Source organism: Streptomyces sp. NRRL S-31 (genome assembly GCF_000718775.1).
Lineage (GTDB): Bacteria > Actinomycetota > Actinomycetes > Streptomycetales > Streptomycetaceae > Streptomyces.
Window position 1 is genome coordinate 1 of the sequence record NZ_JOCB01000076.1, and the last position, 57140, is coordinate 57140.

Annotated in this window: 51 protein-coding genes and 1 pseudogene (1 of these 52 running past the window's edge); 24 read left to right on the forward strand and 28 right to left on the reverse strand. The window is 74.0% G+C overall.

Annotated features, from left to right (window positions below):
- On the forward strand, nucleotides 1-325 hold a 325-nt coding region (locus tag IF37_RS0126615), incomplete at its 5' end, for an IS5/IS1182 family transposase (protein ID WP_030747611.1).
- A 19-nt stretch (nucleotides 326-344) separates the two neighbouring features.
- A complete protein-coding gene (locus IF37_RS0126620; protein WP_030747614.1) occupies nucleotides 345-626 on the forward strand; it encodes a hypothetical protein in 282 nt (93 codons plus the stop codon).
- An 87-nt stretch (nucleotides 627-713) separates the two neighbouring features.
- On the opposite strand, the gene IF37_RS0126625 is transcribed toward IF37_RS0126620, so the two are convergent.
- The 4 genes from IF37_RS0126625 to IF37_RS0126640 all read right to left on the reverse strand — a co-directional run bounded on the left by IF37_RS0126625 (nucleotide 714) and on the right by IF37_RS0126640 (nucleotide 6842).
- Nucleotides 714-1427 (reverse strand): trypsin-like serine protease, encoded by a 714-nt coding sequence (locus IF37_RS0126625; protein ID WP_030747618.1) that lies wholly within the window; start codon nucleotides 1425-1427, stop codon nucleotides 714-716.
- A gap of 775 nt (nucleotides 1428-2202) precedes the next feature.
- Nucleotides 2203-3903 (reverse strand): carbohydrate-binding module family 20 domain-containing protein, encoded by a 1701-nt coding sequence (locus IF37_RS0126630; RefSeq protein WP_030747621.1) that lies wholly within the window; start codon nucleotides 3901-3903, stop codon nucleotides 2203-2205.
- 379 nt (nucleotides 3904-4282) lie between these two features.
- Entirely contained in the window at nucleotides 4283-5383 is a 1101-nt protein-coding gene (locus IF37_RS0126635; protein WP_030747625.1) for a serine hydrolase, read from the reverse strand.
- Nucleotides 5384-5588: 205 nt separating this feature from the next.
- Complete coding sequence (locus IF37_RS0126640; RefSeq protein ID WP_030747629.1) at nucleotides 5589-6842, reverse strand: PQQ-binding-like beta-propeller repeat protein; 1254 nt, start codon at nucleotides 6840-6842, stop codon at nucleotides 5589-5591.
- 375 nt (nucleotides 6843-7217) lie between these two features.
- On the opposite strand from IF37_RS0126640, the gene IF37_RS0126645 reads away from it, so the two are divergent.
- Nucleotides 7218-7691, forward strand: a complete 474-nt coding sequence (locus IF37_RS0126645; RefSeq protein WP_030747632.1) for a hypothetical protein — start codon at nucleotides 7218-7220, stop codon at nucleotides 7689-7691.
- Between the two features lie 62 nt (nucleotides 7692-7753).
- Here IF37_RS0126645 and IF37_RS0126650 read toward each other — a convergent pair whose 3' ends face one another.
- On the reverse strand, nucleotides 7754-9022 hold the full coding sequence (locus IF37_RS0126650; RefSeq protein WP_030747635.1) for a membrane protein: 1269 nt from the start codon (nucleotides 9020-9022) through the stop codon (nucleotides 7754-7756).
- 377 nt (nucleotides 9023-9399) lie between these two features.
- Nucleotides 9400-9831: a MarR family winged helix-turn-helix transcriptional regulator gene (locus IF37_RS0126655; RefSeq protein ID WP_030747638.1), complete on the reverse strand. Its 432-nt coding sequence runs from the start codon at nucleotides 9829-9831 to the stop codon at nucleotides 9400-9402.
- Between the two features lie 154 nt (nucleotides 9832-9985).
- On the opposite strand from IF37_RS0126655, the gene IF37_RS0126660 reads away from it, so the two are divergent.
- Together IF37_RS0126660 and IF37_RS0126665 are read left to right on the forward strand one after the other, a co-directional pair.
- A complete protein-coding gene (locus IF37_RS0126660; protein ID WP_253915859.1) occupies nucleotides 9986-11392 on the forward strand; it encodes a DHA2 family efflux MFS transporter permease subunit in 1407 nt (468 codons plus the stop codon).
- Nucleotides 11393-11486: 94 nt separating this feature from the next.
- Nucleotides 11487-11930 (forward strand): glutaredoxin domain-containing protein, encoded by a 444-nt coding sequence (locus tag IF37_RS0126665; RefSeq protein WP_030747644.1) that lies wholly within the window; start codon nucleotides 11487-11489, stop codon nucleotides 11928-11930.
- A 348-nt stretch (nucleotides 11931-12278) separates the two neighbouring features.
- Here the strand turns inward: IF37_RS0126665 and IF37_RS46420 are convergent, their stop codons facing one another.
- Nucleotides 12279-12401, reverse strand: coding sequence for a hypothetical protein (locus tag IF37_RS46420; RefSeq protein WP_301540350.1), 123 nt, complete (start codon nucleotides 12399-12401; stop codon nucleotides 12279-12281).
- A 772-nt stretch (nucleotides 12402-13173) separates the two neighbouring features.
- Between IF37_RS46420 and IF37_RS0126675 the strand changes: the two genes are divergently transcribed.
- The 6 genes from IF37_RS0126675 to IF37_RS0126700 all read left to right on the forward strand — a co-directional run bounded on the left by IF37_RS0126675 (nucleotide 13174) and on the right by IF37_RS0126700 (nucleotide 19509).
- A complete protein-coding gene (locus IF37_RS0126675; protein WP_052845382.1) occupies nucleotides 13174-13557 on the forward strand; it encodes a hypothetical protein in 384 nt (127 codons plus the stop codon).
- 134 nt (nucleotides 13558-13691) lie between these two features.
- Entirely contained in the window at nucleotides 13692-14060 is a 369-nt protein-coding gene (locus IF37_RS39725; RefSeq protein WP_253915854.1) for a M23 family metallopeptidase, read from the forward strand.
- 292 nt (nucleotides 14061-14352) lie between these two features.
- Nucleotides 14353-15402, forward strand: a complete 1050-nt coding sequence (locus IF37_RS0126685; RefSeq protein ID WP_030747650.1) for a thiopeptide-type bacteriocin biosynthesis protein — start codon at nucleotides 14353-14355, stop codon at nucleotides 15400-15402.
- Entirely contained in the window at nucleotides 15399-18041 is a 2643-nt protein-coding gene (locus tag IF37_RS0126690) for a lantibiotic dehydratase (RefSeq protein ID WP_052845383.1), read from the forward strand. The genes IF37_RS0126685 and IF37_RS0126690 overlap by 4 nt, the downstream gene beginning before the upstream one ends.
- 17 nt (nucleotides 18042-18058) lie before the next feature.
- Nucleotides 18059-18211, forward strand: coding sequence for a hypothetical protein (locus IF37_RS44595; RefSeq protein WP_158727391.1), 153 nt, complete (start codon nucleotides 18059-18061; stop codon nucleotides 18209-18211).
- Nucleotides 18212-18273: 62 nt separating this feature from the next.
- Nucleotides 18274-19509, forward strand: a complete 1236-nt coding sequence (locus IF37_RS0126700; protein WP_030747656.1) for a lanthionine synthetase LanC family protein — start codon at nucleotides 18274-18276, stop codon at nucleotides 19507-19509.
- A 433-nt stretch (nucleotides 19510-19942) separates the two neighbouring features.
- Here the strand turns inward: IF37_RS0126700 and IF37_RS0126705 are convergent, their stop codons facing one another.
- Nucleotides 19943-20578, reverse strand: coding sequence for a hypothetical protein (locus IF37_RS0126705; RefSeq protein ID WP_030747659.1), 636 nt, complete (start codon nucleotides 20576-20578; stop codon nucleotides 19943-19945).
- A gap of 309 nt (nucleotides 20579-20887) precedes the next feature.
- Between IF37_RS0126705 and IF37_RS39730 the strand changes: the two genes are divergently transcribed.
- The 6 genes from IF37_RS39730 to IF37_RS0126740 all read left to right on the forward strand — a co-directional run bounded on the left by IF37_RS39730 (nucleotide 20888) and on the right by IF37_RS0126740 (nucleotide 26227).
- A complete protein-coding gene (locus IF37_RS39730; RefSeq protein ID WP_158727392.1) occupies nucleotides 20888-21922 on the forward strand; it encodes a hypothetical protein in 1035 nt (344 codons plus the stop codon).
- 297 nt (nucleotides 21923-22219) lie between these two features.
- Entirely contained in the window at nucleotides 22220-22879 is a 660-nt protein-coding gene (locus IF37_RS0126720; protein ID WP_253915855.1) for a histidine phosphatase family protein, read from the forward strand.
- 284 nt (nucleotides 22880-23163) lie between these two features.
- Nucleotides 23164-23817, forward strand: a complete 654-nt coding sequence (locus IF37_RS0126725; RefSeq protein WP_030747665.1) for a response regulator transcription factor — start codon at nucleotides 23164-23166, stop codon at nucleotides 23815-23817.
- A complete protein-coding gene (locus IF37_RS0126730; protein ID WP_030747668.1) occupies nucleotides 23814-24914 on the forward strand; it encodes a sensor histidine kinase in 1101 nt (366 codons plus the stop codon). The genes IF37_RS0126725 and IF37_RS0126730 overlap by 4 nt, the downstream gene beginning before the upstream one ends.
- Nucleotides 24915-25043: 129 nt before the next feature.
- On the forward strand, nucleotides 25044-25502 hold the full coding sequence (locus tag IF37_RS0126735; protein ID WP_030747671.1) for a Crp/Fnr family transcriptional regulator: 459 nt from the start codon (nucleotides 25044-25046) through the stop codon (nucleotides 25500-25502).
- Between the two features lie 65 nt (nucleotides 25503-25567).
- Nucleotides 25568-26227 carry a CBS domain-containing protein gene (locus IF37_RS0126740; protein ID WP_030747673.1) on the forward strand — a complete coding sequence of 220 codons (660 nt, stop codon included), beginning with the start codon at nucleotides 25568-25570 and terminating at the stop codon, nucleotides 26225-26227.
- 141 nt (nucleotides 26228-26368) lie between these two features.
- On the opposite strand, the gene IF37_RS0126745 is transcribed toward IF37_RS0126740, so the two are convergent.
- Nucleotides 26369-27043 carry a pyridoxamine 5'-phosphate oxidase family protein gene (locus tag IF37_RS0126745; protein ID WP_253915856.1) on the reverse strand — a complete coding sequence of 225 codons (675 nt, stop codon included), beginning with the start codon at nucleotides 27041-27043 and terminating at the stop codon, nucleotides 26369-26371.
- Nucleotides 27044-27077: 34 nt separating this feature from the next.
- Complete coding sequence (locus tag IF37_RS0126750; RefSeq protein WP_030747677.1) at nucleotides 27078-28148, reverse strand: alcohol dehydrogenase catalytic domain-containing protein; 1071 nt, start codon at nucleotides 28146-28148, stop codon at nucleotides 27078-27080.
- A gap of 307 nt (nucleotides 28149-28455) precedes the next feature.
- On the opposite strand from IF37_RS0126750, the gene IF37_RS0126755 reads away from it, so the two are divergent.
- The 3 genes from IF37_RS0126755 (at nucleotide 28456) to IF37_RS0126765 (ending at nucleotide 30060) form a co-directional block, all read left to right on the forward strand.
- Nucleotides 28456-28785, forward strand: a complete 330-nt coding sequence (locus tag IF37_RS0126755) for an STAS domain-containing protein (RefSeq protein WP_052845388.1) — start codon at nucleotides 28456-28458, stop codon at nucleotides 28783-28785.
- Between the two features lie 16 nt (nucleotides 28786-28801).
- Nucleotides 28802-29455 carry a CBS domain-containing protein gene (locus IF37_RS0126760; protein WP_030747683.1) on the forward strand — a complete coding sequence of 218 codons (654 nt, stop codon included), beginning with the start codon at nucleotides 28802-28804 and terminating at the stop codon, nucleotides 29453-29455.
- Nucleotides 29456-29610: 155 nt separating this feature from the next.
- Entirely contained in the window at nucleotides 29611-30060 is a 450-nt protein-coding gene (locus IF37_RS0126765; protein ID WP_030747686.1) for a universal stress protein, read from the forward strand.
- 35 nt (nucleotides 30061-30095) lie between these two features.
- On the opposite strand, the gene IF37_RS0126770 is transcribed toward IF37_RS0126765, so the two are convergent.
- The 3 genes from IF37_RS0126770 to IF37_RS0126780 form a co-directional block, all read right to left on the reverse strand.
- Nucleotides 30096-30974, reverse strand: a complete 879-nt coding sequence (locus IF37_RS0126770; protein WP_030747695.1) for a universal stress protein — start codon at nucleotides 30972-30974, stop codon at nucleotides 30096-30098.
- Between the two features lie 136 nt (nucleotides 30975-31110).
- On the reverse strand, nucleotides 31111-32016 hold the full coding sequence (locus tag IF37_RS0126775; protein WP_030747698.1) for a universal stress protein: 906 nt from the start codon (nucleotides 32014-32016) through the stop codon (nucleotides 31111-31113).
- Between the two features lie 176 nt (nucleotides 32017-32192).
- Entirely contained in the window at nucleotides 32193-33938 is a 1746-nt protein-coding gene (locus IF37_RS0126780) for a GAF domain-containing sensor histidine kinase (protein ID WP_030747701.1), read from the reverse strand.
- 323 nt (nucleotides 33939-34261) lie between these two features.
- On the opposite strand from IF37_RS0126780, the gene IF37_RS0126785 reads away from it, so the two are divergent.
- Entirely contained in the window at nucleotides 34262-34720 is a 459-nt protein-coding gene (locus IF37_RS0126785; RefSeq protein WP_079165892.1) for a pyridoxamine 5'-phosphate oxidase family protein, read from the forward strand.
- Between the two features lie 39 nt (nucleotides 34721-34759).
- Here the strand turns inward: IF37_RS0126785 and IF37_RS0126790 are convergent, their stop codons facing one another.
- The 8 genes from IF37_RS0126790 to IF37_RS0126825 all read right to left on the reverse strand — a co-directional run bounded on the left by IF37_RS0126790 (nucleotide 34760) and on the right by IF37_RS0126825 (nucleotide 44405).
- Nucleotides 34760-35455: a response regulator transcription factor gene (locus IF37_RS0126790; RefSeq protein WP_030747706.1), complete on the reverse strand. Its 696-nt coding sequence runs from the start codon at nucleotides 35453-35455 to the stop codon at nucleotides 34760-34762.
- A gap of 122 nt (nucleotides 35456-35577) precedes the next feature.
- Nucleotides 35578-37962 (reverse strand): phosphoketolase, encoded by a 2385-nt coding sequence (locus IF37_RS0126795; RefSeq protein ID WP_030747707.1) that lies wholly within the window; start codon nucleotides 37960-37962, stop codon nucleotides 35578-35580.
- A gap of 145 nt (nucleotides 37963-38107) precedes the next feature.
- A complete protein-coding gene (locus IF37_RS0126800) occupies nucleotides 38108-38548 on the reverse strand; it encodes a pyridoxamine 5'-phosphate oxidase family protein (protein ID WP_030747708.1) in 441 nt (146 codons plus the stop codon).
- Nucleotides 38549-38788: 240 nt separating this feature from the next.
- Nucleotides 38789-39238 carry a hypothetical protein gene (locus IF37_RS0126805; RefSeq protein WP_030747709.1) on the reverse strand — a complete coding sequence of 150 codons (450 nt, stop codon included), beginning with the start codon at nucleotides 39236-39238 and terminating at the stop codon, nucleotides 38789-38791.
- 9 nt (nucleotides 39239-39247) lie between these two features.
- The gene (locus tag IF37_RS45270; protein ID WP_063886413.1) at nucleotides 39248-40339 is read right to left on the reverse strand and encodes a hypothetical protein; all 1092 of its coding nucleotides are present in this window, start codon (nucleotides 40337-40339) and stop codon (nucleotides 39248-39250) included.
- Nucleotides 40336-42330, reverse strand: coding sequence for a hypothetical protein (locus IF37_RS0126815; protein ID WP_052845385.1), 1995 nt, complete (start codon nucleotides 42328-42330; stop codon nucleotides 40336-40338). The genes IF37_RS45270 and IF37_RS0126815 overlap by 4 nt, the downstream gene beginning before the upstream one ends.
- A complete protein-coding gene (locus IF37_RS0126820; protein WP_030747722.1) occupies nucleotides 42327-43082 on the reverse strand; it encodes a toll/interleukin-1 receptor domain-containing protein in 756 nt (251 codons plus the stop codon). The genes IF37_RS0126815 and IF37_RS0126820 overlap by 4 nt, the downstream gene beginning before the upstream one ends.
- Before the next feature lie 12 nt (nucleotides 43083-43094).
- Nucleotides 43095-44405: a helix-turn-helix domain-containing protein gene (locus IF37_RS0126825; RefSeq protein ID WP_030747725.1), complete on the reverse strand. Its 1311-nt coding sequence runs from the start codon at nucleotides 44403-44405 to the stop codon at nucleotides 43095-43097.
- A gap of 327 nt (nucleotides 44406-44732) precedes the next feature.
- Between IF37_RS0126825 and IF37_RS0126830 the strand changes: the two genes are divergently transcribed.
- On the forward strand, nucleotides 44733-46091 hold the full coding sequence (locus tag IF37_RS0126830; RefSeq protein ID WP_030747728.1) for an alkaline phosphatase: 1359 nt from the start codon (nucleotides 44733-44735) through the stop codon (nucleotides 46089-46091).
- 66 nt (nucleotides 46092-46157) lie between these two features.
- Here IF37_RS0126830 and IF37_RS0126835 read toward each other — a convergent pair whose 3' ends face one another.
- The 5 genes from IF37_RS0126835 to IF37_RS0126855 form a co-directional block, all read right to left on the reverse strand.
- On the reverse strand, nucleotides 46158-49280 hold the full coding sequence (locus IF37_RS0126835; RefSeq protein ID WP_173456988.1) for a LuxR C-terminal-related transcriptional regulator: 3123 nt from the start codon (nucleotides 49278-49280) through the stop codon (nucleotides 46158-46160).
- A 94-nt stretch (nucleotides 49281-49374) separates the two neighbouring features.
- Nucleotides 49375-50346, reverse strand: a complete 972-nt coding sequence (locus IF37_RS0126840) for a dienelactone hydrolase family protein (RefSeq protein ID WP_079165893.1) — start codon at nucleotides 50344-50346, stop codon at nucleotides 49375-49377.
- A gap of 207 nt (nucleotides 50347-50553) precedes the next feature.
- Nucleotides 50554-50763 (reverse strand): hypothetical protein, encoded by a 210-nt coding sequence (locus IF37_RS0126845; protein ID WP_030747737.1) that lies wholly within the window; start codon nucleotides 50761-50763, stop codon nucleotides 50554-50556.
- Between the two features lie 146 nt (nucleotides 50764-50909).
- A complete protein-coding gene (locus IF37_RS0126850) occupies nucleotides 50910-52139 on the reverse strand; it encodes a cytochrome P450 (RefSeq protein ID WP_030747740.1) in 1230 nt (409 codons plus the stop codon).
- Between the two features lie 188 nt (nucleotides 52140-52327).
- Entirely contained in the window at nucleotides 52328-52903 is a 576-nt protein-coding gene (locus tag IF37_RS0126855; RefSeq protein ID WP_030747743.1) for a hypothetical protein, read from the reverse strand.
- Between the two features lie 215 nt (nucleotides 52904-53118).
- Here IF37_RS0126855 and IF37_RS45970 point away from each other — a divergent pair.
- Nucleotides 53119-53499: pseudogene (locus IF37_RS45970) on the forward strand (hypothetical protein); the annotation flags it as partial.
- A 129-nt stretch (nucleotides 53500-53628) separates the two neighbouring features.
- On the opposite strand, the gene IF37_RS0126870 reads toward IF37_RS45970, so the two are convergent.
- A complete protein-coding gene (locus IF37_RS0126870; protein WP_030747749.1) occupies nucleotides 53629-54798 on the reverse strand; it encodes an anhydro-N-acetylmuramic acid kinase in 1170 nt (389 codons plus the stop codon).
- 202 nt (nucleotides 54799-55000) lie between these two features.
- Nucleotides 55001-56440, reverse strand: coding sequence for a sodium:solute symporter (locus tag IF37_RS0126875; protein ID WP_030747752.1), 1440 nt, complete (start codon nucleotides 56438-56440; stop codon nucleotides 55001-55003).
- Nucleotides 56441-56949: 509 nt separating this feature from the next.
- Here IF37_RS0126875 and IF37_RS0126880 point away from each other — a divergent pair.
- A protein-coding gene (locus IF37_RS0126880; RefSeq protein ID WP_030747755.1) for a M4 family metallopeptidase crosses the window boundary here: on the forward strand, nucleotides 56950-57140 show its beginning. Its footprint extends 1021 nt past the window's final position; the window shows 191 of its 1212 coding nt (coding positions 1-191); it begins with the start codon at nucleotides 56950-56952; its stop codon lies off the right edge, out of view.

Here is a 57140-nt window from a genome sequence, read left to right on the forward strand (position 1 = left end):
ACGGGTGCCCCGCCTCGGACCGGGGCGGCCCCGCGTCCGGCCCGACCACGTCATCGGCGACAAGGGCTACAGCTCCCAAGCGATCCGGGTCTGGCTCAGACGGCGGGGCATCGGTCACACCATCCCGGAACGGTCCGACCAGATCCGCAACCGGCTCCGGCGCGGCCATCGCGGCGGGCGCCCGCCGGCCTTCGACAAGCACCTCTGCAAGCGGCGCAACGTGGTCGAACGCTGCTTCAACCGCTTGAACGCCACCCGTCACGACAAGACCGCCGAGTCCTACCAAGCAGCCGTCACCCTCGCATCGCTCCTGATGTGGGCCTGACATATGAAGACAACTCCTAGTGCCTCGCGGGTCTCGGCGGCCCGGCCGGCGCCACTGGCCGGTCCGGCTGGAGGCGGCACCGCGCGCCCTGCCGGAGCAGCGGCGCCGGTACTCGGTCCTGCCGCTGCCGCACGGCTACCGCGAGCCCGAGCCGGCCGTACCCGGCTCGGTCGTCCCCTCGGACCGCTTCCGGGCGGCCGTCCGGCGCACCGGTGTCGGCGCAGCCCGGGGCATCCCGCTCCTGTCGGCGGAGCTCGTCCTGAAGTACGCCTCGGACCTGCGGCGCCTGATGACCGGCTGACACCGGCACGGCGAAGGGCCCTCACCCGGCGTGGCGAGGGCCCCGGTGTGCGCGGGCGTGAGACACCGGCGGGGAGGCCGGAGTGGGTCAGACGCCCGCGATGGACTGGATCCAGGAGCGGTACGCGGTCACGTTGGTGTACGCCGTGTTCGTCTGGCGGTCGCTGGTGGAGGCGACGCCGACCTGGACGCCGTTGGCCATCATCGGGCCGCCGGAGTCACCGCCGGCGGTGATGCCGTCGCCCCGGTAGGCGCAGATCGCCGAGCCGCCGTAGGCGTCGGTGCAGCCGCTGCTGACCGTGACGTTGGCGACCTTCAGGTAGCGGGACTGGCAGTTGATCTCCGAGCCGCACTGGGAGGTGGCGCCCCAGCCGTACACCTGCACGCTCTGGCCGACCCGTACCGTGCCGGGCTGCCCGAGGGAGGCGTAGGTCGTCGAGACGGAGCGGTCGAGACGGACGAGCGCCAGGTCGGCGCTGTGGGTGTACGTCTGGACGCCGTTGGCCACGGTGCCGCCGCTGTACTGGTCCAGGCTGCCGACGCGGAACGACAGCGCGCCGCCGGCCACGCAGTGTTTGGCGGTGAGGACCCAGGTGGGGGCGATGATCGTCGCCGTACAGGTCTCCTGGCCGCCGGAGTACAGCCGGGCGGCCCAGGGGCCGCTGCCGGCGTACCCGCCTCCGATGATGGGCTGCGGTGTCGTGGTGGCCGGGGCCGGTGCCGCCGAGGCGGTGGGGGCGAGCAGCGCGAGGACGGAGACCGCTGCCGCGGCGAGAGCGGGCGCAAGCCTTGATATACGCAAGGTTCCTCGATCCGGAAGGCACGTACGGGGACGCGCACGTGTGGGGTTGACGGCCTCGCGGCCGTGCCCACGGGAACGCCGCCGACGGACGGCATTCGCGTCATGGACATGACCTATAGTCGGGAAGGAACCGTGACCGGGGTACTAGCACCTCGCCATAACACCCGCGTTATGGCCGCTCCAAGGCCGCCGGCACACCTCCAGGGCGAAGGAGCCGAAGTCGTCGACGAGCCACCGCGTGTCCGCGCAGGGGCCGTTCCCCGGCGCCGGGCGCGGACCGCGTCCTCGCCGTCCGCGTCGCGCCGCGTGGCGTCCGGCACCGCCCGGCCGCCCGCCTCGCCGGCCATGACCACGATCAGTCCGGCGGGCATGCCGCGGGCGCGCTCGGCCAGGGTGTCCGTGACGCAGTCGGGGTGAGTCCGAGGGGCCCTGTCCGTCGCCGGAGTAGACGACCGGGTTGCCCCGGGAGAGGAACATCAGCTCGTGGGCGAAGCGGTCCCGGCGCAGCAGTTCGACGTCGTGGGCGCCGGGATGGTCCTGGGCGACGAAGGTGCCGATGGTGGACCATGTCGTGGCTGCCGAGGAAGGTGACCTGGCTGTAGGCGTCGGTCCGGCCGGTGGTGTAGCGGTAGTCCTGGGCGAAGACGTGGGCGAGGTCGTCCGCGGGGCCCGGCACCGGTGGGCCGGGCCGGGCGGTCGTCGTCGGTGCTCGCCGTCGGATGCCGGTGAGCACCGTCCGTCGTCGGTGATCGGGGTGCGTCGTCGGAGAGGGCGGTCAGCCGCGCCAGGTGTCGTTCAGCGTGACCGTGCCGGTGGACGGGACGGTGGCCGTACGGTTGGCACCGCTCTCCCAGGTGACGTTGCCGCCGGCGTCCTTGCGGATGTACTTGTACTCGAACGAGGTGCCCGCGGGCAGGGACACGTCGAGCTTCCAGACGGGGTAAGCCGCCGGGTCCAGCTTGAGCGCGCCCGCGGTGTTCCAGCCGCCGAGGGCCGCGTTGCCGCCGACGACGTAGACGTTCTGGCCCCACCGGGTGGTGGCGTTGACGTGGAAGGAGGCCCCGGCGGTGAGGTCGGGGCCGGGGTCGGTATCGGCGCCGCAGTTCTTCGCCCCCACGTGCAGGGCGAGGGCCGAGCCCGCGCCCAGGCTGGCGGTGAACTGCCCGGACGAGTTGACGGTCACCCCCTTGCCGCTCTGCACGTCGCAATAGCCGCCGGCGGGCAGGGAGGTCTGGAAGGTGCGGCTGAGCGTGGAGCCCTCGTGGTTGATGACGACGTACGCCTTGTCGCCGCGGCCGAAGGCGATCTGGTTGCCGCCGTTGTCCCACCAGTCGGTCACTGCGGTGCCGGCGGCCGTGTTGCGGAACTTGACCATGCTCGCTATCTCGCGCCAGGCGTGCTGGCACTTCCAGCCGTCGGTGTAGCAGGCGTTGACCTGGCCGTTGTCGGGTCCGCCGGCGCCCGTGTCGGTGAACTCGTAGCCGGAGTGGACGTCGGGTGAGCCATAGGGCCAGGCCAGCATGAAGACATGGGCGAGGGTGTAGTCGGCGCCGTCCTTGTAGGTGAGGCTGCCTCCGTTGCGCTCGGTGTCGTGGTTGTCGACGAAGACGGACGCCTTGCCGCTGGAGACGTAGCCCCAGGGCTCGCCGAAGTTCTTCAGCTCGGCGAGCTTCTCGCCTGTGAAGACCCGCTTGAGGTCGTAGGCGTAGTGGAACTCCTGGACGTCGCCCGTGTCGTAGAACTCGGGCGGCTGGACGGCCTCGCCCGCGGCTCCGATCGTCTCCTGCTTCCAGTACACGCCCGGGTTGGTGAGGCGGGACTTGATGTCGGCGAGGTCGTCCTCGGGGATGTGCTTGGCCGCGTCGACGCGGAAGCCGTCGACGCCGAGGGAGAGCAGGTCGTTCAGGTAGCCGGCGATGGTCTTGCGGACGTACTCCTCGCCGGTGTCGAGGTCGGGCAGGCCGCCCATCTCGCAGTGCTGGACGTTCCAGCGGTCCGCGTAGTTGCTGATGGACGTCGTGCAGTCGTCCATGTCGGCGGCGGAGTACGTGCCGGGGTAGTCGTACTTGCTGAAGGACGACCCGGCGGTGCCCGTCCCGGAGGCGTTCGCCATGTGGTTGATCACGGTGTCGGCGACGACCTTGACGCCCGCCGCATGACAGGTGTCCACCATGCTCCCGAAGGCCGCGCGGTCGCCCAGTTTGGTGCCGATCCTGTAGCTGACGGGCTGGTAGGAGGTCCACCAGGAGGTGCCCTGGATGTGTTCGTTCGGCGGGGAGACCTGGACGTATCCGTACCCGTCGGGGCCCAGTTCGTCCGTGCACGCCTTCGCCACGGACGAGAAGTTCCATTCGAACATCACCGCGGTGACGTCCTTGGCGCCGGGCGCGACGGCCTGCGCCGGCGTCGGACCCGTGACGGCCACAGCGGCTCCCGCCAGGGCGGCGAGTGCAGCGGCCACGGTCTTTCTGGCCATGATTGCTCCAGTGGGGAGGTGGGGTGGTACCGGAGGTCAGCCGTCAGCCTCGTGTGACAACGCGCCATGCCGGAGAAGGCCGTTCGACGGTTCTTGCTGCAAGAAATTGCGGTCGAGACCGTACGGCGCGGCCTACCCCAGGTCAACCCTTCCCACCGAAAAAGCGGTTCGGCACGGAACATCGGGAAGGCGCTGCATGCAAAGCCTTTCGCAACGGTTTTCAGGGTGTTACCTTCAACCGACTCCGGCCCCCGGTCGCGGGGTGCGCAGTTCGCGCCTCCCCGACGCGCCCGGCCGAGCGGCCGGAGTGTCCGTGCGGCCCCGGCGGGTCAGCCTCGTCCACGCCGCGAACCAGCCGACGCCGGCACCCTGGCGGTGGTCAGCGGGGGGCGCACAGGGACGCGTCCACCGCCTTCTGGAGGTGCCGCAGGCTCGCGCCCTCGGCCGCCCGGGTGGTGGTGTAGACGGTGACGGTGCCGCGGTGGGCGGAGGCCCGGCCGCCGCCCACCGAGTCGCCGGGCAGATCACCGCCATGGCCCCAGTAGACGCCGCCGCAGCTGAGCGGGATCGAGGCGACGCCGTATCCGTAGCGGCTGCCCGCCGGGTAGACGTCGTGGCCGCCGACGTCGGTGGTGTCCCGGGTCATCAGGCGCAGCGCCCGGCCGGGCAGCAGCCGGCCGCCGAACAGGCCGTCCCAGAAGGCGTTGAGGTCCTCCGGCGTGGAGACCAGACCGCCGGACGCGCCGAACTCGTACCCGGGCAGCTCGGTCACGTCCACCCGGCCCGCTTCCGGATGTGCCGGGTGGACACCGTAGTTGCGGGCGTGCGGTCCGCGCAGGGACAGCTCGCCGGGCGCGGGCCAGTAGGTGTCGTCCAGGTGCAGCGGGCGCAGGATCGTACGCTCGACGTAGGTCCGGAAGTCCGTCCCCGAGACCTTGTCGATCACCATGCCGAGCACCAGGTAGTTGGTGTTGGAGTAGCCCCAGTCGGTGCCCGGCTCGAAGACGGGCTCCGCGCCGAGCGCGAGGGCCAGGTAGTCCTCGGGTGTGCCGGGCCGCCCGTTCCAGTCGACCAGCGCGGAGTACTCGGGCAGTCCGCTGGTCTGCTTGAGCAGCTGCCGTACGGTGACGGCGCGTTGCGCGAGCTGTGGCACGTAGGTGCCCGCGCGGGCGTCCAGCCGTATCCGCCCGTCCGCCACCAGGCGCATCACGGCTGCCGCGGTGAACGCCTTGGTGTCGCTGGCCAGTCGCAGCCGGCCGGTCTCGTCGGCCATCGGGCGGCCGGACTCCAGGTCCGCGACACCGGCGGTACGGGTCACCCGGCCGTCGAACGCGAGCGCCCCCGGCACTCCGTCACGGTCGACGAGCAGGTCCAGCTGCCGCTGCACGGGGTCGGCCGGGCGGGCCGCCGCGACGGGGGCGAGGGCCCCGGTGAGGGTCACGGCCAGCGCTGCTGCTGCGGCCAGGCGTCGACGGTACATACGTGTCTCCCTGGGGGTGGTCCGGCGGGCGCGGCGCGGTCCGCGCCCACCGGCAACCCTGTCAGGAACCCGGCGCGAGAGCGTTCCGACCTGCCCCCGCATCCGTGGTGTGTGAACCCCCTTGACAGAACGGCGGGGCGGGGCCACGCACGGACGCGGGGCAGCCGGGGAAGGTCCCCTGCGTCCCCTACATCTCCTACGTCCCCTACGCCTTGCCGAAGGCGATCAGGGTGCCTTCGTCGGCCGGCACGAACAGCCGGCCCCCGGCCGTGGCGATGCCCGGGACGACGAAGCCGCGCCAGTCCTCCTCGGCGAGGACGGTCGACATGGACGGCGGCGCGGGGTAGCGCCGGTACGACCACACGGCCTCGCCCGTCTCCGCGTCCAGCACGACGAGGCGGCCGTCGGCGTCCTGTACGTACACGTAGCCGCCCGCCACCAGGCGCACGGTGGCCGCGCCCACGGAACTGGTGTACGTCCAGGCGGCCTTGTACGTACCGGTGCCGAGCGCGCTGACCGTACCGTGGTGGGCGACGTACACGCGGCCCGGGCCGAAGACCGGGGTGGCGTCCGCGGGCAGCTCGCGCACGGCCGCGCCGGTCTTCCGGTCGTAGGCGGTGACCGTCTCGTCGTCGCTGTCGCTGCTGCGCATCCAGGCCGCGCCGGCACCGAGCGCGACCGGGTTGCCGTAGGCGCCGGAGACGTCGGGCACCTCGAAGCGGTGCAGTTCGGCGCCGGTCTTGAGGGCGAGGTGGTGCCAGGCGATGCCGTCGAAGCCGATCCACACGCCGGAGCCGTCGACGACGGTCGGCCCCTCCGAGTAGTCCGCGAGGGGGGCCGTCCACACCCGGGCGCCGGTGTCGGCGCGCAGCGCCAGCGCGGTGCCGCGGCCGTCCTGGAGGTAGAGCAGGCCGTCGTACCAGACGGGCGGGTAGTGCATGGAGGCCGAGTCGAGGGTGACCGACCACTGCCGCTTCCCGGTGGCCGGGTCCCACGCGGCGATCGTGCCGCGCGCCGTCTGCGTGTAGAGCAGGCCGCCCCCGTACGACACCCCGGCCTGCGGCTCGTTCTGCTCCAGCCGGACGGCCGGCCACAGGTCCTCGCCGGTGGCGGCCCGGACCCCGACGAGCATCATGCGCGGGCCGCCCGCGGTGCCGTCGTCCGCGTTGACGACGGCGTACACGCGGTCGCCGACCGCGACCGGCGCGGAGACGACGGTGCCGAAGTCCCGGGACCACAGCTTCTCGTACGGCGGGGCCGCCGTGGCCCCCACGACGAGACCGTCCGCCCGGCTGTCGGCACGGTAGCCGAGCGTGGCGTCCGCCAGCTCGGCCGCTGTCGCGGTCCGCCCCGGCACCTCAGCGGCGGCCCGCGGCGAACCGGTGAAGGTCAGCAGCGAGACGGCGGCCAGGCAGACCGCGCCAAGTCTGGTACGGGAACGGTGTGTTGTCGCTTTCATCGAGGTACCCCCTGGTCACAGAGCCACCCGGTCCGGATGGCCTCACCCCACTACCCCCACAAGAACTCCACATGCACCCCGTGCCGGGGGCCGCGCGGGCGGGCGCGGTGACGGCCGCACGGCAGGGGCGTCCGGGGCGGTCCCGCACGGTCGGCTTCCCTGACCCGGCCGACCACCGGGGCTGAGCCGTTCGGGTGATGACGGCGGGGCTCGTCCTGGGCCCGTACCCCGCTGCCCGCGGGGCCGGCGGCGCGAACCGCGTGCCGGGCGCCCCTGTGGCCGGGCGTGCGGACGCCGGGTGGTGGCGGTTCACTCGGAAGGGACCGCATCGGGCGCGGACAGGAAGGCCACGGCGTGACGGGACACGTGGGTCGGGTGGGTCGGGGTGCGACGGTCGCCGTGCTGGCGGCGGTGTTCGCCGCGGGCGCGAACGGGTGCTCGGACGACGGCGGCTCCGCGTCGGGTGCCGCGAGCAAGGCGGCCTCCGCGGCGGCGTCCGTGGGCTCGCGGGCGGCCGAATCGCTGGCGTCGGCGACCGCCGAGGCCCGTCGCAGGCTCGACTCCGTCAGACACGGCGTCGCCGCCAAGGGGGACGTCGCGCTCGGTACCGCGGGCACGGACGGCAGCGGACACGGCACCGTCGGTGTGACGGCCGACAACACGACGGACAAGAAGAAGTCGTTCGCCGTCCAGGTGAACTTCCGCGACGCCGGAGGCGATCTGCTGGACGTGGTCGTGGTGACCGTACCGGACGTGGCGGCTGGCCGGACCGGCACCGCGACCGCGCGCAGCAACCGCAAGCTCTCCGGCCCGGTCAAGGCCGAGGTCGGCAACGCCGTCCGGTACTGACGCGGGGGGCGCGGCCGGTGGTCCGGCCGCGCCGTCAGACGGCTCCCCGGGGCTGCGCGGCGTCAGACGGCCGCCCGGGCCGGGGTCCGCTGTCCGGGTGGCGGGGCGGCGGCCAGGAACTCCACCACCGCCAGCAGGAACAGCAGGCACAGCGCGATGCCGACCACCACCCAGCCGGTGGGGTACGGCCACACCAGGTAGACCAGCAGCGACCCGGCCACCAGCAGCCAGGTGATCCAGGCGCGGTGGCGGTGCGCGAAGGGGCCGACGGGACCGGTGCGCAGACCGGCGCGGTCGGCCGTGGCGCGCACCGCCCCGATGCCCGAGGTCCACAGGCGCCGTACGAGCCCGGCGTACCGGCCCGGCCCGGTGAGCCAGGCGCCGAGGGCGACGACGACGCCGAGGGCGATGACCATGCGCACGGTGGTCCGCAGGAAGTGGGTGAGCGCGTCGTAGACGGCGCCGGCCGCGTCCGGGGAGACGTCGGCGGGCAGCCGGTCGAGGTAGATGACGCGGAACACGCGCAGCCCGATGCCGAGGACGCCGGTGGCGACGACGACGCCGAGGCCGGCCGCGACCAGGGCCCGGCGCCGCCGGGCGGACAGCAGCACCCCGGCGGCGAGCAGCAGCACGGCCAGCACCGGCAGCCAGTTCCCCGCGATCTGCAACAGCCTGACGTAGGTCTTGGCCTCGCCGATCTGCGGGGACCGGACGAGTGTGAAGTCGGTGTGCACCGCGGGAATGTGCCCGGCGACGCTCAGTCCGGCGTCCACGAGGCGCTGCTTGACCCGGTCCACGAGCGGGCCGAGATCGAGGGTCACGGTGTCGTCCGTGAGCTGGACCGCGCCGCCGCCGCTGCCGGTGAGGGCCTTGTCGAGGGAGCCGTGGATCCGGCGGTTGGCGTCGGTCCAGACGGACCGGAACGCGTCCGAGGCGGCGACCTCCCGGGCCTTGTCGTGGACGAAACTGCGTACCGCTCCCTCCAGGGAGTCGCCGAGTCTGCCCCCGAGCGCCTTCTCCAGCAGGGGGCGGTCCCCGGGCGCCGCGTCCGCGAGCAGGGCGGGCAGGTCGATGTGGCTCATCAGCGCGTCGGTGACCCGGTCGGCGACGGCGTTCTGCACGGCGGGGTCGGACGCGAGCGGGGCGACCGTGTCCACGTACCGGTCGGTGTCGCCCACCTCGTCGGCCGCCCACGCGGCGACCGCGGAGAGCGGGGCGAGGACGCACCCGATGACGATGAGCACCGCGGCGACGAGTGACCTCGCGTGGTGCCGGGGCCGCCGGGCCCGTTCGCCCTCGAGAGCCGCCACCCGCCCCCGCAGCACCTCCAGTTCCGACCGTTCCGCGCGGTCGTCCGCCCGGCCGCCCGGCCGGTCGTCCCCCTGGCCGGGCGCGGGACCGTCGGCCTGGCCCCCCGTGTGGTCGCTGCCTTCCGCCACCGTTCCTCCCGGTCGATCCGGCGCCTGTGTCTGCCAGCCGACCCGCAACGGAGCGGCCACGCGAGCAGTGGTACGCCGTCCGGGTCGCGGGAGGCGTCGCGGTGGCCCCGCAGATGCGCGGGTGCCTCCGGCGGCGGCCCGAGCGCCGGTGGCCACCCGGTACCCGCCCGGCACGGCTCGGCTTCGCCGGGGGCGTGGCGGGGGGCGTGGCCGTGCGCGAGGCCGGGACCGTGCCCGTCCCGCCGTCCCGCCGTCCCGCCGTCCCGCCGTCAGAGCGTGTGGTCGCGGATGCGCGCGAGCAGGGCCCGTAGCTGTTCGCGGTCGTCCGCGTCCAGGGCCGCGGTCGCCTCGGCGAGGGAGAGGCGGTCGATCTCCTCCGCCTCACGGTGACGGCGCAGACCCTCCTCGGTGAGCCGGAGCAGGAACGCCCGCCGGTCCCGGGGGTGGCGCACCCGCTCCACCAGGCCGTCTCGTTCCAGGCTGTCCACGATGGTGGTCGCGGTGCGGGCCGCGATGCCCGCCATCTCGCTCAGGTCCCGCATCCGCAGCGGCTCCCGGGCCCGGGCCAGCATGCGCAGGGCGCGCAGCCGCGCCACCGACGCTCCCTTCTCCCGCAACCGGGCCTCCACGAACTGCCGTAGCCGGTGCGTCGTCTCGTACAGCTCGTCGATGAGGATGTCACTGCTGCCCTGCACTGCCATGGCGCCCAGTCTCCCCCGTCCCGCGTGGTGAAGGCCATATGCTGAGCAAACTCATACTGAGTATGCTCAGCATATGCGCCGACGTCACTCCGTGCTGTCCGCCCTGCCGTCCCGTCTCAGCCAGCGCCTGGTCGTTCCCGTCGTCTGCGTCAGCGTGACGTTCATCGCGATCGTCGACGGAGCCATCACCACCGTGGCACTGCCCTCGATCGCCCGTCAGTTCGGGCTCACCACCCCCGCGCTGGACGGGGTGGTCGTCGTCTACCCGGTCTGCCTCGCCATGGCCATCCCGGCCTCGGCCTGGCTGGTCGAGCGGTTCGGCGCCAAACGCGTCCTGCTGACCGCCCTGTCCGGGTTCCTCGGCTCGTCGCTGCTGTGCGGGGCGGCGGCCGGGCTCGGCCCGCTCGTCGCCTACCGCGCGGCGCAGGGCGTGTCGGCCGGTGTCCTCTTCCCGGCCTCCGCCGCGCTGCTGTTCGGCACCTTCACCACCGCGGAGCAGATACGCGTCTCCCGCTACATGATCATTCCGCAGCAGATCGCCCCGGCCGCGGCCCCCGTCCTCGGCGGGCTGCTGGTCGACCACCTGTCCTGGCGGTGGGTCTTCTACGTCAATCTGCCGGTGGGCCTGCCGGCCGTGCTGTTCGGCGTCCTGTTCCTGGCCGGGGACCGCGGCGGCCGGCCGGGCCGCTTCGACCTGCCCGGTCTGCTGCTGAGCGCGGGAGGTCTGGGCACCGTGATGTTCGGCCTCTGCGAGGGGCCCAACCGCGGCTGGTCCTCCCCCGCCGTCGTCACCACCCTCGTGCTCGGTACGGCCCTGCTGGCCGCCACCGTCGCCGTCGAACTGCGCACGTCCCGTCCCCTGCTGCGGCTGCGCCTGTTCGCCGACCGGCTGTTCCGGGACACCAACCTGATCAATCTGGTCGGCCTCGTCCCCATCATGGGCGCCCTGTACCTGGGTCCGCTCTTCCTCCAGCAGGCCCAGGGCCGTACGGCACTGGAGTCGGGCCTGACCACCTTCCCCGAGGCGTTCGGCGTCCTGCTGACCGTCCAGCTCGCCGGCCTCCTGTACACCAGGGTCGGTCCGCGCCTGATCGTCGGCTGCGGTCTGACCGGTGTCACCGTGGTGCTGCTGCTGCTCGCCCGGTGCGACGCGGACACCGGCCTGTGGGCCTTCCGTGGCTGCATGTTCCTGTTCGGAGCCGCCATCGGCTGCTTCTTCATGCCGACGACGGTCGCCTCGCTGGCCACGGTCGACCGGACGGACACGGCCCAGGCCACGATGCTGAACACCGTCGTACGGCAGACCGGTGGCGCGCTCGCGCCGGCGGCGGTGACCACCGTCCTCGTCCTCGGCGCCCCGCCGGAGGCCGCCGCGGCCCCGCCGCTCGCGGCGTACCAGCACGCGTACCTCGCCCTGGCCGCGATCGCGGCGGTGACGGCGGTCTTCGCCTTCACCCTGCCCGACGGTCCCGCCCGTTCCGCCACCCGCGGTGACACGGGCACGGCCGGGCGGTCCGCGCCGCTGCGGCGACGCCGCCGCCGGGACCGGGTCGCCCCCTGAACACCGCCCGCGTCCCGGGGTCGTGGCCGCACCGGTGTCCGGGCGCGCGGTCCGGTGGGGGGAGGGTTCCGGCTCACCGGTAACCTGCGGGATCGTGATGCGCGCGTGGTCTCTGCCGATGGTGCTGGTGGTCTGCGGTTCGGTCATGGCGACCGGGCTGGTCCGCGGGGGCGACCCCGCCGGGGCCGCAGCACTGCTGCCGGTGTTCCTGCTGCTCGCGGGCGCGTGCTCGCCGCTGGTCTTCCCGAGGTCGCTCGGCGCGCTGGAGGCACGGCGCCGGAGCGCGGTCGACGGCCGGCCGGTCGTCTTCTGGCGGCCGGGCTGCACGTACTGTCTGCGTCTGCGCGTCCGGTTGGGGCGCGATGCCCGCCGGCTGTACTGGGTCGACATCTGGCGCGACCCGGCCGGGGCGGCGGCGGTACGCGAGGTCAACTCCGGCGACGAGACCGTACCGACCGTCTTCGTGGCGGGCCGGCCCCATGTCAACCCCGATCCCGCGTGGGTGCGCCGACAGCTCGCCGAGGCCACCGAGGCGTGAGCACGGGGACCGGCTCAGGCACGGGCAGAGCCCTCGCCGACGCCGGTCACTTCGCGGCCGGCGGCATCGCGAACACACCACCGGTCATCCGTCCCACCGTGACCGGCCGTCCCGCTGCCGCCGCCGGGCGGGCACCGAAGCGTTCACGCACGGGTACGCCAGGGCTAAAACAGGTAATGTTCTTCTTGTCGGAACGGGGTGCTCAGGTACACACTCGGTCCGGTGGGCAAAGGGCCCGGCTCCTGCCAGAGCCAGACCCTCCACGCAGATCACGAGCCCGGTCGCCTAGCAGCGGACCGGGCTCCGTGCGTACGGAGTTCCGGCGCGACCGTCCCATGTGTGGGCGCCCTAGTGGACGAACTGCCCCACCGTGGCGATGATCGCCACGAGCACACCGGCCGCGGCCAGCCCGACCGACCACCTCTCGGGGCCGGTCCACCGCCTGCGCGGCTTGCCCATGTCAGACCTCACCACTGTTTCCTCCTTCTCCTCCTGCCGCCCTGTCCGTCAGGGCGTCCGCCACCCTCCGCACAGAGAGCCACGGAGTCCGAGAGGAGGATCCGGTGAAACGAACACAAGCATCGACACCCAAGTGGGCCCAGGTCAAGCCCAGTTGATGCATTGGGGAAGATGACCGGAAAGGCTCTTCACTTGTTCAGCACAGCGACGACGGCCGGTGACTGTGCGCAACCAACGCGGACAACACCATCCCCTCACACCCCCGTACACCCCCGTCGTCAGCCGCGTGCGCCGCCGGCACTCGCGACACCGGCCTGCTCCCGGGGACCACCGGCCTCTTCCACCCACGGAGTGCGTCGGCGGGCGTGGAACCCCTCGGCGGCCGTGGCGCCCGGGACCGCGTCGGACCGCGTTCTCCCCGCGCCGGCCGGCGGACGCCGCGCGTCCCGCGCCAGGCGGCCGCCGTGGCCGACCGTACCCGCCGGGACTCCGGTGGCAGGCCCCTCGCGGCGGCACTAGAGTGGAAGACAAACTCTCGGTCACCACTCCCCACTCCGGTCAGGGGGCGGCCGTGGGCGCGCGTTCCTCGCGCCGTGACGCCATGGGACTGTCGAGAGAAGGCGAGCCGTCATGGTCGCTCCGTCCAACGTCCGGTTCGGCAAGACCAACGAGGACGTACGCACCGTACAGAAAGCCCTGATCGCCCGGGGCCACGAGATCCCCGACGGCGCCACCGGCCGAGGTCACCTACGCCGACCCCCACGACGACGTGGGGGAGGACGCGATGCGCCGGTACGCCGGCACCGCGTGCCGGCTGACCGGCATGGACCCGAGGTTCGGCGTACCGGCACTGGTCACCATCGCCAAGCGGGAGTCCGCCTACAACAGTCCGCGGTTCCGGGTGAACGTCACCGACGTCAACGCCCGAGGTCCGGTCGCCCCCGACGGACACCGGCAGAACTGCTCCCGGGGCGCCACCCAGTGCATCCCGACCACCTTCGCCGCCTACCACCAGGCGGGCACGGCCACCACGCCCTACGACGTGGTGGCGGACATGTGCGCGACCGTCAACTACGTGCGCGCCCGGTATCACGTCAACCGGTCGGGCTCGAACTTCGCCGCCCGCGTCCAGCAGGCGGACCCGCACCGGCCTCCCCACCCGTACTAGGACTCCCGTCATGGTCGCTCTGTCCAACGTCCGGTTCGGCAAGACCAACGAGGACGTACGCACCGTACAGAAAGCCCTGATCGCCCGGGGCCACGAGATCCCCGACGGCGCCACCGGCCGTGCCGGGTCACCGGGTGACCTTCGGCTTCTTCAGACGCGGTCCGTACGCCTGGAAGCCGGACGGTGTCGGCCGGCACACCGGCCAGGACTTCGCCGCCTCGACCGGGACCCCGGTGGTCGCCGTGCGCAACGGCACCATCGCCTGGTCGAACGGCAAGGGGGGCGCCTACGGCCAGTGGATCGGCCTGCACGCGGACAACGGCCATGTGTACACCTACTGCCACCTCTCGCAGCGGCAGGTGCGGACCGGGCAGAAGGTCGCCGCCGGACAGCAGCTCGGCAAGGTCGGCATCACGGGCAACGTCACGGGTCCGCACCTGCACTTCGAGATGTCGAAGGGCCCCAGCTGGTCGTACGGCAACGTCGAGAAGCCCAACTGGTGACGTGCCCGCGCGCCCGGCCACGCCCAGCCGTCCGGCACGGTTGAGACGCGGTCGAGGAGGCAGTCGCCTGCCACCGTGCCGAACTCACCGTCCAGGAACGGGAGTCGGGGCAGCGTGCCGCCCGGGTCGACGGCGGCGCCGGTGGGAGAGCGGCGCACCGGGCCTGGTCCCCCGGGACGCGGTATACCTCCCGCGCACTCCTGTTGATCATATGACCAATTTCGTTTCACGCTTCGGACCGTGTGGACCGGACATCACAGGGATGGTTTTCCCTTCCCTGTGAGGAGGCCGCATGGTGCGGGTCGAGCGTTTGCTGGCCGACTGTCTGGACGACGCACGCGCCGAGGCGCTGGGGACCGTTCCCCTCGCGGCGGAGGACGCCGGTTACCCGGCGGCCCGCCGGACGTTCCTGACGGCCGGTCTCCAGGCCCTGCGCGACCACCGGCCCGACGCCGGGTGGGTGCAGCTCAACGTGCGGCTCGACACACGGCTCGACACGCGGCACGACGTACGGCACGGCACGCGGCACGACGTACGGCTCGACCCGGCCGGTGCGCCGTCCGGCCCGGTCCGGTCGCCGTACCGTCGGCTCGCCACGGCCGCCGACGAGCTGCTCGGCTCCGGGCAGGCCCGCGACTTCTTCTTCATGCACAAACCCCCGGGGCTGCGCGTGCGGTTCCGCGCGGCGGAGCCGGGCCGGGCGCCGGAACTGCGCGCCGCGCTGCTGCGGCGGCTGGCGCCGGGACAGGAGGAGGACGCCCGGACGCGTCCGGTGGCCGGGGTGTACGAGCCGGAGACGTACCTCTTCGGCGGTCCCCGCTCCATGCCCTTCGCGCACGCGCTGTTCACCGCCGACTCCCGGGCCTGGCTGGACGTCCACACCGCGGTGGCCGGGGCTCCGGCGCCGGTCGGCTGGCGGGTGTCCCTGGCGCTGCTGCGCGCCGTGTTCGACGGCCTGGACATCGTCGGCTGGGAGCATCGCGGGGTCTGGCAGACCGTGCGGGAGGAGACCGGTCGCCGGCTGCCGGGAGGTCTGGGCGACCCGGATCTGCGCCGGGCCGCCGCCGGCATCCGCGGCTACTGGAACCAGAGCCTCGACGCCCGGCTCGCGGCACTGCCCGAACCCTGGCGGGACGTGGTGGGCGGGCACATGACGGCGGTGGGGCGGGCCGCGGAGCGATGGCGCGCCCACTACTTCGCCTCCGGCGAGGCCACGGTCGGCCCGCGCCGGGCCGCCGCCCATCACGTGATCTTCCACTGGAACCGGGGTGCGCTCCCCACGGCCCGCCAGTGCCTGCTCACCGAGGCGCTCGCCGCCGACGGCCACGAGGGGGAGCGGTGAGCACGGACCGGGTACCGGCACAGGCGTCCGGGGCGGCGGACGGTCCCGACGCGCCGCTCGGGGCGCTGGCGCTGCTGCGGCTGGGCGGGATGCCCGGCGCGGCATGGACGGCGGGCGGCGCCCCGCAGCTGTTCGACGGCGCGGCCCGGCACGCCGACACCGCCGAGCGACTCGCCGTGGCGGCCAGGGCGTTGGCCGACAGGCTGGGCGCCGAGGTCGTGCCGCACCCGCTGCTGGCCCCGGCCGACCGGGGTGCTGTGCTCGCCCTCAGGCGCCGGCTGCACTCCGGTACGGCCCCCCGGGCGGCGGACTGCCTGCTGCTGGAGCGCTCCCCCGCCGTGTCCGCCGGTCTCGGTGCGGCGGCCCGCGCGCTGTGGCGCGAGGCCGAGGCAGCTCAGGCGGCGCTGACCGGGCTGCGGCAGGCGGTCGCGGACGAACAGCAGCGGGTCGCCGAGCAGGTCTGGCGTACGGCGTGTTCCAGTCCGGTGCTGCGCGCGTTCCTGGACGACGCCGCTCCCGGACTCACCGACGACGTCGAACAGCGGCTCGCCGCGGGCCAGTCCTGGTCGGGCCGGCGGTTGCGCAAGCGCGCCGCCTATCTGTGGCGCGTCCTGGGCCGGGCCGCGGTGAAGACCACACCGCGCGGCTGGGCGGGCCAGATCGCCGTGCTCCCGGTGACCCGGGGGCCCGAAGGGAACCTGCCCCTGCTCGCGCCCGGCACCTCCCTCGGGGCCCTCGCCGCCGTCGCCGTGGAGAACGTGCACCTCGTCAGGGCCCGCACCGCACCGCCCGACCTGTGCACCGCCGGCCCGGAGACCCTGCTGGTGCCGACGCCCCTGCACTTCGCCGAACCACCCGCCACCGCGCCCGGGAACCTCCCCGGCCAGGTCCGCTGCTACGTCGTCGACCCGCACGAACCCGGCCGGCTCCGGCAGGTCGTACTGCGCCGCACCCGCGTGCTGGAAGACGTGCTGGCCCTGCTCGCCGACGGGCCCCGGCCGCTCGGCGAACTGGACCGGGCCCTGCCGTCCGTGACCGAACCGCCGCTGACCGCGTACGTGCTGCGCGGCTTCCTCCAGCACCTGCACACCCTGGGTGTCCTCCAGGTCTGCCGGGCGCCCCGGTACCACCGCACCGGCTGGGTCCCGGCCGACGCGGTCACCGGCACCGGCGTCCTGCCGCAGGCGCCGGCGGGCGGCGGGCCCGGCGCCTGGTTCCTCGACTCCCACCGCCGTCTCGGAGCCGGCGCCGCCGTGCCCGCGGCGGCCGTCGCCCGTGTGCAGCACGGGCTGCGGATCGCGGCCCGGGTCGCCGCCCTCCGGGAAGCCGACACCCCGGCGGACCCTCCCGAGCAACGGTCCTGGTTCCCCGAACTCACCGAACAGGCGCGCCCCATCGGTGACGTCCTCGCCGACCGGCTGAGCGCCGACGACCCGCCGCCCGCCCCCCGGCGCTACGCGGGATGGGCCCCCGCCCGCGACCCGGCCGGCGGTTACGCCCGGCTGCTCGCCCACCTGGACGCCGCCGCCCGCTCCGGCGCGACGTGCGTCGACCTCGACGACGCGCTGCTGGACACACTGGGCGCGCCGCAGGGCGCCGACGCGCTGCCGCCCTGGCCGGTCGACTGCCTGCTGCGCCCGCTCGCCCCGTCCGACGGCGGGGGCCCGGTGGCCGTCCTGGAGACCGCCTCGGCCGCCGGGGTGCTCGACGCCCGGTTCTCCGACGGGCTGCGCGCCCTGCACGGCGGCCACGGCAACGGCGACGCCTACCGCGCCTTCCTCGCCGCCGTCGAGGAGCGCACCGGTGTCCGCTTCGTCGACCTGCTGGTGCCGCCGCTCACCGAGCGGTCCGCCAACGCCGTGCGCCGTCCCGTCACCACCCGCTGGTGGACCGGCGACCCGGACCCCACGCCGTACTACGGACGGTCCGACGGCACCGCGCGCTACCTCCCGCTGGACCGCATCAGCCTGCGCCTCGGCGACGGCCGGATCATCGCCGAGGCGAACGGCCGACGCGTCATCCCCGTCTACCACGCCACCCGGTCCCCCGCGCCGCCGTACGACACCCTCGTCCGCCTGCTGCTCGCCGCGAGCCATCCGGCCGCCGCCTATCTGGTGCGCCTGGACGCGCTGGACGGGGCCCTGCCCGGCCGGGCCGTGCTGCCGCGGCTGACCGCGGGCGGCGATCTGGTCCTCGCCCCCGCCACCTGGCGGATCGACCGCGGCCTGCCGTGGCTGCCGGACGACGACCTGCTCGCCAAGGTCCGCGCCCTGGCCCTGCTGCGCCGGAGCACCGGCCTGCCCCGGCACGCCTTCGTCCGCACCGCCCCCGGCGCGAAACCGGTGCCCGTGGACTTCGCCTCGCTGACGGCCGTCCACCTCCTCGAGCGGCTGTGCGCCCGGCAGGCGGGCACCGCGCTGCTGGCGGAGGAGATGCTGCCGGCACCCGAGGACCTGCTGCTGCGCGACCCGCTGCACGGCGGCGCGGCCGTCGCCGCCCAACTGCTGCTCCGGCTCCCCCACGACCGATGCGCCGGCCGGCTCGCCGCGGCCGCCGCCGACGCCCTGGTCGGAAGTGGCCGGCACGACGTCCCCGGCCCGCCGGCCAGGCGGTCCGCCGGGGCGGCCAACACCCGATGAGTGAAAGGGGAAGTCCCATGCCCGGCAACGAACTCACCGAACTCGACACCTTGATCGGCGACCTCGAGGAGCGGATCACCGCCGAGGACCTGCCGACGGTCTCCGCGTACACGCAGGGATGCAGCGGCCTGTGCACGATCCTCGTGTGCGGCACGGTGGTCGTCTGTTGATCCACCCACAGGAGCCGCCCGCCCGGGCGGGCGGCTCCGCCGCGCGGGACGGGAGGAGGACGATGGCGCACGACACGGCGGCACCGGCCGCCCGGGCGGACGACGTCCTCGGCGTCGCCGTCCGGTACCTGCGGGAGTGGACCGCCGCGCCCGGCGCGGGAGGACACCCCTGCGATCCCGGTATCCCCGTCCTGGCGTCCCTGGTCGCGGACGAGCGGGCGGCGCCCGCCGCCGTGGCCGCGTGGTCGCGCACGGCCGGTCGCGGACCGTCCCACCCCGCCCTGTACGACGGGGGCCTGGCCGGTACGTTCGTCGGCCTGCGGCTGGGTGCCCGCTGCCAACCGGGGCTGCGGCGGGCGGCGGACCGGCTCGGCGCGCACCTCGCCTCGCGCCCGGCCCGGTACCGCACCCGCGAAGTGGCCTTCCCGGACTATGACTTGATCTCCGGCCCGGCCGGCACACTGCTCGCCCTGTGCACGACCGAACCGGCGGAACCGACGGAACCGACGGAACCGACGGAACCAGCCGAACCGGCCGCCCCGGACCAGCCGCCGCCTCCGCTCGTCGCGCACCTGGTGCTCCTGTGCGACGAGGCGGACCTCGGGCGGCTGCGCACGGGACAGTACGCGCACCACCCGCAGCTGGGCTGGGTGCACGGCCTCGTCAACACCGGTATGGGGCACGGCGTCGCCGGACTCGTCACCGCGCTCACCGCGGCACTGCGCCGCGCCGGACCGGACGCGGACCTCACCGGCGACCTCGCCGCGGCGCTCGACCGGGCCACCCGCTGGCTGGTCCGCCAGGCGTACGACGACGAGCGGTCCATCCGCACCTGGCCCGGCGCCGGGCCCGCGGGCCCGCCCTCCCGCACGGCCCACCCCCGCCAGGCGTGGTGCTACGGCACCCCGGGCGTCGCCTGGGCGCTGTGGGACGCCGCCGACGCCCTCGGGGACACCGCCGCCGCCGACTGGGCCGCCGCCGCGTTCACCACGCTCGCCGGGCACTACGACGAGACCTTCCACCTCTACGGCGACACCCCCGGCGACCGCCTCGGACTGTGCCACGGCGCGGCGGGCGTACTGGCCGTCGCCGACGCCTTCGACCGCCACGCGCGACTGCCCGCCGCCGGCGCACTCAAGAACCGGCTCGTCCGCCACCTGACGGCCCGGCTCGCCGCTCCCCCGCCCGCCGACGGACCCGCCGACCTGCTGAACGGACTGCCGGGGACCCTGGCCGCGCTGCTCACCGCCGCCCACGGAGCGCCCCGCGGCTGGCTGCCCTGCCTGGGGTTGCGCTGACCGCCGGCCGGACGGCGCCGCGCTCCCGTCCTCCCCGTCGACGAATTTCGACTTCATGCGTCCTGTGGCCCTACACCACAGCGGTCCTGGCCCGGCCGTACCGCGTACGCGGATGCATCCCGGACGCGGACGAGCCCTCCGTCAGCGTCGCTTTGTGGACCGGACCGATTCGACGGCAAACGGATCATGAACGGCAGCGCCCTCGTCGAAGGCGAACCGAACAGATGCTTGTGCGAGGGCTCCCACACTCGCACACGCGCGGGGTTCTACTTCGACCGGCCGGGCCAGGTGCGACAGGTGGACGGTTGACTCGCGTCGGCCCGGCCGGGAGCTGACGGGCAGCGGTCTCTGCATCCCTCGCACGATCGTTGGCCGCGGGTCACCGGCAGCGGCTTGCTTCGCGCGGCGCTGCGCCCGGGCCCCGGGCCGGCCCTCAGTAGCGCTGGGCCTGTGCCAGGACCGGTGTCAGCCTGGGTTCCGGCGGCCGGTGGCTGAACGCGATGGGCTGTTCCTTCTTGCCGGGCTTGAGGCGTTCCGCGCCGACGTACCGCGTCTCGACCACCTTGCCGGCGGAGTCCTTGAAGTCGATCCGCACGGCGTAGGAGGCTTCGCGGTCGGTCTTGTTGGTGATGGTGACGAGGACGGCGAGCACTCCGCCGGTCTCCGCCCTCGGCAGGCCCGTCATGGCGACCTCGGAGAGGGCGTTGCCCCGCCCTTGGACGTTCTTCAGCTCCTTCTCCGCCGCCCCGCTCCGGCGCTGCGTCTCGGCCTCCACCGACGCTTCGAACTCGGAGGCGCGGGCCGACGCGGACGACGCCGCGGCGGAGGCGGACGACCGGGCGGAGCTGATCGCGGCGGAGGCGGAGGACGCCAGGGCCGACGGCGGCGTGCCGGAGAAGGAGGAGGCGTTCGGCGGGCTGGTGGTGCCGGCCGGGGCCGGGGAGGCGCCCTGGCCGCTGCCGCCGCCACAGGCCACGAGAGTGCCGGTCAGGAGGAGAGCGCCGAGTGCGCTTCCCCCGACGGTCCGGCGGCGGCCCCGTCCGGAGCCTCCGAGTCGGGTCACGGACATGTTGCCTTCCCTGGGGTTCGCAGGTCCCGTCCCTCCATGGTCAGTGCCGGATTCGGCACCCGCGAGTCGGGGGCGTCCGCGCACGCCTCCGCACGGGCGCACGCGTACGACAAGATGTGGGCGTGAGCGGCTCGTCCAGCACCCCCGTGCGCGGCACCCTCACCCCCGTGCGCGGCACCCTCACCCCCGGCGGGCGCGACCGGACCGCCCGCGCCGCCGCCGACGCGCTCCTCGCCGTCCGGCCGGACATCGAACGCGACGCCACGTTCGCGCAGACCTTGCGCTCCCCCACGACGGCGCTCACCGTCTGTGCCGAAGACGCCCTGTACCGGCCGAGCGCTCTACGGCGTGCTCCACCGGGCCGGGACGAGTTTCGGCGAGAGCGGCCGGGGCGCCACCGCGCTCGGCCACTTCCGGCGGCTCGTCGAGGCCACCACCGCCCGGCTCGGCCCCGACCAGCCGGACACCCTCGCCGCCCCCTGCCACCACGCCTCGCGGTGGCAGGGGGAGGCGGGGGACACCGCGGGTGCCGCGTCCGCGGTGACCGAGTTGCTCGCCGACTACCACCGGGTGCTGGCCGCGGACCACCCCGACATCCTCAGTGCACGGCCCTGCCTCGCCTACTGGCTCGGCGCGCTGGGAGACTCCGTCGGGGCGGCCGCCGCCTTCGCCGGCCTGCGCCACGACTGCGCGCGAGCACTGGGCGAGGACCACCCCCACGCCCTCAACACCCGGCACTGCCTCGCCTACTGGCTCGGGGAGGCGGGGGACGCGGCCGGGGCCGCCGCCGGCTTCGGCGACCTGCGCCGGGACGAACTGCGCGTGCTGGACGAGGACCATCCGGAGACCCCGCACACCCGCTCCTACCCGGCCCGGCTCCAGGGCCTCGGCGGGGATGCGGCCGGGGCGGCCGACGCCTTCGCCGGCCTGCTCGTCGACTACCTGCGGGTGCTGGGCGCCGACCACGTCCACACCCTCACCATCCGGTTCCCCCTGGCATCCTGGACGGAGAGGGCGGGGGACCCCGCCTCGGCCGCGACCGCGTTCGCCGGGCTGCTCGAGGACTGGGTGCGCTTGCTGGGGCCGACCACCCCGGCGCCCGCACCGTCCTCGCCGGCCTCGCCCTCGCGTGCGGGACGGCGGTCGGTGACGAGCGCACCGCCGGTTGGCGTGCGTCCCCGGCACGGCCCGGTCCCCGCCGCCCGCTCCCCCGAGACGTCCGTCCGCACCCGACCGGGGCCGTGTGATCCGGCCCGGGGACGGGAACCCGGCGCCGGGCAGCAGCACACGGCCCGCGACAGCCACGCACCGGTGGCGGCCGGATCCCCGCCGGTCCGCGGGTGAGGTCCCGCCATCCGGCGGGGGTGGTCCGGCCACCTGCCGGATGGTCGCGGCGGCACCGCTGCTGAAGTGTGGTGACCAATGGGAAACCTCTCCGTTCCAGCCAGCCCGTCCACGACAGCGGCGGCCCTCCACGGCCGCCGCTGAACACGGACAGCACGCGGGAACGGGGCGCTCCGCCGCCATACCCGGCCCGGCCCAGATGGCCATGGCACGGGGGCGGCGCGGACCGGGTCCCTCCGGCGGCATCCGCCCGAGGCACCTGTCCCGGCTCCGGAGCGCCACTGAGAAGGAGGTCGGATGGTGACCGTGCGACTGACGATGCTCTGTGCGACCGCCGCGCCAGGCAGCCAGGACGGGCTCTTCGGGAACGGTTCCCCGGGCGAGCGCGGCCGGCGCGAGCTGGCGGCGGCCAAGGCGGCCCTGCCGCCGTACTCACGGGCCCTGCGGGCGCCCTCGGCCCACTGCGCGCGGATCGCGGAGGCTCTCGCGGTCGACGCCACGCCCGAGAACGTCCTGCGCGACCTGGACTACGGCGTGTGGGACGGCCGCCCGCCCGAGGACATCGCGGCCGAGGACCCGCACGGCTTCTCCACCTGGCTGACCGATCCCGACGCCGTACCCCACGGCGGCGAATCCGTCGGACGGCTGTGCCGGCGTACGGAGTCCTGGCTGAAGGAACTGCCCGCCGACGCGGGGAGCGTGCTCACGATCACCGAGGCCGCCGTCATCCGGGCCGCGCTGGTGCACGTGTTGTCCGTACCCGTCCGTTCCTTCTGGCACCTCCGGGTGCCCGCCCTGTCCACGGTGACGCTGACGCTGCGCGACGGTCTCTGGAACGCCCGGCTGGGACAGCCGGTGGCCGAGCGGCGACCGGCACGGGCCGACGACAGCCCGCCCGTCGCGGTCCTCGCCATGCCGGCCACCCGGCAGCCCCTGTGCCTCGCCGGCCGGCCCTGACCTCGGCGCCCCCTCCGCACCGGTTCCACCGCGCCGGCGACCGGACCGGACCCCGCGACCACCGGAGCACCCCTCCCCCGCCGCCGGTCTCGAACCCGTCGCCCCGAGACCGGCGCCCGCCCCGGAACGGTCCTGCTCACACTCTCCGCCCCGCACCATCCGCCTCGATCCGGCCGCACGGCCGCGCGCGGTGACCGCGCCGCTGGGCGCCCAGCGGCGCGGACGCGCCCGACGTGGTACGAATCGGACAGTACTCCCGTACTCCCGTAGAGGCTGGAGCGCAGGTGATCCGGGTACTGGTGGTCGACGACGAAGCCCTGATCCGCACGGGCTTCCAGCGCATCCTGGACGCCGCCGACGGGATCGAGGTCGTGGGCGCGGTCTCCGGCGGTCAGGCCGTCCGCACGGTACGCGAGACCCGGCCCGACGTCGTTCTGCTGGACATCCGCATGCCGGACGTGGACGGCCTGACCGTGCTGAGCGAGATCCGCCGCCTGCCGGAGCCCCCGGTGGTGGCGATGCTGACCACGTTCGACATGGACGAGTACGTCGAGACGGCACTGCGCTCGGGCGCGGCCGGTTTCCTCCTCAAGGACACCGATCCGGAGGCGCTGCCCCCCGCGGTGGAGAGCCTGGCCCGGGGCGGCACGGTCCTGTCGCCGAAGGTCACCCGCACACTGGTGGACGGCTATCTGAGCGCGGGGCCGCAGGAGCGCCCGCCGAAGGCGCTCGAGCGGCTGACCGAGCGTGAGCGTGAGGTGCTCGTCCTGGTCGCCGAGGGCCTGTCGAACACCGAGATCGCGACCCGGATGCACCTGGGCACCGGCACGGTCAAGGACCACGTCAGCGCGATCCTGACCAAGCTGGAGGTCGGCGGCCGGGTCCAGGCCGCCCTCCTCGCCCAGCGGGCCGGGCTGCTCACCCGGGACACGGGATGACCCGCCGCCCGTCCCCCCTGCTCCTGGACGGCGGTGCGGTGGCACTGGCCCTCCTCGACGTGGGGGCGCACTGGGACATCGCCGAACCGCTGCGGATGGCCTGCGGGCTGGGCGCGGCCCTCGCCCTGCTGCTGCGCCGGCGGCTGCCGCTGCTCACCTTCCTCGTCACCCTCCCCGCCGTCCTGCTCTCCGACGCGGTCTTCGCCTGCCTGGTCGCGCTGTACACGCTCGCCTCGCTCAGCCGCCCCCGGACCGTGCTGGCGCTGTGCTCGCTGGCGTTCGCGATCAGCGACACCACGTCCCTGCCGACGCCGCGGATCGACCTGACCCGCAGCACGACCCTGATCGCGCTCGGGTACAGCGCCGCCACGGCGGCCGCCGCCGTCTTCCTCGGGCAGCTCGTGGAGACCCGCCGGGACCTGTCGCTGCGGCTGGACGAGATCTCGGAGGCCCGCGACCACCAGCAACTGCTGACCGCCCAGGCCGCGCTCGCCAAGGAACGCGCCCAGCTCGCACGGGAGATGCACGACGTCGTCTCCCACCAGGTCAGTCTGATCGCCGTTCGGGCCGGCGCGCTCCAGGTCGGCACGCGCGACGCGGAGGCCAAGGAGGCCGCGGCGACGATCCGGCGGCTGAGCGTGCAGACTCTGGACGAACTGCGTCACATGGTCGGTGTCCTGCGTGCCTCCGGCGGCCAGCTGACGGAGCTGACCCCGCAGCCCGCCCTCACCGACATCCGGAGGCTGGCCGAAGGCTGCGGCATCGAGACCGAGTTGAGGACGGACCTGCCCGAAGGGCTGCCGCCCGCCGTCCAGAGGGCGGTCTACCGCACGGTCCAGGAGGCGCTGACCAACACGCGCAAGCACGCCCCGGGCGCGACCGCGCACATCGATCTGAGCCACACCGACGGCTCGGTGCGCGTCAGGGTCACCAACACGGCACCGACCCAGCCGCCCCTGCCCCTGCCCGGCGCGCACCACGGTCTGATCGGCCTGCGCCAACGCGCCGAACTCCTCGGCGGCACGCTGACCGCGGGTCCGACCGGGGACGGCGGCTACGAGGTCTGCGTGGTGCTTCCGGCGGCGGACCGGAGATGACCGGCCGCCGCGGGGCCGGGGTCGCTGCCCCAGGGGCCGAAGGGCCCGGCGGGCGGGACGAGTGGCCCGTGGTGCCGTATCCGGGCAAGGCACAGGCTGGGAGCAGACGCCTCGAAGGGAGCCGGTGCGATGACCTCCGCCACCACCATGAACGCGGCACTCCCCGTCGAACACCGTGAACGGCTGATGCGGGTCGCCCGTGAGGTGTCCTTCGACTCCGGGACCCGCCTGTTCGAGGAAGGCCGGCGCGCCGACCGCTTCTGGATCATCCGCACGGGCACGGTCGCCCTCGACCTGCACGTGCCCGGCCGGCGTCCCGCCGTCGTCCAGTCGCTCGGGCATGCCGAACTGGTCGGCTGGTCCTGGCACTACCCGCCCTACCTCTGGCACCTGGGCGCCGAGGCGATGACCCCGGTGCGGGCCTGGGAGCTGGACGCCGCGGCGGTCAGGGCCATGTGCGCCGAGGACCCGGTGTTCGGCCGCGCGATCGCGGTCTGGGTCGGCCGGGTGGTCGCCCAGCGGCTGCACGCCTCCCGCATCAGACTGCTCGACCTCTACGCCCCGTACGGCAGCGGCAGCCTGGCCTGATCGGACGGACGCACGGGGCCGGCACACCGGACCGGCACCCGGGACGGACACGCAAGGAGGACGGCATGGACGGCACCCCCCACCGGGTGAGCGACGTGATGACCCGCGCGGTCGTCGCGGTGGACCGCAGGACCCTGTTCAAGGACATCGTCGAGCGCATGGACCGGTGGAAGGTCAGCGCGCTCCCCGTACTGGAGGGCGACGGCCGGGTGGTCGGGGTGGTGTCCGAGGCCGACCTGCTGCCCAAGGAGGAGTTCCGGGACGACGATCCGGACCGGCTCACCCAGCTGCGGCGGCTGCCCGACCTGGCGAAGGCGGGGGCCGTGTGCGCGGAGGAGCTGATGAGCACCCCGGCCGTCACCGTGCACGCCGACGCCACGCTCGCCGAGGCGGCACGCGCCATGGCGCTGCGCCACGTCAAACGGCTTCCCGTGGTGAACGCCGAGGGCCTGCTCGAAGGTGTCGTCAGCCGTGGCGACCTGCTCAAGGTGTTCCTGCGCCCGGACAACGACCTCGCGGACGAGATCCGCCGCGTCGTGATCGACCCCCTGTTCCCGGACCCCGTCGAGCCCGTGCACATCATGGTCACCGACGGCGTCGCGACGCTGACCGGCCGCGTCCGGGCCGGGGACGCCGACCGCATTCCGCTCGCTCTCCGGCTCGCGGGGGGCGTCGAAGGCGTGGTGGGCGTGGACTGCCGCGTCACCACGGCCGACGTCGACTAGCCGGAGCGGTCGCGGGACCAGCGGGAGGACCAGCCGCGGGAGGACCAGCCGGGGGTGCCGGCGACGGCGGCCCGGAAGTCCGCCCCGCCGTACCGAGCCGCACCGGGTCGCGACGGGCCGTGCCGGGTCGCACCGACCGGCTCACACGGCGATCCGGCGCCCGGTGATGGTGAACGGGTCGATGCGCACCCACGCGGTCCGGGAGCCCCCCGCCCAGGGCGTGCTGTACGCCCGTTCGGTGAGCCGGCGGCGTTCCTGCCGGTCGACGACGGCGTGCGCGGGGCCGCGGACCAGCACGCTCCAGCCCTGGCTGAACGCCTCGTCGATGCGGTCGACCTCGAAGGCCACCTGGTGGCCGGCCGCCAGGGACGGAAGGGCACCGTGCGCGGTCCGGAAGACGATCGCGCCGTCCAGGACCGTGTAGTTGACGGGCAGGATCACCGGCCCGGAGGCCGTCGGCACCGCGAGCCGCCCCACCCCGTGCGTCCCCAGCAGAGCGCGGCACTCGTCGGGGCGCAGCCGGGTGAACTCCGGTGCGCGCCCGGCCCGTCCGATGCCGGGTGGCAGGTCGAGGGTGCCGCCGGTGAGTTCGGCGACGCTGGTCTCCAGCGCGTCGGCCAGCCGCGTCAGCGCGCCGGTGCCCGGCATGGGATGGGGCTGCTCCTCCAGGTACCTGACGTAGGTGGCCGCCATCCCGGCGCGGGAGGCCGTCTCCTGCCAGGTCAGGCCGAGTTCCGTCCGCCGGGCCGCGAGCCGGCGGCCCAGATCGCCCGCCGGCGCCCTGGCCACCGTGTCGGCCCTCGTCTGTTCTCTCATGTCCGGCATGGTCACTCACGCCTCTCTCGTCAGGTCAGGCCGCCGGAACGGCCACTTCCGCGTGCTGCCCGCCACCGAGCACCACCTTGAGCGCGCCGGTCTCGGCGGCCTTGGCGAACACCTCGTACGCCTCCTCCATGCGTTCCAACGGGAAGGTGTGCGTGACGAGTTGACCGGACGGCAGCCGGCCGGCGGCCGCCATGCGCAGCAGGGCCGGGGTGGAGCAGGTGTCCACCAGCCCCGTGGTGATGGTGACGTCCTTGCTCCACAGTTCCTCGAGGTGCAGTACGGCGGGCCCGCCGTGCACGCCGATGTTGGCCACGTGCCCGCCGGGGCGGACGATCCTGGTGCACAGTTCGAAGCTCTCGGGAGCGCCGACCGCCTCCACGACGACGTCCGCGCCGAGTCCGTCGGTCAGGTCGGCGACCAGTGCGTCCGGGGTCTCGCGCCCGTCGGCCACCGCGTCGGCGCCGAGCCGGCGGGCCGCCTCCAGCCGGGCCGGGGCCAGATCGACGGCGATGATCCGCTCGGGCGAGAGCAGGCGGGCCGTGGCCACCACGGCCAGGCCGACGGGGCCGGCGCCGACGACGGCGACGGTGTCCCCGGGCCGTACCCGCCCGTTCAGCACGCCCACCTCGTAGGCGGTCGGGAAGATGTCCGCGAACAGGACGGCGTCCTCGCCGCTCAGCGCGGCGGGCAGCGGATGCGCGGACAGGTCGGCGTGCGGCACGCGGACGTACTCGGCCTGGGTGCCGTCGATCAGCCGGCCGAGGATCCAGCCCCCGCCGCCCCGGCACTGGCCGTACCGGCGCTCCCGGCAGAAGCGGCACCGGCCGCAGGAGGTGATGCAGGAGATCAGCACCCGGTCACCGGGGCGTACGGTGCGGACGTCGCTGCCGGCTTCGACGACCTCCCCGACGGCTTCATGGCCGAGGACGGTGCCGGGGCCGACCTCGGGCACGTCTCCGCTGAGGATGTGCAGGTCGGTCCCGCAGACGGTCACGGTGCCGACCCGCACGATCACGTCGTCGGGGTCCTTGACGGCCGGGTCGGGGACGTCCTGCCAGGACGCCCGCCCGGGACCGTGGAAGACAAGGCCCTTCATGGCGGTGCGCACCCCCTTCGGTGTCACGGGACGCGGTTCCGGCGTTCACGACGGGGGCGTGGCCGGAGTCCGGCGGGGTGCCGGAGGTGCCCCGCATGTTCAGCCTGCACGGCCGGACGCCATCGCGCTTGGGCCGTCCGGTCCTGCCTGCGAGCCGCTCGGCGCCCACCGGCGGCGCGGTCGCGTCCCCGGGTCCGTGCGGCCTCGTCCGGTGGGCCGATCGGCCCTACCGTCCGTGCGCGGCATCCGCTTCGCTCGTTCCATGTCCGAGAACCAGACGCGGGCGCCCCTGGTCCCCGCCGACCGCATGTCGCGGGCGACCCTGGTGCCCGCCGACCGCTCGGGGGACGGCGCGACCGTCGTGGCCCTGCGCGGGGAGATCGATCTGCTGGCCGCGATGGCGCTGGCGGAACGGCTGGACACGCTCACCGCCGCCCCGAGGCCCGATCTGGTGCTCGACCTGCGGCCGGTCACGTTCATCGACTGCGCCGGGCTCGGCATCCTGTGCCGGGTGCGCAACCGGGCCCTCGCCCGGCAGGGCCGGCTGCGGCTGGTCACCGAGAGCACCCGGTTCCGGCGGCTGCTGCGCGTCACCGGGCTCTCGGAGGTCTTCGAGGTGCAGCCCCGGCTCCCCTAGTCGTCACGGAGGCACCATGTACGGCAGCACCTACATCGTCGGCGATGCCATGACCCAGACGGTCGCCGCCGTGGGCCGGCGGGCCCCGTTCAAGGAGATCGTGCGGCTGATGCAGGAGTGGCAGGTCAGTGCGCTGCCCGTCACGGAGGGCGAGGACCGGGTGGTCGGCGTGGTCTCCGAGGCCGACCTGCTGCCCACGGAGGCGCTCCGGGACGATCAGCCGGACGGCCGCGCCCGCCGCGAGCCCGCCGCCCCGGCCACGGCGGGCGCTCTCACCGCGGAGGACCTGATGTCCGCTCCCGCGATCACCGTGCCCGCCGACGCCACCCTGGCCCAGGCCGCGCGCATCATGGCCCGGGCCGGCGTCAAGCGGCTGCCCGTGGTCGACGGGCACGGGCGGCTGGCGGGCATCGTCAGCCGCTCGGACCTGCTCAAGGTGTTCCTCCGCGCCGACGAGGACATCGCCGAGGAGGTCCGGCGCGATGTCGTCTCGACCCTCCTGCCGCCACCGGCCTCGATCCTCCGGGTGGAGGTGAGTGACGGGGTCGTGACGCTCACCGGCCGGCTCCGCGACACCGCGCTGGTCCCCGTGGCCGCGCGACTGGTGCGGGCCGTGGAGGGCGTGGTCGACGTGGCGTTCGATCTCGCACCCGTCCGACCGCGCGCCTGACGCGCCGCACTCCTGACCCGCCGTACACACGAGCCGCCGTACGCACGAGCCGCCGTACGCACTTACCGCCATACGCCGATGGCTCCCCGGCTGGCACAGTGGCGTCGGCCCGGGCAGCGTGGACAGTACGGCAACGAGTGGCGGTGAGGTGGTCCATGCAATCCCCTGAACCGAAGACCCGCGTGGTCGTGGGTGTCGACGGCTCCCCGTCGTCGCACGCGGCGCTGCGCTGGGCGACGCGGTACGCGGATCTCGTCGGCGCGTTCGTGGAGGCCGTGTACGCCTGGGACACGCCGTCGGCGACCGGCTGGGCCGGGCCCGCGATCGATCCCGAGTTCGACCTGGAGCAGGCGAGGGAGCGGTTCTCGACGGAACTGCGCGCCGTCTTCCCGGACGAGCGGCCCGTCGGGTTCCGGGAGTACCTGGTGGAGGGCGACCCGTCGGAGGTGTTGATCGCCGCCTCGGAGGGGGCGGAACTCCTCGTCGTGGGCCGCCGTGGGCGGGGCGGCTTCGCCCGGGTGATCCTGGGGTCCGTGAGCCAGCGTTGCGCCCAGCACGCGGCCTGCCCGGTCGTCGTGGTCCGGCACGACAGCCAGGTGCGCTGATCCCGGTTCGCCGGTCCCCTTCCCTTCGGGGAGGGTCACCGTCGCGGGACGACGGCCACCGGGCAGTGGGCGTGGTGCAGCAGCGTGTGGGCCACCCGGCCGAGCTGGAGCCCGAAGGGGCCGTTCCGGCGGCGGGGGGATCCGACGACGACGAGGTCGGCGGCGGCCGTGAGGTGCAGGAGGACCTTGCGGGCCGGGCCCTCCGGTGTCGTGGGACGCACCCGTACCCCCGGATGGGCGGCGGTCGCGTCGCGCAACAGCGTGTCGAGCAGGGCGGCCGCCTCCTCCTCGGGGTGGTGCGTGGCGTCCCCGGCGAGCAGGGCCCGGCCGGCGTACACGTGGGCGGGGCGATGCCAGGCCCGGGCGACGTCCAGGACGCAGCCGCGTGCCCGCGCCTCCTCGAAGGCGAACCGCACGGCGTCGGTGCCGGTGGCGGGTTCTCCGGCACCGAGCAGGACGCGCCCGTGGGTGCCGGCCACACCGGCCGGGTCCCCGCGGACGACGACGACCGGGCAGCGGGCCCGGGCGGCCACGGTCAGCCCGACCGAACCGAGCAGCATCCCCTTGATCCCGCCCCGGCCGCGTACGCCGGTCACCACCGCGAAGGCTTCGTCGCCCTCATGGAGGAGGGCGTCCACCGCCTCCCGCGGAAGGACGTCGGTGGTCGTCCTGACGTCCGGACCGCGCAGGTGGGCCCGTCGCGCCGCCGAGGCGACGATGTCCTCGGCCATCGTCTGCTCGGCGGGGATCTCGGGACTGCCCGCCGGAAAGGCCCCTTCGTAACGCTCCCAGAGGGAGGCGTACACCAGCCGGAGCGGCAGACCGCGGCGGGCCGCCTCGTCCACCGCCCAGTCGACGGCCGTGAGGCTGGGCTCCGACCCGTCCACGCCCACGACCAGGGGTAGTGCCGTCATCGGTGCACCGCCTTTCACGGGGCCGCCCGCGGGCGGCGCTGGGCTTCCCTGCCACCGTGACACGCCCGGACGGCGGACACGAACGGACCCGTGCCCCCTGTCCTGCGTCCTGCGTCTTCTGTGTCCTCTGTTCCGTTCAGTCGTGCGGGACGACGGCGACGGGCGCCGTGGCGTGATGCAGGACGGCATGCGCCACCGGCCCGATGCGCGCCCCGAACGGTGCGGGGCGCCGCCGGCGGCCGACGACGACCAGGGACGCCTCGCGTGCGGCGTCGATCAGCCGCTCCGCCGCGCTGCCCGCCCCGCACTCCTCGACGACCTCGACGCCGGGGTACGTCCGCCGCCAGGGGAGCAGCGACTCGGCCAGCGCGGCCTGCTCCTGCTTCGCGAACCGGTCGCCGATGGACGGGTCGTAGGCGAGCCCGTAGACGTAGTACGGCGGCAGGGCGTAGGCGTGCACGGCCCGTACGGCGGTCCCGCGGTGGGCGGCCTCCTCGAAGGCGAAGGCGAACAGCGTGTCGTCCGGGGCGGTGACGTCCACCCCGAGGACGACGGGACGGTAGGCCGTCGCGGCGGACGGGATGCCGGTGGCATCCGTCTCGTGCTCGTCGGCGGCCTGTTCCCCGGCCCGGACGAGCACCACGGGCCGCTCGGCGTGGGCGGCGACCGCCAGCCCGACGGAGCCGACCAGGAAACCGGCGACACCGCTCAGCCCGCGGGAGCCCAGTACCGTCAGCGCGCTCTCGCCGGCCGCCGCGGTGAGCACCTCGCCGGGGTCGCCCTCAGGCTGCTCCACGGCGACCTCCAGCCCGGGGTGGCGCAGCCGCAGGCCCTCGGCCATCTCGCCGGGGACGCCCCCGGCCGGGTCCGGGCGCGGTTCCACGACCGGCAGCGGGGCCTGGGCGAGGGGGACCGGCACCGGCTCCCACACGTGCACCAGCCGCAGGGCCAGCCCGCGGGACCGCGCCTCACGGGCCGCCCACTCGGCGGCGGCCCTGCTCTCCGGGGAGCCGTCGAGACCCACGGTGACGCTGCGGGACATGGTGTCCACCTCCTGGTGTCGGGATCACCACCAGCTTCCCGGCCGGCCCCGGCGGGCGGCAGGGCCCCGAGGTCCCCGCGCGGGGCCGACCGGCCCTGGTGGGACCGGGCGGGCCGACAAGAGCCGCGAAGGACACCGGGCGCCAAGCCGGCATGGCCCCGTTCGACACCGGGCGGCTACTCCTCCGGGTGCGTCGGCGTCTCCCTCAGGGGCGCGTGCCAGACCAGTCTGGTGCCTCCGTCGCGCGGGCGGCCGAGTTCCAGGTCGCCGCCGAGGTCGCGGGCGCGTTCCGCCATGTTGCGCAGACCGCTGCGGCGGCCCTCGGGCGGGATGCCGACGCCGTTGTCGGTGACCGTGAGCCGCACTTCCTTCCCGTCGGTCTCCAGCACCACGTCGGCGCGGTCGGCGTGCGCGTGCCGGGCGACGTTGGCGAGGGACTCGGACAGGACGGCCACGACGTGGTCGGCGGTCTCCCGGGGCACATGGGTGTCGAGCAGGCCCTCCATCCGGAGGCTGGGGGCGAAGCCCAGTACGGGTGCCGCCTCGCCGGCCACCCGTACCGCACGGGCCCGCAGCCCGGGTGCCTCGTCGTCGTCACGGCTGCGCAGGCCGAAGATGGTCGATCGGATGATCTTGATGGTCTCGTCGAGGTCGTCCACGGCCCGCCGCACCCGCTCGGACGCCTGCTCGTGCTGGATGAACCGGCCGGCGCTCTGGAGCGTCATGCCGGTGGCGAAGAGCCGCTGGATGGCCAGGTCGTGCAGGTCCCGGGCGATGCGGTCGCGGTCCTCCAGGAGCGCGATCTGCTCGGCGTCCCGCCGGCGCTCGGCCAGCTCCATGGCGACGGCGGCCTGCGCGGCGAACCCCTTCAGCAGTTCGGTCTCCGGCTCGGAGAAGTCACCGGCGTCCGTCTCGCGGGCCAGCAGGACCACGCCCCGGACCCGGTCCTCCCGGCCGATCGGGACGGCGACGGCCGGACCGAGGCCGGCGAACCGTGGCGGGCCCGCCGTGACCCGGTCGTCGTGCGAGACGTCGGTGCTGGTCACAGGGGCGCCGAGGGCGAACGCCCGGCCGGTGAGGGTGCCCTCGACGGGCAGCACCAGACCCCGGTGCGCGTCGGCCTGCCGGCCGATGGCCAGCTCCACCGCGAGGGTGCCGGTGTCCTTGACGGGAGTGGCCACGGCGGCGAGCGCGGAGCCGCTGATGTCCCGGGCCCGCTCCGCGATCAGCGCCAGCACCTCGTGCTGGTCGGCGCCGGACATCAGGCAGCGGCTGATCTCCGCGTTCGCCAGCAGCCAGCGCTCGCGCAGCCTGGACTCCTCGTACAGGCGGGCGTTGTCGATCGCCACGCCCGCCGCGACGGCCAGCGTGGCGAGCACCGACTCGTCGTCCTCGTCGAACCGGAGCCCGCCCCGCTTCTCGGTCAGGTAGAGGTTGCCGAAGACCTGGTCGCGCACCCGGATGGGTACGCCGAGGAAGGTGTTCATCGGCGGGTGGTTCGGCGGGAAGCCGTACGACGCCGGGTGCTCGGAGAGCTTTGCCAGCCGCAGCGGCTCGGGGTGGCGGATCAGCTCGCCGAGGATGCCGTGGCCCTCGGGGAAGGGGCCGATGCGGGCGATCTCCGGCTCGCCGATGCCGTGCGTGATGAACGCCGAGAGCCGTCTGCCGCCGGAGCCGATCACACCGAGGGCCGCGTACTCGGCGTCGACCAGGGCCGCGGCGGCCTCCACGATGCCGCGCAGCACCTGCTCCAGGTCCAGTTCGCGGCCGACGGAGAGCACCGCCTCCAACAGGCTGTGCACCTTGTTCTGGGTGCCGCGGGCGGCGTCCAGGCGAGCCTGTAGCTCCTCCAGCAGCTCGTCCAGCCTCAGCTGCGGCAACCGTACGAGGCGTGCCTCCCCGGCGCCCTCGGAGCCTCCCACTGCCGTTCCTCCCAGCCCCCGGTCCTGCGTACGGCCGCCCCGCCCGGGATTCACGGTGGCGGACCGGGCAAGGGGGACGATACGCCACGGCGGGCCGGCGTACATCCGGCACCCGGCGCCTGCCCCGCCCGGCGCGGCGCGGCGGCGGCGACCGGCGTACGGACGCGGGCGACGACCGGCGTCCCGACGCGGTCGGCGACCGGCCTACGAACGCGGGCGGCGACCGGCGTACGGAGGGCACGGACGCGGCGGCGACCGGCGTGGGCCCCGGGTAGGGCCGATCGGCCCTACCCCTTCCGGCCACCCGCGCGGACGATTGCCTGGTGCTTCAGAACGGGCTTCAGAACGGGCGTCGCAACGGGCTTCACGACGGGCTTCACGATGGCGGCTTCCACGCGCTGGACAGGCCGGCGTGCCTGCGGCTGCTGGGCGGGGTCCCGGTCGGTCGCGTCGTGTACACCGAGCGGGCGCTCCCGGCCGTGCTGCCGGTCAACTTCCGTCTGGACGCGGACTCCTCCGTGGTGCTGCGGACCTCGGCCGGCTCGGACCTGGTGCGCGCGGTCGACGGTGCCGTCGTCGCCTTCGAGGCGGACGAGTTCGACGCGGTGACCCGCTCGGGCTGGAGCGTCGTCGTCACCGGCCGGGCCGCGCTCGTGACGGATCCGGCCGAGCGGGAACGCCTCGCGGGCAGCGGTCTCGACTCCTGGATGCCCGTGCGGGACGGGGTGTTCGTGCGGATCGCGTCGGACATGGTCAGCGGCCGCCGGCTGACGGGGACGTGACCGGCCGGGACCGCCCCGGCCGGACCGCTCCCCCGGTGCTCAGCGGCCGTCGGCGCGCAGCCGGTCCCGGGCCTGGGTGGCGATGACGGCGGCCTGGATGCGGCGTTCGACGCCGAGCTTGGCGAGCAGCCGGGAGATGTGGTTCTTCACCGTCTTCTCGGCCAGGTACAGCCGCTGACCGATCTGCCGGTTGGTGAGGCCCTCGCCGATGAGGGCCAGGATCTCGCGCTCCCGCTCGGTCAGTCCGGGCAGGACGTCCGGCTCGGCCTCCTCCCGCCGCGGCCCGCCGCGCAGCCTGGCCATGAGCCTGGTGGTGGCGCTGGGGTCCAGCAGCGACTGCCCGCCGGCCACCGTGCGCACGGCCGAGACCAGGTCCGAACCCTGGATCTGCTTGAGGACGTACCCGGAGGCGCCCGCCATGATCGAGTCGAGCAGCGCCTCCTCGTCGTCGAACGAGGTCAGCATCAGACAGGCCAGCTCGGGCAGGTGTGAGCGCAGCTCCCGGCAGACGGTCACCCCGTCGCCGTCCGGGAGCCGGACGTCGAGGACGGCGACGTCGGGGCGGAGGGCGGGGACCCGGACGAGGGCCTGGGCGACGGTGGCCGCCTCGCCGACCACCGTGATGTCCGGTTCGTCGTCCAGCAGGTCGTGCACCCCGCGCCGTACCACCTCGTGGTCGTCGAGGAGGAAGACCCGGATCGGGTCGTCCGGGCCGGCCTGCTCGCGCTCCGCCATGGTCGCTCCTTGTCGCGTGTTCGGTTCTCCCCGACGATCCTCCCGTCCTCCGGCCGCGCCGACCAGGGCCGATCGGCCCTGGTTGGGACGATCGGCCCGGTCCGGGGCGCCTGTCCGCGCGGTCAGCCGTTCCAGGACCAGTCCGCCACCTCGGGGAGGTCCGTGCCGTGCTCGCGGATCCACTCGTGGTGGCGCTGCCGGGTGTCCGCCATGCGCTGGCGTACGGCCGCGGCGCGCACCGCGAGGCCGGGGACGCGGTCGATGACGTCCATGACCAGGCGGTAGCGGTCCAGGTCGTTGCGGACCACCATGTCGAACGGCGTGGTCGTGGTGCCGATCTCCTTGTAGCCGCGCACGTGCAGGTGGCGGTGGCCGGCCCGCCGGTAGGCGAGGCGGTGGATCAGCCAGGGATAGCCGTGGTACGCGAAGATCACCGGCTTGTCCGCGGTGAACAGGCCGTCGTACTCGAAGTCGCTCATGCCGTGCGGGTGTTCCTCGCCGGGCAGCAGCCGGGCGATGTCGACGACGTTGACCACCCGTACCGCCAGTCCGGGCAGGTGGCGGCGGAGCAGCTGGGCGGCGGCCAGCACCTCCTGGGTCGGGACGTCCCCGGCGCAGGCCAGTACCGCGTCGGGTTCGCGGGTGCCGTCCTCGGTGCCGGCCCAGTCCCAGATGCCGGCACCTCGGGCGCAGTGGACCTTGGCCTCCTCCATCGACAGCCAGTCGAAGCAGGGCTGTTTGCCGGCGACGACGACGTTGACGTAGTCGCGGCTGCGCAGCGCGTGGTCGGCCACCGACAGCAGGGTGTTGGCGTCCGGCGGCAGGTAGACGCGGACGACTTCCGGGCTCTTGTTCAGCACGTGGTCGACGAAGCCGGGGTCCTGGTGGGAGAAGCCGTTGTGGTCCTGCCGCCACACGTGTGAGGTGAGCAGGTAGTTGAGGGAGGCGATGGGGGCGCGCCAGGGCAGGCGGCGGGTGGTGCGCAGCCACTTGATGTGCTGGTTGACCATCGAGTCGACGATGTGCACGAACGCCTCGTAGCAGGAGAACAGCCCGTGCCGGCCGGTGAGGAGGTAGCCCTCCAGCCAGCCTTGGCAGGTGTGTTCGGAGAGGATCTCCAGCACGCGGCCGTGCGGGTCGAGGTGTTCGTCGACCGGGAGGGTGGCGGCCTGCCACGCCTTGCCGCTGGCCTCGTAGACCGCCTGGAGCCGGTTGGAGGCGGTCTCGTCGGGGCCGACGAGGCGGAAGTCGCGCCGGTCGGCGGTGGCGGCCATCACGTCGCGGAGCATGTCGCCGAGGACACGGGTCGGTTCGTGGAGGGTGGCGCCGGGCTTGTCGACGGGCACGGCGTAGCGTTCCAGCGGGGGCAGGGGCAGTTCGCGCAGCAGGAGTCCGCCGTTGGCGTGCGGCGTGGAGCCGAGCCGGCGGGTGCCTTCGGGGATACAGGCCAGGACGTCCGCGCGCGGGGCGCCGTGCTCGTCGAAGAGTTCCCCGGGCCGGTAGGAGCGCATCCACTGCTCCAGTTGCCGCAGGTGCTCGGGGTTGTCGCGGACGGCGGCGAGCGGTACCTGGTGGGCGCGCCAGGTTCCCTCGACCGGCAGCCCGTCGACCTCGGCGGGACCGGTCCAGCCCTTGGGGGTGCGCAGCACGATCACCGGCCAGCGGGGCCGGTCGGTGGCGCCGTCCTCGCGGGCGGCGCGCTGGAAGGCGGCGATGCGGTCGAGGGCGGTGTCCATCGCCGCGGCCATCGCGCGGTGGACGGTGGCCGGGTCGTCGCCGCTGACGTGGACGGGTTCGTGGCCGTAGCCCCGCAGGAGCGCGTCCAGTTCCTCTTCGGGCAGGCGGGAGAGGACCGTCGGGTTGGCGATCTTGTAACCGTTCAGGTGCAGGACCGGCAGTACGGCACCGTCGCGGACCGGGTCGAGGAACTTGTTGGAGTGCCAGGAGGCGGCCAGCGGACCGGTCTCCGCCTCGCCGTCGCCGATCACGCAGGCGACCAGCAGGCCGGGGTTGTCGAAGGCGGCGCCGTAGGCGTGGGACAGGGCGTAGCCGAGTTCGCCGCCCTCGTGGATCGACCCCGGGGTCTCGGGGGCGACGTGGCTGGGCACCCCGCCGGGGAACGAGAACTGCCGGAAGAGCCGGGCCATGCCGGTCGCGTCCCGGGTGACGTCCGGATAGGTCTCGGTGTACGAGCCCTCCAGCCAGGAGTTCGCCAGCACGGCCGGGCCGCCGTGGCCGGGCCCCCAGACGCACACGGCGTCCAGCCGGCGGGCCTTGACGACGCGGTTCAGATGGGTGTGGACCAGGTTGAGGCCCGGGGAGGTGCCCCAGTGGCCGAGCAGGCGCGGTTTGACGTGCTCGGGCCGCAGCGGCTCGGTCAGCAGGGGGTTGGCCATGAGGTAGATCTGACCCACGGCGAGGTAGTTCGCGGCGCGCCAGTGGGCGTCGAGGCCGGCGAGCTCGCGTTCGGAGAGTCCGGCGGGCGCCTGCTGCGTGTCCAGGGACATCGGTGGTCCTTCCCGGTTCGGGCGGCGATCGAGGTGACGCGTGCTGGGGGCACGACACCCCCCACCTTCCGGCGGACCGGCCGGTGTCCGACAGGGACCGTTCGGCCCAAACCGCCGGGCCGAACCGTCCGTGACCGGATCGCTCTCAGGGCGTGAGGTCCACCCCGTACAGCGTCCGCCCGCCCACCAGCTCCCGCCCGGTGACCAGCTCCGGATGGATGCGTACGAACACCTCCTGGGGGGACGGCACCCAGGAGCGCGGGCCGGTCCGGGCCAGCCGCCGCCGCTCGCCGGGGTCGGTGACGACCGCCGCCCGGCCGGTGACGACGACGCTCCACCCCGCGTTCCTGGCCGTGTCCACGTCGTCCACCTCGAAGGCGACCACCGACCCGTCGACCGCGCGGACCAGTTCGGAGGCGGCCGAGGTGCGCAGCAGCACCGCGCCGTCCGCGTCCAGGCGGAAGTTGACCGGAAGCACCGCGGGCAGGGCGTCCCGCGTGTGGACGATACGGCCGACCGGCACGGTCGCCAGCAGACGGAGGCACTCGTCGCGGCCGAGTTCGCGGAAACCGTCGTTGGGATACATGGCCAGTCCGTCTTTCGCCTGGGGCAGCGGTACGGCTCCATCGTGGGCCGGACCCCGGCACGGAACGAGGGCCACGGGTCCCTGACCGACCGGAAAGCGACCCTGCCGGGTCCCCGGTCGCCCGGACGCCGACGGCGGCTGGGCGACCGGGCGGTCACGCGACCGCTCGTACGCCACCGGGACGGAGCGCCGAGCCCTGGTCGCGGCCGACCGGCACCACGGCTCCCGGGGCGGCCCTGCTCAGCCCTGGTCGGAGGCCGGGGGCCGGTTGACGTGCAAGGTGAGCCCCGTGATGCGGCCCGCCTGGATGACGGGGCCGTGCTGGACACCGCCGTGGATGTCGTTGTGCACGGTGTCACGGCTCGTCACCGGTGCAGCCGCCAGCCGCTGGAAGGACGCCACCAGTGCGCGCAATTCGCCGTCCGTGGCCGACCCCGCTTCGACGTGTCGCCGTAGGCGGACCTGCCAGTGCGTTCTGACGTCGGTGATCACCTGCTCGTCCGCCCCGGTGTCGTCGTCGAGCAGCCGGCTCCTCGCGTCGTCCAGGTCGGCGATCGCGGTGGTGTCCGAACCGGTGCGTGCCAAGAACCGTCCGACGAGTTCCCGGGCGTGTGTCCAGGAGTCGGTGGCCATGAGGGACACCAGTGTGGTTGCTCCCGACGCCGCGAGAGCGGCCAGCTCACTGTCCATCGTCTCCTCCTAGACGAGCGGGGATCCGGCCGGCGCGTCGTGCGTGGCGGTCCGGACATACGGATCCTCACCGTCGTCGGGCGTCGGGGTCACCGGAGGGTCGAAGTGCCGCAGCAGATCCTCGGCCGTCTCATGTCGGTTCTGCTTCATGAGGAGGTCGGAGATCTGTCTGGCCAGCATTGCCCGCCGGTCGTCTCCCTCCGTGAAGCCCATGGCGTCGAACAGGGCCGAGAGGTGGTCCACTGCCGTCCGTTCCCGCGGAACGGCGTCCGGGGCGTCCTCCGGGCCGTCCGCAGCGATCGGCTCGCCGGGCCGCTGTGACACGAGGTCCAGCAGTCGCTCGGGGATGTCGGTGTCATTGGCGGCGGACGTGAGCTGTGCGAGCAGGGCCAGGTCCGCCACCGTCTTCTCCACGTGCTCGTCGTTCTTGGCGAGCCACCAGACCACGGCGCTGCCGGTGTCCTTCAGCACGTCCTCGCCCAGGTACTCGCGCTTGCTCTGCTCGTACTTGCGCTGGTGCTCCCAGACCGCTTTGTCCTTGCGTACGTCGGCGAGCCGGTCCAGGCGTTCCTGATCCTGGTCCAGCAAGGTGAGGCTGATGTTCTCCGCCATGGCCTGGAGGCTCCCGGTGGGGTCCGGGCACATACGGCTGAGGACGCCACCGAGTTCGTGCTGGACGTACGAGGCGCGGTCCGGCTCCCGCTTCTCGGTGATGGCCCGGGCGCGCCTCAGGACTGCCTCGACGGCGAGTCCCGCCGGGTTGAGGACGGGATCGTTCCCGGGTGATTCGATGAGGTACCACCGTACGGTCGCCGAGAAGACGAAACTGTAGTCGTCCCGGTTGCTGGGCAGCGCCACTCGGCTGACATGGTGCTCCGTGCGTTCCACGGGAGTCGCCGTCCATTGCTCCTCGAAGCTGACGGGTACGGAACCGCGGCGGCGTGCGGCGATGTGGCAGGCCGCCGCCGGGACGACGAGCAGCAGCGCGGCCAGCACCAGCCAGGTCCATGTGGGCCACCGCTGTGTCAGGCCGAGGATGGTCAGCAGCAGGCCGCTGAGGACGGTGAGGAAGAGGGTTGTCGTCTTTCGCCCGGTCGTCACGCTCGAGTCCCCCTGGCTGATGCCGGCGGCGGGGCGGCAGGGCCGGGGCCCTGAGCCACGCTGATCTTGTGGAGTAGCAGTTCGGTGGTCGCGGCGGAACGCGCGGGATCTCCCGGCGCGGTGCGCTCGGCTTCGCGGGCGCTCGCGTACAGCGCGGCGAATGCCTCGCCCCGCCTTCCCTCGCACCGCCCGGCCGCGCTGACGAGGAGGTCGAGCAGCAGCTCACCGCGGTGTCCGGCGCCGTCCGCCGCCCGGTGGAGCCAGCGCTGCGCGTACGGCCGCCACGTCGCTCGCGGTCGTTCGGCCAGCACCGCGTGCCAGCAGGTGATCAACGACTGCCGTACCTCGTTCTCCTCCACCAGTGCGCGTGCGGTGCCGGAGGAGTCCGTCAGCGGCTCCGGATCGCAGACTCTCAGGAAGATGTCGAGGTCGGCCGGGGAGAGGTCGGATCGTGCCAGGCGGTCGAGCAGCCTCCGGCGCAGCCGGCGGCTGTCGGCCACCAGACCCTGCAACGCCTCCAGGGCGCGTGTCGTGCCACGTTCACGGCGGGCCAGGTAGTACAGCCTCAGCAGGGCCTGGTCCGGGTGGCTGGCCGCGAGAACGTCGGCGCAGATCCGGACGAGTACCTGTGCGAACTCCCCTCTGAGCTGACGATAGGCACACCACTGGTAGACACGTGCGCGGAACTCGCTGCCGTGCGCCGGATCATCGAGGCCACAGGCGAGCGCCTGGACAGCGGCTTCCAGCCGCGCTCTGCTCGCGGCCGCGGCGCTCCACCCTTCGGCGAGGGACGCCAGACCGTCCCCGCGCCCGGTGCGCAGGTACTGACGGGCCAGACGCGCCACCAGACCGTCACGCACGGCAGGGGTGACGTGCGGGTCGTTCAGGTCCACGACGCTCGCGACCCACGCGCCGAGGTGGGGCCGCAGGTCGGGCAGGTGGTCCCAGAAGTGGGCGCAGACGGCGGAGTCGAAGTCCAGTTGTCTGAAGCGCACGTGTCCGTCCGGCCCGGCATCGGCTGAGATCTCCTCGAGCCGCTCGGCGAGGTCCTTGTGCTCGAGCGGCGGAACCCCGTCCGACGGCGAGCGGAAGGTGCGCAGCAGCAACTGGGCCGCGCGGTGGATGACGTCGGCGTGCGCCCCGTGGAGCAGGGAGGCGGTGAGCAGCAACGCCCGTTGGGGAGCCTCGCGCCTTCCGGCGACGAACAGGGCGACCTCCCTCCGCCGGTCGTTCCGTGCCTCCCTGGCTGTCGCGCACCACTGCGCGAACCCTTCGTCCGGCCGAGCGGTCTCGCGAGCGCGGCGCACCAGATCGGCGAAGTCCGCGATCTCCCGCATCGGCCTGTCCTCGCGCATGAACTCGTCGACGGTGGCGTCGGGCCGCACGTACTGCTCGTACGGCAGGCCGTGCACGCGGAGGTGTCGTCTGAAGACCTCCAGGGCGTCCGGTCGCCGGATCTCGACCCGGTAGTACTGGAGGCCGGGGTCCAGGGTCGCACCGCGCGGCATGATGACGACAAGGTGGGCGCGTTTGTCGTGTACCGCCGTGCGGAGCGCGGGGAGGTCGGTGCGGATCACGGACCACTGGTGGTCGTCGGCGGCGGACAGGTCCAGCAGCAACTGGTCGTCGGGCCCGACCAGAGCAGGGTCGTGGAGGGCCGGTTCGTCCTCCTCTCCGGGCAGCAGCTCGTGGAAGACGCCGCTGTCCCGGCGGCTTTCGCGCAGGAGTACGCGGGCCGCGGAGGTACGACCGCTGCCCGGGGCGCCGTCCAGGATGACGGTGCCGGTGCCGGCGAGCGTGGCCCGGGCCTTGCCCATGCCTCCGGGGGCGACCAGTACCTGCCGCAGCCAAATGAGTTGGTCCTCGGCGAAGCGCCGGAAGGTCGGCTTGTCGGATTCCTGCGCCTGGGTGTCGTTGACAAAGATGTGACCGGGACCGGTGTGGATGACGTTCTGGGAACTCTCGATTCGTGTACTGCCCGGCTGGTTCACCGGCTGTCGTCCTCGCGTCGGTCCGACCCACCGAACCGGTGCCGTACACCGCCGTGGTTGTCGCCCTCGAAGTAGGTCATCCCGTCACCGGAGAAGTGCCGGTCGCCCGACACATGGCGGGAGTTCTGGTAGATGCTGCCGCTTCCCGTGTGGACGGGGCCCTGGGAGTCCTTCACGACGGTCCCGCCGACGTCACCGGTGAAGTCACGGCTCTGCACCGCCGTTCCGCTCACGTCTCGGACGGTGTTGGTCACCGTGCCGGGAGCGGGCGGTGTCTCGTCGGTCCGGGTCCCGTCGCAGAGTCCGGGAACCATCTCGGCCACCAGATCGCCGATGCGCCTGAGCCCGGTGTCGTTGTCATGGACGTCGAACGGGACGGACTGGAGGTCGGCGAGCCGCGCCAGTGCCGGCGGCAGATCAGCCCCGCTCAGCCGGTTCGTCTTCCGTCCGTCCAGGATGGGGACGACCGGAACCCCGCATGTGAACGCCTCCTCGATCTCCTTGCGCACCCAGTCCTCCGGGTCGTTGAGCTTCGCTCGGAAGTTGGTCCAGTCCGGCCCCACGACGGCCAGGAGAAGGGAACTGCGGCGCACCCCGGTCAGCAGGCGGTCGCGGTAGGTCTCGCCCGGGGCGATGGACTTCGACGCGCGGAAGACGTGCTCCGGGCCGAAGCGGCGCGACAGCTCGCGGTCGATCAGGGCGGCGGTCTTCTCCCCATCGCCCGTGCGGTAGTTGATGAAGACTTCGGTCATGGTGAGATCCCCTCAGGAAGTGGGCAAGCGAGATAAGGTGCCGAGTCGCGGCGCGAGCCGGCGTACGGAAGGGCTGTCCGCGTGCCGGGCCAAGGCCCGGGCGAGACGCCGCAGATCGGTCGTGACGGTCGCTGAGCGCACGGCCGCCACGCCGTCGAGCAGGGGTGCCGTCAGCGCGCACGCGTGGTCGATCTCGCCGGCCGACGCGTAGGCCAGGGCCCGGCGTACCCCGTACCGCACCTGGGTACGGACCGCGTCCGGGCCGACCAGGGCGAGTTGCCGATCGAGTTCCTCGCTCGCTTCGCGAGGCCGGCCGAGGTCGACCAGGCACCAGCCGGTGACCATGCCGACCGGGTCGGGAAGGTGCATGGTGCCGATCACCGGTTCGTCGGGGCCGTCGTCCTGCCGGGCGAGGAGCGTACGAGCGCGCTCCAGGGCATGGAGACAGGCGTGGAGGTCGCCCGCGAGTGCGTGCCCTTGTGCTTCCCGTTGTGCGGCCAGCCCGCGGATCCGTGGTGGCAGCGTGCTGCTCTGCGCGCGCCGGGCGAGGGCGACGGTCTGCTGGGCGTCATCACGGTACAAGGTGACCAGGGCCCTGCGGACCAGCGCATAGCCGGCCAGTGCCTGGTCGCCACCGGCCGCCGCCAGGTCGACCGCGCGCTGCGTCCACCAGAGTGCCGCACGATCGTCACCGGTCTCCTGCACCAGCCACCCCACGTACTCCGCGTACCGGGAGCCGAGCGCCAGCAACTGGCGTCGGGTGTCGGCGTCGGTCTGGGCGGACAGTTCCCGCAGGGTGTGCGTCTGCGCGATCAGGACGGGCAGGAGCAGACCGGGTTCCACGGTCTGGCCGAGTCTCCGGTAGTGCGTGAACAGCGAGCGGGAGGCTTCCACCATGCCCGCACCCGACGCCGGGGAGGCCGGTCCGGTGCGGCCCGGTCGCCAGGTCATCAGCGAGGCGACGCCGGCGCCCATCACCTCCCGCCGGCCCATGGAATGGAACCGATTCGGACCGTCCGGCGACAACTGCATGATCCAGTCCTCCTCGTCGATGTGGTCTGGTGCTGATGCTGGTGCTGGTGCTGGTGCTGCGGGAACTTCGGGAGCGGCCTGGTCGGCCAGCGTGATCAGTGCTCCGTCGGCACCGAGGGCGGCGTCGCACAGTCGGACGAGGTCACGGCCGGGTGCCTTGATCCCTCGCTCGACCTTGCTCAACTGGGCCTTGCTGTAGTGCACGGCGCCGGACAAGGCCGTCAGGCTCAGTCCGGCCTCCAGACGCCGTTTCCTCAGCTCCTCGCCGAACGTGGTGGACGGCTGTGGCACGGGAACCTCCAAAGCCCCTCCGTCCAGGCCGGGGTGGTGCTGCACGAAAGAGTGCGGCAATCCGTCCCGGACGGACAAGGCGATCGATGCTGTTTCCCGTTTCCATCTCCGACGGCGGGAAGCGGCATGCGCGAAAGCCCCCTTGCGCCGGTCAGGGAACCCGGGGCTCGACGCGTGGCGGGGACCTGGTCGTGGTCGGGGACGTTCGTGTGCCATGCACCGGAAACCCATGCCCCACCAGGGGTTTCCCGGTGATTCATGGGCGGGTGATGGGCTGTGGCCCGTTGACCGTCCGTCCCGTCGGGGACGCCTCAAGGAGTCGTTCACATGCACAGACCGTCCCGCCGTCACCTCACCGTCGCCACCGCTCTGCTGGCCTCCACCACCGCCGTCGTCGCCTTCACCAGCGGCGCCGGTGCGACCGACACCAGGCAGCAGGCCGAGAACGCCATCCAGGGCGGCAAGGCGAAGAACGTCATCCTGCTCATCGGTGACGGCATGGGCGACTCGGAGATCACGCTCGCCCGCGACTACACCGTCGGGGCGAACGGCCGCCTGAACATGGACAGGTTCCCGCTGACCGGCGCGTACACCACGTACTCCGTGCACGCGGACGGCACGCCCGACTACGTCACCGACTCCGCCGCCAGCGGCTCCGGCTGGGCGACCGGTGTGAAGACGGTCAACGGCCGCATCTCCAAGACGCCGGGCTCCGACAAGGCCGTCCGTACGATCCTGGAGCTGGCCCAGAGGAACGGTTACGCCACCGGCAGCGTCACCACCGCCGAGCTGACCGACGCCACCCCGGCCGTGCTCGCCTCGCACGTCACCGACCGCTCCTGCCAGGGGCCGGCCGACATGGCCAAGTGTTCCAAGGACGCGATCGCGGCGGGCGGTCCGGGGTCGATCGCCGAGCAGTCCGTCAACCACAAGGTCGACGTCCTCTTCGGTGGCGGCAAGCAGCGCTTCGACCAGAAGGTCACCGACGGCCGGTACAAGGGTCTCACCGTCACGGAGCAGGCGAAGAAGCTCGGCTACCAGGTCGTCACCGACAGCGCCTCGATGAAGGGCGCGAAGGCGGGCAAGCCCGTGCTGGGCCTGTTCGCCCCCGGCAACGTGCCGGTGGAGTGGACCGGCAAGCCGGCCGCCGTGGGCGGCACGGACGCGCAGCGCTGCGTCACCTCCAACCCGGCCCGTCCGTCCGGGACGCCGAGCCTGGCGGACTCCGCCACCAAGGCGATCCAGCTGCTGGAGGCCAAGCAGAAGCACTCGAAGAAGGGCTTCTTCCTCCAGATCGAGGGCGCCTCCATCGACAAGCAGGACCACGCCGCCGACCCCTGCGGTCAGATCGGTGAGACCGCCGCCTTCGACCGCGCCGTGAAGGTCGCCCGCGACTACGCGGCCAAGCACCCGGACACGCTCGTCGTCACCACCGCGGACCACGGCCACAGCAGCCAGATCGTCCCGCTGGAGGCCACCCCGCCCGGCCTGTCCTCCACCCTGGTGACCAACGAGGGCCAGCGGCTGAAGGTCAACTACTCGACCAACACTCCGGGCCAGTCCCAGGAGCACACCGGCACCGAGGTCCGCATCGCCGCGCAGGGCCCGCTGGCCTACCGCGTGCTCGGTGTCACCAACCAGACCGACCTGTTCACCACCGTCCGGGAGGCGCTGCGCCTGAAGTGAGCGCGGTGACCGAGGGGGGAGGCCGGGCCGCCGGTCTCCTCCCTTCCCCTCCCGCCCGTGTGCCGCTCAGGCCGGGCCGAAGCCGCCACCGGCCTGCTGCACCAGGCGGGCCAGTTCCATCCGGGAGCGGACACCGAGGGCGGCGAAGACGTTGCGCAGGTGGTAGTCGACGGTGCGGGTGCTGACCGACAGGCTCAGGGCCACCTCCCGGTTGGTGAGTCCCTGGGCGACGCGGCGGGCGATGCGCAACTGCTGCGGGGTCAGCCGGCCGAGTCCGTCCGGCGGCACCCCGCCACCGCCCACGGCACCGCCCGGTCCGCTCGGTCCGCGCCGCCCGTCCGGACCGTCCGGTCCCGGTACGGCGCCCGTTCCGGTCACCCCGTTCGCCCGGAGTTCCGCCGCCGCCTGCTGGGCCCACGGGCCGGCGCCGCAGCGCTCGAACCCCAGCAGCGCGGCCCGCAGATGCGTGCGCGCCTCGCGCAGCCGTCGGCGCCGGCGCAGCCACTTGCCGTAGAGCAGTTCGGTGCGGGCCCGTTCGAAGTCACCGGTGGCTGCCGCGTGCCGCCACAGCGCCTGCCGGTACAGCGGGTCGGCGGCCTCCGGCGGTGCCAGCAGGGCGCGGCAGCGCAGCAGTTGGGCCGGGGCCTGGGGGTCGGCGCCGCACGCCGTCCAGCGCGCGAAGTCCTCGACGGCGGCCCCGGCCCCCTCCGGCTGCCGGGCGAGCGCGCACGCCTCCACGTAACACGGTACGGCGAGCAGCCAGACGGCGAAGTGGCCGCGCCCCGGGCCGGGCCGTACCAGCGGTCCCAGCCGTTCGGCGGCCTCGCGGGGACGGCCGTGTCCCAGTTCGGCGCGGGCCGTCGCCCACTGGGCCAGCGCGGCGGCCTGGGCCAGCCCGTGTCGCCGGGCGGTGGCCATCGCCGCCGTCACGTGCTCGGCGACGGTGTGCGCCTCACCGGCGATCGACGCCGCCAGGGCCAGTACGGCGTGGTGGTGGGCGGCCGTGTTGCGCTGCCCGGTGCGGTACGCGCTGCGCAGTCCCTCCTCGGCGTGTGCGCGGGCCAGCGCGTGCCGGCCGGCCCGCAGTTCGCCGTAGGCCAGGTACTCCAGGGCCCGCGCCTCGTACCCGGCGGACCCGTCCGTGCGGGCCACCGCGAGCGCCCGTGCGCCGGCCCGGCGGGCAGCGGCGGTGTCGCCGAGCAGCAGGGCCGCCGAGGCCGCCCGCAGCAGTTCTTCGGGGTCGTCCGCCGTCCAGGCCCGGTCCACGACCCGCCGCAGGGGTGCCCCGGCCCGGTCGAAGCGGCCCTGGAGGACCGCTTGCATGCCCGTGCGGTGGTCGCGCAGGGCCGCGTCGACGCCGGTCCCCCAGGCGAGCGTGCGCCGTCTGGCGGACTGCGCGGGAATCCTGGGCGGCTGGCCCGCGAAGTTCGCGCCGGGGGCGGTGCCCACCCGGTGCGCGCCCGCGCACCGGCGCCCCGGTGCCAGGGCTCGGTGGCACGCCGCCAGGTCGCCCGCCGACCAGGCGGCGTCCGCGGCGGCGAGGGCCGCCCGGGCGGACAGTTCGGGGTCGTGCGGGGCGGACAACGCGGCGGCGAGCAGCAGGGTCTCGCGGGCGTCGTCGACCGGGCCGTCCCGGCGCAGCACGGTCCCGCGCAGCAGTTCGGCACGCGCGCGTACCGCCGCGGGTGCCGATCGGCAGCGGCCCGTGTCGAGCAGCCGCAGTGCCCGGGCGGACTGGCCGGCCAGCAGCGCCTGTTCGGCGGCGGCCGTGTACGACCGGGCGCGCTCGGCACCGTCCGGGACGAGTTCGGCGGCGCGGGTGTGGGCCGTACAGCGCAGCTCGGGCGGGTACGCCGTGGCCGGGTCCGCGGCGGCGGCCGTGAGGTCGGCCGCGAGCGACGGGGCGGGGGCGGCCCAGGAGCGGTGCAGCAGCGCCGGGAGGCCGGGGCCGTCGGGCAGCGCGCGGGCCAGTGCGGCGTGGGCGGCGCGGCGTCGCTCGGCCGGCGCAGCGGCATACACCGTGCGGCGCAGCAGCGTGCTGCGGAAGCCGACCCGGCCCTCGGAGGCGTGGAGCGGGTCCGGCAGCCCGGCGTCCCCCGCAGGGGGCCGGCCGTCGCCGCTGCCGTACGGACCGGGGTCGCGGCGGCACACGGTCCGGCCGTCGCCGGTGGGCGGTTCCGGGAGCGCGGTGGGATGCGCCACGTCCCGGGCGAGCCGTGCGGTCGCCGTCGAGCCGCCGCCCGGTCCGTACGTCATGTCCCGGGCCGGCCGTGCCACGGTCGGCGCGTCGGGACACGCCGCGCCGCCCTCGGCGTCCCTCGCCGGCTCCGTCGGTCCGGGGTGCGCCACGTCCCCGGCCAGCTCCGCCGCCGCGCGTCGTACGACGTCGGCCGCGACGGTCGGCTCCCCCGCGGCACGCACGGCCGCGGCGGTCACGAGCAGCGTGTCGCGATCCCGCGCGGGCAACTCGGTCAGGTGCCGGCCCGCCAGCGCGGTGAGGGTCTCCGCGTCGGCCAGCGGTCGCGGCAGGGGGGCGACACCGGCGAGCTGGGCCGGAGTCAGGCGCTGCGACAGCCTGAGCAGCAGTCCGGGGTTGCCTTCCGCGGCGGCGGCGAGGTCGTCGCGTACCCGCGGGTCGAGCGTCCCCGGCGCGGCGGCGTCCAGCAGGGCGGTGGCGTCCGGCGTGGACAGCGGGTCCAGGCGCAGCAGCGGCAGGCCGGCGAACTCCGGGGCCACGGGCCGGTGTCCGGCGACGGTGAGCACGAGGGCGACCCCGCCGCCGGCCGGGAGCCGCGCGGCCAGCCGGCCGAGGGCGGCCCGGGAGGCGGTGTCCCAGAGGTCGGCGTCGTCGGCGCAGAGCAGGACGGTGCCGGGCGCGGCGGTCGCCCTCAGCGCGCCGACGAGTTCGCGCACCGGGCCGTCGGCGCGGTCGGCGGCGACCCCGGCCGCCCGGCACAGCGCCCGCAGCCCGGTGGGCGGCTGCCCCGGACGCTCGGGAGGCGCGGGTACGGCCACGACGGGTCCGGCGTCGAAGGCGTCGGCGACCTGGGCGAGGACGGTGGAGCGACCGCCGCCCGGTTCCCCGGTGACGACGTGTGCCCCGCCCTCGCGCAGCCGCTCCACCAGCGACGCGACCAGGCCCGGCCGGCCCCGCGGTACGGCGGGTCCCGGAGTCGTCCGTCCGCTCATTCCCGAAACCTTAACGACGCGTCAGGAAGTGCGGAAGCCGTGTGCCCGCACGCCCGTGTGTACGCGGGGCGAGCGCGCGGGCACGGACGGACCGTCAGGACGTGTGCGGGCAGTTGCCCCGGTACTCCTCGATGGTCAGGCTCGGTCGCGGCAGCGGGCACAGGAACTGCTCGTAGCGGGTGTCGTCGTCGACGAAGCGCTTCAGCCACGAGATGCTGTACTTCGCGATCGTGGTGTTCGAGGTGTTCGGCGTGAAGTGGGTGGCGCCGTTCAGCTCCAGGTACGCCCGGTCGAGGGAGGCCGGGAGCGTGGCGTAGAACGGCTCGGCGTGGGTGGCGACGGGGGCGATCGTGTCGCCGTCGGCTCCGAAGATCAGGGTGGGCGTCTTGACCTCGGGCCAGGTCTTGTCGAGGTTCCAGGGGGTCAGCGGGATCGCCGCCTGGAGCGAGGGCCGGGACTTGGCGGCCTCCAGGGAGCCGCCGCCGCCCATCGAGTGGCCCATGACGCCGAGGCGGCCGGCGTCCACGCGACCACGGACGGAACTGGTCCGGGTGAGGTAGTCGAGCGCGGCGAGCAGCTGGTTCCCCCGGGAGTCGGGCTGGTCCAGCGTGGTGAGCGTGTCGATGGTGAAGACCACGAAGCCCTGGGACGCCAGGCGCGGGCCGAGCCAGGAGATGGAGGACTGGGTGCCGGTGTAGCCGGGAGAGACTGCCACGGCGCCGAAGGTGCCGTCGGCGGTGCTGGTCGGGTAGTAGATGGTGCCCCCGCCGAAGCCGGTCACGGAGAGCCGGGAGACGGTCGTCTCCGAGACGGCGTACGGGCCGCGGAGCGCCTCGATGCTGGACTCGGTCGGCGCCGGACCGCGTTCGTAGGGGTTGTCGGCGCCGTGGGCCGCCGGTCCGCCGAGCGTGGTCAGGCCGACGACGGCGGTGACCGCCGCGGCGAGGGCCGCGAGCCTTCCGGCCGGGCGGGTCGGGCGCGGACGGTGGGCCGGTGCCGTGGTGCTGGTACGGGTGCTGGTACTGCTGCTGACGCTGGTGCCGGCGCTGGTACGCGGGTGCTGCACGACGAGTCGTCCTCTCGGTCGCGGCGGGCCGTGCGTTCGGAGCCGTCGGCACGCGCGAGCGTACGACGGCCCCGTGGCACCGCCAGGGGGGGTTGGCAGTGCCACTGTCGGTGCCGGGCCGCGCCACCGGACCGGCAATATCACCGGTCTCGTGACACACCAGCGCCCTGATGCCGCCTCTCGTGCGCGAAGTGGCCGGACGGGCGGCTACGGACGCCACACCTCGGGTCCGCCGCCCCGCCACCGCACCCAGTCCGCGCCCGCCACCTCGTCGGGCTCCATCCCGGACAGGCCGGCCCCGCGCAGGAATTCCGCGACGTCGAGCAGCGTGTAGGCCATGCCGAGGAAGCGGTCACCGAGGCGGACACGCCGGCCGCCGTCCTCGGCGGGCTCGTACACGACGACACTCGGGGTCATGGGACCAGCGTCGCTGAGCGGCCCCGTGAGCGCACGGCGGGTCACCGCTCGGCGCCCGCGGAGCGCACCCTCGGGTTCAGGTGGTCCGGCCGGCGGAGCAGACCGCGTGTTTCAGGCCGTCCGGCCGACGCAGCACACCCGCGTGCTCAGGCCGTCCGCCCCGCGGGTCCGAACGTCACGGGCAGCCGCAGTGGGCCGCGCAGGCCGCCGGGCCGCCAGCGCAGCTCGCCCGGCGGCACCGCCAGGGCCAGGTCCGGGAGGCGGCGCAGCACCGTGCCGATGGCGATCCGGCCCTCCAGCCGGGCGAGCGGCGCGCCCAGGCAGTAGTGGATGCCGTGCCCGAAGGCCAGGTGGCCGTTGTCCCGGCGGGTGATGTCCAGCCGGTCGGGGTCGGTGAACCGCGCCGGGTCCCGGCCCGCGATCGCGGACGCCACCACCACGGTCGCCCCGCGCGGGATGGTCACACCGGCGATCTCGATGTCCTCGCGGGCGAAGCGGGCGATGCCCGGGCTCACCGGGCCGTCGTAGCGGAGGAACTCCTCGACCGCGTCGGGCAGTGCCTCGGGGTGGTCCCGCAGCAGGGCCAGCTGGTCGGGGTGGGTGAGGAGCGCGGCGATGCCGCTGCCGATCAGGTTGACCGTCGTGATGTAGCCGGCCACCAGGAGCAGGAAGGTCATCGCGATCAGCTCGTCCCCGGTCAGCCGCTGCTCCTCGTCGTGGGCGCTGATCAGCGCGCTGAGGAGGTCGTCGCCCGGCCGGGCCCGCTTGGCCTCGAGGTGTTCCGTGACATAGCCGTGCATCCGCCGCCACGCCTCGTCGACCACGGCCGGGTCCGGCATCGTCTCGCCGCGTACCAGCATGGCGTCGGTCCAGCGCTGGAAGTCGTTTCGGTCGTCCGCCGGGACGCCGAGGAGTTCGCCGATGACGGTGACGGGCAACGGCAGCGCGAAGTCCGCCACGAGTTCGGCGCGGCCGGCCGGTACCACCGCGTCGAGCAGCCGGTCGGCGATGTCCTGGACGCGGGGGCCCAGCGCGGCGACCCGGCGCGCGGTGAACGCCTTCGACACCAGGCGGCGCAGCCGGGTGTGGTCGGGCGGGTCGCAGCGCAGCATGGTGCTCGTCATCGAGGCGCGCTCGAACGCGGGCAGCTGCGCGATGAGGCGGGGGTCCGAGGCGTCGCGGACGTCGCTGCCGAGTCTGGGGTCGGACAGGGCGGCGAGTCCGTCCTCGTGGCGTGTGATCAGCCAGGCGTCCAGCCCGCCGGCGAGTACCGCGCGCCTGACCGGGCCGTCCTCGCGCAGCCGCCGGTAGAGCGGGAAGGGGTCCGCCAGGAAGGCCGGATCGGAGTATGGGAGAAGGACCGGTTGCTGACTCATCGCGCCTCCCGGGCCGACTTGGGCCACCGATGCCCCGTTGGTCAGGTCTCTCGACTTGTACCCGGAATGCCCGTCCCGGCAACGCCAGGCGCTCCTCCGCCCCGCCCCCGCCCCTCGCACCGGCCACTCCCGCCGGTCGCCGGCCGCCGCGCGCCGCGCCCCGGTCGCCGCGTGGCCTGCGCGTTCGGTCAGCGGCTGCCCGTCCAGGTGTGGGCCACGTCGACCACCACTTGGCCGGACAGTCGGAACACCCGGAACGGCAGGCGGGCGCGGACGCCGAGACCGATCTGGGTCTCCCCCTCGAAGCTCCCGGCGAAGCGGGTGTCCCGGAAGGTGCGGTACCCGCTGACGTCCACACCCGGAAGGGTGCGGCCGACCTGCCCGGGGTACGTGGGCGAGCCGGTCTCCGGGTCGTACCCGGGCGCCCCGACGCGGATGTCGAGGACGGCGCCGCCGCCCACCGGGATGTGGTCGCCGGTCGCGATCTGCTCGAGCCGGTCGACGTACCGGACGGAGTAGCCGACGGTGTCGCCGCCGGGCACGTCGAAGACCATGCGGTCGAAGCAGTCGTGCCGGCCGGTCCTGACGTTCGCCAGCGGCACGGCTCCCGATGTGGCTCCGCCCTTGTCCCCGCTGCCCCAGCCGGTCGGACAGGCCGTGGTGCCCGGCGTGGCCGCCGGCGCGGCGTTCGCGGCGGTCGCCGCCGTCCCCAGCCCGGCTCCCGCCAGCACGAGCGCCGCCAGTGCCGCCCCTGTTCGTCGCATGATGTCCCCCTTGGTCAGGTGTCGTACTGCTGTGATATAGGACACACGGGTTCGACGGATGGTTGTACGCCGGTCACGGCCGGGCGCTCGGCCGACGCGTCCAGGGCGTCCGGAGCGCCCCGGCCGGTCGGGCGGTCCTCCGGGTGCCGCCCGTCATCGCGAGAACGCCCAGCCGTGCCCCGGCCTTCACCCTGGCCCTGGCGGTGTCCGCTCGGCAACGCCCGCGGGTCGACAGCGAGCGGATGGCGCCGCCGGGCGGGGAGTGCGCCGGCGTCACCTTCGACCGGGCGGGGCGTACTCGTGCCTCGACGACGAGGACCGCCTGGTGCTCGCGGACTCCCGTCAGCACATCGTCCGTCTCGCCCACCGGCAGGAGCCGGACGGCGCCCGGAAGTTCACCGTCACCGACGACCGGGACCCGGGCGAGCAGGTCCCCCACGACTGCGCCACCCGGACCAGCCTCCACCCCAGCGGCACCTGCGATCCGGTCACCTCGGGGTGTCCGTCGTCGCCGACCACGCGCTGCACGAGTTCACCGCGGCGCCCGACGGCACCCCGCCGTGATGTGGCGGCAGACCTACGACCGCAGCACCGGCATGGGCTACGACGACGACCGGGCGCCGATCACGCCGGGCCCGGACGGCACCGCCTGCGTCGGCGTGCTCGACGGCCTGGCCGCTGTACGGGACGGCGCGGGCCGGTGACGCCGCCGCGGCCGTGGCGTGTCAGCGCGTGACGCGCAGCAGGCGTGGCGGCCGGGCGGCGGGGTCGGGCAGGCGCAGCGGCGACCTGCCGGGGGTGATGCTGCCGAGCAGCGCGGCCCGACGGGCACCGGTGCCCGAGGGCAGTGCCCCGGGCAGGCCGTGGGCGGTGAGGAAGCCGAGGACGGCGAAGGCGAGGGCCTCCTTGGCGGCCGACGGCAGTCCCAGGTCGTCGCTGGGGCGCAGCGGCACACCGGGCAGTTCCTCCGCGAGCACGCGCATCAGTACCGGGTTGCGGACGCCGCCGCCGGAGACGACGAGCTGGGTCACGCCGTGGGCGCGGCAGGCGTCCGCCACGGTGACGGCGGTCAGCCGGGTCAGGGTGGCCAGGACGTCGGCGGTGTCCGGCACCGGCCCGGCGCCGAGGGCTTCGAGCAGGTAGGGCAGGTGGAAGTGTTCCTTGCCCGTGGTCTTCGGGGCGGGCCTGCGGTAGTAGGCGTCGGCCAGGAGGACCCGCAGCAGTTCGGGGCTGACCCGGCCGGCGGCGGCCCCGCGCCCGTCCTCGTCGTGGTCGGCGACGCCCTCGGTGAAGTGCCGTACGGCCGCGTCCAGCAGCGCGTTGGCGGGGCCGGTGTCGAAGGCCAGCGGCTCGGCGCCGGGCGCGAGGACCGTGACGTTGGCGATGCCGCCGAGGTTCAGGGCGCCGGGGGTGCCGGGCAGGCCGGACAGCAGCAGGGCGTCGGTCATGGCGGCCAGGGGCGCGCCCTGGCCGCCCGCGGCGACGTCCCGGCTGCGCAGGTCGGAGACGACCGGGAGCCCGGTCGCCTCGGCGATCCAGGCGGGCTGGCCGAGTTGGAGGGTGCCGCGGACCGTGCCGTCCTCGACCCAGTGGTGCATGGTCTGGCCGTGCGAGACCACCAGCTCGGCGGTGCCGTCGCACAGTTCGCGCAGGGCGCGCACGGCGGTGCCGGCGAAGGCCTGGCCGACGCCGGTGTCGAGGGCGCAGATGGTCCGGGTGGTCGTGGCGGCCGGCGGCAGGGCGGCGGCGATCAGGTCCCGCACCTCGTCCGGATAGGGGACGGAGAGGTGCCCGAGGGGCCGCAGGAGCAGGCTGTCGCCCTCCAGCGCGAGGTCCGCCGCCGCGGCCTCGACGGCGTCGAACGACGTGCCCGACATCAGGCCGATCACCCGCACGGCGCCCCCTGGCAGGGGTTCCGCCGGGCGGGCGGGGTCGACGGCGCCTGCGATTGCTGCTGCGGCTGCGGCTGGTGCATGGCTCCTCCCGAGGGGCCGGGCGCGGTAGACGGGGCTTGGCGGTAGGGGCGTAGCACGGTACGGGGCGTCGTTCTCAGGGGCGCGGGGCCGTGCGGGGTCCGCCGGGTGGCCGGACGGCCGGTCACTTCGGGGCGACCGTCGCCGTCGCGCGGTCCGGTTCGGGTCCCTCGTCGGCCACCGGCATCCGGGCATCCCCGGGCGCGCGGTGGAAGAGGCTGGTCACACCGCCCACGGCGAGGGTGATCAGCACACCGAGGGGGACGAGCCACTGCGCGGCGATCGCGGTGGGCACGGTGGTGCCGGCCACGTCCACGTCGATCCGGACGCCGCGCACGACGTACGTCATGACGCCGACCGTCACCAGGAACGCGATGACCGCGTCGGTCTCGTTCGCGCGCCGGACGATCCGCCCGAGCAGGAAGGCGCCGAGGAGCGCGCCGTAGGTGTAACCCGCGATGGTCAGTCCCGTGAGGTAGACGTTCCCGGTGCTGGTGCTGAAGGCGCAGGCGAAGAGGGCCATCAGCACGGCCCACACCAGGGTCATCAGCCGGGCGAGCCTGAGCAGGAACTCCTCCGTGGGCGCGGCGCGGAAGAAGCTGTGGATGATGTCGGCGACCGTGGAGTTCGACATGGAGTTCAGCGCCGAGGACAGCGAGCCCATCGCCGCGCCGAGGATGCCGGCCACGAGCAGGCCGGAGATCACCACGGGCAGTCCGTGCAGGATGAAGTCGGGGTAGAGGTTGTCGGAGCTGGTCAGACCGAGTTCCTTGAAGCTCTTGCCCCGGTTGTAGGACCACAGCAGCGCGCCGACGAGGGAGAACGCGGCGAACTGGAGGGTGACGAAGACACCCGAGGCGATCATGGCTTTCTGGCCGTCGCGCAGCGAGCGGGTGGCCAGCACACGCTGGACGATCAGCTGGTCGGAGCCGTGGCTGGCCATCGCGAAGATGGCGCCGCCGATGATCGCGGTGGGGAGGGCGAACGGGCTGGTGAGGATGTGCGTGAGGCCGAAGTCGGTGTCGAAGAGCCGGAACTGGCCCGCGTGCAGGGCGCGCTGGAAGCCCGTGCCGCCGACGCGGCCGGCGAGCACGGCGATGGCGAGGAGGGCGCCGCCGAGGTACAGGCCCATCTGGATGGCGTCGGTCCAGATGACCGCCTTGATGCCGCCGAGGTAGGTGTAGACGACGGTGATCACGGTGAGCGCGATGATGATGACGCGGTAGCTCGCGTGCACTCCGAACTCGTCGAGCAGCAGTTTGATCGGGATGGCGGAGGCGAACAGCCGGACGCCCTCGGCGAGCAGCCGGGTGAAGACGAAGGTCACCGAGGCGAGCCCCTGCGTCTTCGGTCCGAACCTGCTGCCCAGGTACTGGTAGGCGCTCACGAAGCCGCCGCGTTTGTACAGCGGGATGAGGACGGTGGCGACGACGACGCGTCCGATGACGTAGCCGAGGGCCAGTTCGACGTTGCCGAAGCCCTGCCCGCTGTAGGCGCCGCGCAGTCCGATCACGGCGATCGCCACGAGATAGACGACGACCACCACCAGGTCGAGTTGGCGCACGCTCACTCCTGACGGCTCGCCTCGCTGCTGAAAGTTTCCTTCGCACTCCCACGCATTGACTGAAAAGTAGTTTCAGATGCTCCGGGCGTCAACAACCCGGCTCGGCGAGGTCCCACGGCGGGTGGGACGAGGGCGAGTTGGCGACCGGCGCGGGGGGCGCCGCACCGGTGCGGGCGTGGCTCGGGTTGCGTTTGCCAGCCCTGGCGGCCTGCGGGAAACTGTGGGTATCAGCGTGGCCTGCCACGGAGAACGGGGCCGGCAGGCGCCGACGCTTCTCGCTCCGCCGTCCTCGTGGCGGACCCTTCGCTCTTCCCCCCGCACCGCCCTGCCCTGACGGGCGTCGCCGCCGACCCCTGGGGGCGGGACGCGGGAGAGGGTACGCCCGTGACTGCGACGGGTCCCGGAGAACCGTGACCCGCCCGGGCGCGCGCACGAGCCCGCGATCGCGCGAACACGCGATCAACCGACCGCCGAATCCACCCTCACTCCTCTGACAGCGGAGGTGTCCCATGAGCCGGACCGGTCGTCTCAACTGCATCATCCCCCCGCACCTGCTCGACAAGCTCTTGACGAACGACGACAGCGAGGTGCGCAAGGCCGCCCTCCACACCCTGCTGACCACGACACGGTTGCGGGGTGAACGAACGGTCCGCTCGTCCTTCATCGGCGCCGCGGCCGCCGGCGGCGGCAGGCGGACGGT

Excerpts from the sequence above, each read along its gene's own strand:
- IF37_RS0126745 (WP_253915856.1), bottom strand. The coding sequence starts at position 27,043 with ATGAGAGAACAGACGAGGGCCGACACGGTGGCCAGGGCGCCGGCGGGC.
- IF37_RS0126770 (WP_030747695.1), bottom strand. The coding sequence starts at position 30,974 with ATGACGGCACTACCCCTGGTCGTGGGCGTGGACGGGTCGGAGCCCAGC.
- IF37_RS0126635 (WP_030747625.1), bottom strand. The coding sequence starts at position 5,383 with ATGTACCGTCGACGCCTGGCCGCAGCAGCAGCGCTGGCCGTGACCCTC.
- IF37_RS0126795 (WP_030747707.1), bottom strand. The coding sequence starts at position 37,962 with ATGTCCCTGGACACGCAGCAGGCGCCCGCCGGACTCTCCGAACGCGAG.
- IF37_RS0126760 (WP_030747683.1), top strand. The coding sequence starts at position 28,802 with ATGTACGGCAGCACCTACATCGTCGGCGATGCCATGACCCAGACGGTC.
- IF37_RS0126845 (WP_030747737.1), bottom strand. The coding sequence starts at position 50,763 with ATGACCCCGAGTGTCGTCGTGTACGAGCCCGCCGAGGACGGCGGCCGG.
- IF37_RS0126730 (WP_030747668.1), top strand. The coding sequence starts at position 23,814 with ATGACCCGCCGCCCGTCCCCCCTGCTCCTGGACGGCGGTGCGGTGGCA.
- IF37_RS0126775 (WP_030747698.1), bottom strand. The coding sequence starts at position 32,016 with ATGTCCCGCAGCGTCACCGTGGGTCTCGACGGCTCCCCGGAGAGCAGG.
- IF37_RS0126720 (WP_253915855.1), top strand. The coding sequence starts at position 22,220 with ATGGTGACCGTGCGACTGACGATGCTCTGTGCGACCGCCGCGCCAGGC.
- IF37_RS0126765 (WP_030747686.1), top strand. The coding sequence starts at position 29,611 with ATGCAATCCCCTGAACCGAAGACCCGCGTGGTCGTGGGTGTCGACGGC.
- IF37_RS0126855 (WP_030747743.1), bottom strand. The coding sequence starts at position 52,903 with ATGCGACGAACAGGGGCGGCACTGGCGGCGCTCGTGCTGGCGGGAGCC.
- IF37_RS0126655 (WP_030747638.1), bottom strand. The coding sequence starts at position 9,831 with ATGGCAGTGCAGGGCAGCAGTGACATCCTCATCGACGAGCTGTACGAG.
- IF37_RS0126755 (WP_052845388.1), top strand. The coding sequence starts at position 28,456 with ATGTCGCGGGCGACCCTGGTGCCCGCCGACCGCTCGGGGGACGGCGCG.
- IF37_RS0126705 (WP_030747659.1), bottom strand. The coding sequence starts at position 20,578 with ATGTCCGTGACCCGACTCGGAGGCTCCGGACGGGGCCGCCGCCGGACC.
- IF37_RS0126805 (WP_030747709.1), bottom strand. The coding sequence starts at position 39,238 with ATGGACAGTGAGCTGGCCGCTCTCGCGGCGTCGGGAGCAACCACACTG.
- IF37_RS0126790 (WP_030747706.1), bottom strand. The coding sequence starts at position 35,455 with ATGGCGGAGCGCGAGCAGGCCGGCCCGGACGACCCGATCCGGGTCTTC.
- IF37_RS0126750 (WP_030747677.1), bottom strand. The coding sequence starts at position 28,148 with ATGAAGGGCCTTGTCTTCCACGGTCCCGGGCGGGCGTCCTGGCAGGAC.
- IF37_RS0126735 (WP_030747671.1), top strand. The coding sequence starts at position 25,044 with ATGACCTCCGCCACCACCATGAACGCGGCACTCCCCGTCGAACACCGT.
- IF37_RS0126820 (WP_030747722.1), bottom strand. The coding sequence starts at position 43,082 with ATGACCGAAGTCTTCATCAACTACCGCACGGGCGATGGGGAGAAGACC.
- IF37_RS0126830 (WP_030747728.1), top strand. The coding sequence starts at position 44,733 with ATGCACAGACCGTCCCGCCGTCACCTCACCGTCGCCACCGCTCTGCTG.
- IF37_RS0126630 (WP_030747621.1), bottom strand. The coding sequence starts at position 3,903 with ATGGCCAGAAAGACCGTGGCCGCTGCACTCGCCGCCCTGGCGGGAGCC.
- IF37_RS0126835 (WP_173456988.1), bottom strand. The coding sequence starts at position 49,280 with ATGAGCGGACGGACGACTCCGGGACCCGCCGTACCGCGGGGCCGGCCG.
- IF37_RS0126700 (WP_030747656.1), top strand. The coding sequence starts at position 18,274 with ATGGCGCACGACACGGCGGCACCGGCCGCCCGGGCGGACGACGTCCTC.
- IF37_RS0126740 (WP_030747673.1), top strand. The coding sequence starts at position 25,568 with ATGGACGGCACCCCCCACCGGGTGAGCGACGTGATGACCCGCGCGGTC.
- IF37_RS0126685 (WP_030747650.1), top strand. The coding sequence starts at position 14,353 with ATGGTGCGGGTCGAGCGTTTGCTGGCCGACTGTCTGGACGACGCACGC.
- IF37_RS0126675 (WP_052845382.1), top strand. The coding sequence starts at position 13,174 with ATGCGCCGGTACGCCGGCACCGCGTGCCGGCTGACCGGCATGGACCCG.
- IF37_RS0126850 (WP_030747740.1), bottom strand. The coding sequence starts at position 52,139 with ATGAGTCAGCAACCGGTCCTTCTCCCATACTCCGATCCGGCCTTCCTG.
- IF37_RS0126800 (WP_030747708.1), bottom strand. The coding sequence starts at position 38,548 with ATGTATCCCAACGACGGTTTCCGCGAACTCGGCCGCGACGAGTGCCTC.
- IF37_RS0126640 (WP_030747629.1), bottom strand. The coding sequence starts at position 6,842 with ATGAAAGCGACAACACACCGTTCCCGTACCAGACTTGGCGCGGTCTGC.
- IF37_RS44595 (WP_158727391.1), top strand. The coding sequence starts at position 18,059 with ATGCCCGGCAACGAACTCACCGAACTCGACACCTTGATCGGCGACCTC.